The following is a 42,161-nucleotide window of genomic DNA, read 5'->3' as shown; positions in this document are numbered from 1 at the left end:
TCTTCGCCAAAATTTTCCCGCCAAAGTCTTGCATGGGTGGACTTACCGGTTCCACTTGGTGCCGTAAACATATACGCGTTGCCTTTATATTCTACCACACTTCCATGGCATAACACCACCCCATAATCTAAAACTTTTTCGCAAAACTTTCTATATATGGCAATGTACTCCAAATAATCCTGAGGATATCTTGTATTATCTTCTGCATGTTCCTGCTCATACATCAAATCCTGCAAATTAACTGAAATACAAAATTTTGGTGTTTCACCATCAGCTAAATACTCCATGCTCTTCTTTTCAAAGTATTTTCCCCTAAACTCGATACCCACCGGCACCTCTGCGAATTTGTATACGTTCATATTATTCTCCATTTTATAATTGCTGTCCCGCTAAATAATTAGCAAACTGTTGAGCTGTTCTTCCTGATATTCCACCATGGCTAAGCTCCCATTTGTTTGCCTCTGCCTTTATTTCATCATCAGACAATTTAACACCCAGTCTTCTACACAATTCAACGGCAATTTCAAAATACTCTTTTTGCGTTGGTTTAGAATAGTTAATTGTAACACCAAATCTATGTACCAATGAAAGTTTCTCTTCCATTGTATCTGACTTATGCATACCGTTTTCAACCTGAACATCACTTCTGTCATTCCATGTTTCCTTTATTAAATGACGTCTGTTGGATGTAGCATAAATTAATATGTTTTCCGGCTTTGTTTCCACGCCGCCTTCAATAACTGCCTTTAAAAACTTATACTCTATTTCAAAATCTTCAAATGACAAATCATCCATATATATAATAAATTTATAATTTCTGTTTTTAATAGCTGCTATTACGTTAGAAAGATCCTTAAACTGATGCTTGTATATTTCTATCATTCTAAGTCCCTGCTCGTAATATTCATTGACTATCGCCTTAATACTTGTAGATTTTCCTGTACCGCTATCGCCAAAAAGAAGACAGTTATTTGTCTTTCTTCCCTGAACAAAGGCTTCTGTATTGTCCACTAATTTCTTCTTCTGTATCTCATATCCAACAAGATCATCTAAAACTACCTTGTCCATATTATTAATTGCGTGAAATTCTAAAGGACCGTCTCCATCCTTAATTCTGAAGGCTTTATTAAGTCCAAACATTCCTACGCCATATTGCTTATAAAATTCAGTAACATAATCAAAGAATTCATTTTCATCCTTTGCATTTTCCAGCTTTAAGCTCAAACTCTGTACTTTTTCGCTTACATTTTTGTTGTACATTAATTCAGTCTTACCAATTGCCTTATAATTCTGGAGCTTTTCAAAACAATCTATTCCTAATTCTTCCTCCATTGGTTTAAAATCATAATCAAACAATTTCATAAACTGTTTAAAGTCATTTTTGGCAAAATAGTTTACACTACCATCATTTGCCCCAACTTTCTCGCATGTAAGACTAAATGGATTTTCATTTGTAATCAGAAGATATGTAAGATAATTATGCCATAAGTTTCTATCAAAACCGTAATCTGTTGATACTTCCAATATTCTCTTTACCTGATGATAAATTCTTGTGATAATCTCGTCTTTTTTATAATTTTCACCTTTAAATTCTCTTATTATACTGCTTAATTCCATTAATATAGAATCTTTAGGCATATCACCATATATTAATAACTTTGATACTATGTTATGCATGTTCTTTCTCCTGACCATCAATTATTTCATATTTTATGTACATTAAATATGAGTTTTTGTTACAAAAGCAACCACTAATGGTTGTTACTCCAATAGTGGTTGCCTTTTAATTTATATATTTAAATTAAGAATTAACAATATCCGTTAATTTCGTCTTACAGATTAGCGTGGAATGTTCTGTGAATAACATCATCCTGCTGTTCTTTTGTTAACTTGATGAAGTTTACAGCATATCCTGATACACGAATTGTAAGCTGTGGATATTTTTCAGGGTGCTTCTGAGCGTCAAGTAATGTATCTCTTACTAATACGTTAACGTTAAGATGATATCCGCCTTCCTCTGCATATCCATCTATTAATGAAACTAAATTGTCAATCTGTTTTGCACTTGCTGCCATCTTTATTACCTCCTGTTTTTTCTTTTAATAACTCGATTCTGGATTCCTTAAATCCCTGCAACACAATCTTTTTTGCTGCTATTGCCATTTCTTTCGTGGCCGGCTGAATATCCTTTAACGGATAATCTATACCAAGCTCAGCATATTTAGGCTTTGCCATATCATGATACGGAAGAATGTCCAACGCTTTTACCATCTCTAACTTGCCAATAAAAAGTCCTAATTTGTAAAGATACTCTTTATTTAATGTTATGTGAGGCACAACCACGTGTCTTATCCACATCTTTATACCTTTTTTGTTAAGATACCTGGCAAATGCCAAAATATTATCATTTGGCTGCTTGCATAACTTCATGTGTTCTATTGGATCAATATGTTTAATATCCAGCATAACTAAATCAGTTACTTCAAGTAATTTATCAGTTTTCTTCAAATACTCCGGATCATCAGGTCTAAAAGTTACACCTGATGTATCCAGACAAGTATTAATACCTCTATTGTGAGCTGCTGTGAACAGTTCTGTAAGGAAATCTATTTGAACCATTGGTTCTCCACCAGTGGCAGTGATTCCTCCGGTCTTATAGAACGGTGCTTTCTTATCATATTCCTCAAGGAGTTCCTGAACAGTCATTTCCGTTCCTCCGGCCATAGTCCAGGTATCCGGGTTATGACAATATGCACATCTCATCGGACATCCCTTAAAAAATATTACGAACCTTACACCAGGACCATCTACAGTACCACAGCTTTCAGTTGAATGAATAATTCCAGTTGACATCCTAATCTTTCCTTCTCTCTAATTTCTAATTATGACTGCTGTAATTTAATAAGCTCGTCAATGTCAATTCCAAGTTCGTCAGCATCGAGGTCACCTGTAAATACTTCACAGTCTTTTCCAAGTGCGTCAGGAATAACTGTAAATGTATCTGAGATACCATCTCTTGCATTTTCAAATGGAATCTTAGCTACTGATGCAAGTGATGAAACTGCACCGTGAGTATCTCTACCATGAAGTGGGTTAGCACCTGGTGCGAAAGGCTCACCTGTCTTTCTTCCGTCAGGTGTGTTACCTGTGTTCTTACCATATGTTACGTTTGATGTAATAGTAAGAATTGACTGTGTAGGAATACTTTCTCTGTATGTGAAGTGCTGTCTTAAGTAACCCATGAACTTGTCAACGATCATTACTGCAAGGCTGTCAACTCTGTCATCATCGTTACCATACTTAGGAAACTCTCCCTCTGTCTCGTAATCAACAACAATTCCGTCTTCGTCTCTGATAGCTTTAACCTTAGCATACTTAATAGCTGAAAGTGAGTCAGCTACTACTGAAAGTCCTGCAACACCTGTTGCGAACCATCTCTTAACGTGTGCATCATGTAATGCCATCTGGATTCTTTCGTATGAATATTTATCATGCATATAATGAATGATGTTAAGAGCATTTACATATACTCCTGCTAACCATTTCATCATATCTTCATATCTTTCCATAACCTCATCATAATCAAGATATTCTGATGTGATTGGTCTGTACTTAGGTCCTACCTGTACCTTTGTCTTTTCATCAACACCACCGTTAATAGCGTAAAGAAGACATTTAGCAAGGTTTGCTCTAGCTCCGAAGAACTGCATTTCTTTACCGATTCTCATTGAAGATACACAACAAGCGATTCCGTAGTCATCACCATTGTATACTCTCATAAGGTCATCGTTCTCATACTGCATTGATGAGTATTCGATTGAAAGCTTAGCACAGTATCTCTTAAATGCTTCAGGTAATCTTGTTGACCAAAGAACTGTAAGGTTTGGCTCTGGAGCTGCACCAAGGTTCTCTAATGTATGAAGATATCTGAATGTTGTCTTTGTAACCATGTGACGTCCGTCAATACCAACACCACCAAGTGATTCTGTTACCCAAACAGGGTCACCAGCGAAAATCTGGTTGTATTCAGGTGTTCTTGCAAACTTAACGCATCTTAACTTCATAATGAAGTGATCAATGAATTCCTGAATCTGCTCTTCTGTAAATGTTCCGTTTGCTAAGTCTCTCTGAGCATAAATATCAATAAATGTAGATGTACGACCAAGTGACATTGCAGCACCGTTCTGTTCCTTAACAGCTGCTAAGTATCCTAAGTACATCCACTGAATAGCTTCCTGTACGTTCTTAGCCGGTCTTGAGATATCAAATCCGTAAATCTTTCCTAATTCCTTTAATTCCTTAAGAGCTCTAATCTGTTCTGAATATTCTTCTCTGTCACGAACAACTTCAGGTCTCATTTCTGTAGGTGTAGCTGCCTTCTGAGCTTCCTTATCTACGATAAGTGTATCAACACCGTATAATGCAACTCTTCTGTAGTCACCTATGATACGTCCACGTCCGTAAGCATCAGGAAGACCTGTTACGATGTGGTTTGTTCTACATGTTCTGATTTCAGGTGTGTAAGCGTCAAATACACCTGCGTTATGTGTCTTTCTGTAGTTTGTGTAGAAATCTACTACTTCAGGATCAACTTCATATCCGTTGTCGCTACAAGCCTTCATAGCCATACGGATACCACCGTTTACCTGTAAACCTCTCTTGAAAGGCTTATCTGTCTGGAAACCAACGATTGTTTCCTTATCCTTATTTAAGTAGCCTGCTCCATGTGATGTAATTGTCTGAACAACCTTTGTGTCCATATCAAGAACACCGCCTGCTTCTCTTTCCTTCTTCTGAAGGTCAAGCACCTGGTTCCATAAATCTGTTGTGTTCTGTGTAGGTCCTGCTAAGAAACTCTCATCACCATCATATGGTGTGTAGTTTTTCTGGATGAAATCTCTAACGTTGACTTCTTTTGCCCAAGCGCCATTGTTAAAACCTGTCCATTCTTCTCTCATCTCTGTCTTTCCTCCTAAAAATAAATGTAAAGCTTAAAAATATATTTAGTGAATGACCTAACTAAACTTTAGTAAATCTTCGACTGTCTTTTTCTTAGGAACCGCCGGATCCTCATCTGGATACCCTATGGCAATCAAAGCCATAAGAAGCTGTCCTTCAGGCACATCTAAGATTTCTGCTGCCTTGTCAATGTCATACATTCCCATGATAACTGTTCCTAAACCTTTGTCATGCGCTGCCAGACAAAATGTCTGGGTTGCCACTCCATTGTCAAAGGCCTGCCAATTGTCTTCCCGGGAAGTGGTATAACTACCATCCCTTTCAAATCCTGAACGCTTGTCCACAATAATTGTGGCTACTAACATAGGTGCACCATCAATAATTTCCTGATTGTGTGCCCCACAGCATTCCTTTGAGATTCTATCTTTAATCTCCGGATCTGTTATGGCAATATAGCGGGTAGTCTGAGTGTTCTTCCAAGACGGAGCATATGAAGCAGTAAGTACAATGTCTTTTATGATTTCCGGGGAAACCTTATCGCTCTTAAACTTTCTGATGCTTCTTCTTGTTTTTATGCATGTAATCGCATCCATAATAGCACCTCCATAAAATAATAATTAATTCAGTTATGAAATTCTGCAATATGAATGTTCGTCAAAAGACGCACTACCACGCATAAAACGTCATTTTCACTAACTGTGAATAATATAACACTTTATCTTTTTTTTTGCAACGGTGATAAAGAAATATTTTATTATGTAGAAACACTCATTTTTTCACTATACAAGGTGAAAACCCATCAATGGAATGTATTTCCCTTTACATTTTAAATTGTAATACCATATATTGCATTTTTCTGTTGCAAATGCAACAAATAGAGCTATAATGATATACAAGGAACACAAAATACAGTTTTTTCTGCTTGCAGAAAAAAACTAGTGTTTTGGTGTTCCGCCCCCACATGAGGAAGTAGCAATTTTTCTGAAAGAAAAATTCGCGGATTCCGAATGTGGGGAGAATTGCGAAAGTTGCGAAGCAACGCAGCAATTCGTATATCATTATATATACTACAGGGAAACAAACATTGAGAATTGCGAAAGTTGCGAAGCAACGCAGCAATTCGTATATCATTATTACACTACAGGGAAACAAATTTGCAGAATTGCGGAAATTGCGAAGCAATGAAGCAATTCGTATATCATTATATACATCGGGAGGGTTTATATGAACACTACAAAGCATAATTTATTTCATGGAATAAAAGAATCGGAACAGTCAGAAATGCTGAAATGTTTTAATTCTTACACAAGAAGCTATTCCGCCGGCGAGATTATCTGCTTTTTTGATGAGCCGGATGCCGGTATTGGAATTGTGGAGGAAGGAGAAGCCTGCATAATACATAGTCTTTCCAACGGTTCCCAAACCATTTTAGAGCATTTAAAACCCGGGGACTTGTTTGGTCAGATGTTTTATTATCATGCCAACCGCGAAAATATAACTCTTGAAGCATCAAAAAAATGTACCATTAGGTACATCGATTATCAGCATATTGTCAAAAGATGCATTAAATCATGTCAGCATCACAGCCAGCTTGTAAGCAATATATTAATGATGGTTTCAGATAAAACAAAAGATATTTGTGAACATCTTGAAGCCGTAAGCCAGCGTTCAATAAGGGATAAACTAATGACCTATTTTGAAACCCTCTCTTCAAAAAATAATAGTAACACCTTTACCATACCATTTACCATGAGTTCTCTGGCTGACTATCTTTCCATTGACAGAAGTGCCATGAGCAGGGAACTTGGCAAAATGAAAGACGAAGGTCTTATTTATATTGAAAAAAGAGAAGTAACAATAAACAGATTTAAATAACTACATAAAATACAAAAAGGCAACTGCCATTGCTGACAGATGCCTTTTTTACTGTTGCACAGTCGAAGTATTTCACATAGCTTTCATCAGTATTATTTCTGTATTAAGAGCTATTCAATAAACTTCATTGTTGCAATCGTTATAACTGTAATTCCAACTCCTACAAATAGTATTATTCCTAAAATCATTATTGTCGATAAAGGCTTAAATTTATTTTCTGACATAATACCTTTTTTCTTTAGAAAAAATATTATGCAGATAATCATGCATATTAAAAATATATACTTACCATATACACCGTACTTATTGATTATTTCTATCATGATTTTCCCCCTCATATTTATTGCTTACTTACAGTAAATATGCCAACCCATATTAAATTGATTATAATACCTCTAGAACTATTTTACACCAATTCGCGTAGTAATCAATCCAAAGTACCCGGCTCCGACCACCGTGAGTCCGCTTATGGATGCTGACACTGTAGCTACTCCATTACGCTTGTTACTATATTTCTTTACCATTATAAATTCAATAGATTTTACATAAACATCGAAAAAATTCAACTTATTCCGTATTTTTTTTACGGAATAAGTTGAATTCTATTTTTCGTTATTAAATATTGTCCCTACAAGAGTTGTTAAACATTTATATTTATTGTATTCCTTTAACCTCATCTTTGTCAGGGAACATTGCATTTAATATAATTCCAACTAAAGCTGCAATAGCAAGACCTGAAAGGCTGATTGTAACACTTCCTACATTTAATGCTACTGCTCCGTCAATGCCGCTTAATACATCGGCACCCATTCCTGAGCTGAACTTAATACCAAGGGCACATACAACTATAACAGCTGCAACAATTACATTTCTGCTCTTCTTAAAGTCAACCTGAGCTTCAACCATGTTTCTAACACCGATTGCTGAAATCATTCCATAAAGCATAAATGAAATACCACCAACGATTCCTGCCGGCATAGCTGAAATAATAGCTGCGAATTTAGGTGAGAATGAGAAAAGAATTGCAAGATATGCTGCTATTCTTACCACTCTTGGATCATATACTCTTGAAAGAGCAAGAACACCCGTGTTTTCACCATATGTTGTATTAGCAGGTCCACCAAATAATGCTGATAATGATGTAGCAAGTCCATCACCCATTAATGTTCTGTGCAATCCCGGTTCATTAATGAAGTCCTCTTCACATGTAGCTCCAATTGCACATATATCACCAATATGTTCCATCATTGTAGCAATGGCAATAGGCATCATTGTAGTAATTGCAAAAATAATTGCTGCTGTGTTTCCAAAATCAACTCCACCGAAAACTGTCTGTTTTACATGAATTGGCCATCCAAACCATGCTGCATCGGCAATTGCCTTTGTATCCACCGGTGAAATCCAGCTTAGTCCTGCTGCATTACCAAGGATAAGTGCAATAATGTATGAACCTACAACACCTAACAATATAGGAACAATCTTTGCCATTCCCTTTCCCCAGATATTGAAGAAAATAACAATTGCAAGGGCAATTATGGCAAGTGGCCAGCATGTTGCGCAATTGTTTAACGCTGATGGTGCAAGACATAATCCGATAGCAATAATAATTGGTCCTGTTACTACCGGTGGGAAGAATTTCATTACTCGTTTTACGCCTACTAACTTAATGACAAGAGCCAGTACCAGATACAATAATCCGGCAAATACAACACCGAGACATGCATATGGAAGCATCTCTGCAGGAGTATCAACTCCATAGGCTTTATTTGCACCTGTTACAGCTGAATAACCACCTAAAAATGCAAAGGATGAACCAAGGAATGCCGGTACCTTAAGTTTTGTAAATACGTGGAACAATAAAGTTCCAAGTCCTGCCATAAGCAATGTTGTCTGCATGTTAAGTCCTGTAAGGATAGGAACTAAAACAGTAGCTCCAAACATGGCAAACATATGCTGGAAACCTAAAAGTAACATTCTTCCGTTTCCAAGTTTCTTGGCATCATACACCGGTTCAACACCGATGTTTGTTTTTTCGTTTGACATCGTCAAATCCTCCCTCTTTTCTTTTGATATATATGGTAAACTACATCCACTTTAGTCTATGTAGCTCTCCCTCCATCTGCATACCTGCAAAATCGTTTTGTCTCAGTGCCTCATACAGCACAATCGACACTGAATTTGCAAGATTAAGAGAACGTATATCCGGATTCATAGGTATCCTTATACATCCCTCTTTATTATCTACTAATATTTCTTCAGGTATACCTGCGCTTTCCTTCCCAAACATTATAAAATCATCCGTCCCAAACTCCACGTCCGTATAACGCTTTGGTGCTTTAGTTGTAGCATACCACATTTTTGCATTAGGATTTTGTTCCAGAAAATCATTATAGCTGTCATATATTGTAACATCTAAATTTTCCCAGTAATCCATTCCTGCACGTTTAAGTGACTTTTCGTTTATGCGGAATCCCATTGGTTCTATAAGATGCAGTTTTGTACCTGTAGCACAACATGTTCTTCCTATATTTCCCGTATTCTGTGGAATTTCCGGTTCTAACAAAACAACATTCATTATTTTAGCCTCTTTTCCTTATTAATCTTTAACAATTATGTCTGTATGTTTATTCAGCTGAAATTCTTATTACAAATTTTTCCAATCTGCCTAGTGCTTCCTTTAAATCTTCCAAGGAATATGCATAGGAGATTCTTAAAAAGCCCTCACCACAGTCTCCGAAAGCAATTCCCGGAACTACAGCCACCTTTTCTTCCTTAAGAAGTCTTGTAGCAAATTCATCGGAAGTCATCCCGAATTTCTTTATGCTTGGGAAGGCATAAAATGCCCCAAAAGGCTCAAAACAGTCAAGCCCCATTTCTTTAAATCTATGTAGCACAAATCTTCTTCTCTGGTTATAGGACTCGCACATACGCTTTACGTCCTCGTCACCATTTTTCATTGCTTCAATTGCCGCATACTGACTGGTAGTAGGTGCAGACATAATGGCAAACTGATGAATTTTTATCATTTGCTTCATAATTACTGCAGGCGCTGCAGCATATCCTAATCTCCAGCCTGTCATGGCATAAGCCTTTGAAAAGCCATTAATCAGCACCGTTCTTTCCCTCATTCCCGGTATACACGCTATGGAAACATGTTCACCGTTATATGTAAGTTCTGAATATATTTCATCTGAAAGCACAAAAATATCTTTATCAATACATACCTCTGCAATTTCCTCTAAGTCTTTCCTGTCTAACGTTGCACCTGTAGGATTGTTTGGGAAAGGTAAAACAAGTAGCTTAGTTTTATCCGTGATTTTTTCTAAAATCTCATCCTTAGTAAGCTTAAAATTATTTTCTTCTTTTAATTCAATATGTACCGGCTTTCCATATGCCAATTGAACACATGGAATATATGAAACAAAACTTGGCTGTGGCACAAGGACCTCATCACCGGGATCTATCATTGCCCTTATAGCCAAATCTATTGCCTCGCTTCCACCTACAGTTACTATGATTTCATCATTAAAATGATACTCAAGTCCTAATCTTCTTTGCAGATAATTACAAATCTCTACACGAAGTTCCTTAAGTCCCGCATTAGATGTGTAAAATGTACGTCCCTTTTCAAGACTGTATATTCCCTCTTCTCTTATATGCCACGGTGTATCAAAATCCGGTTCTCCAACTCCTAAGGATATGGCATCCTTCATTTCGCTGACAACATCAAAAAACTTTCTAATACCTGATGGCTTAATCTCTTTTACTGTATTTGACAACGGATCTCTCATTACGGTGTCACCAACATCCTTTCATCTTTTTCTTTTTCATTTAAAACCATTCCATAATCCTTATATTTTTTAAGGACAAAATGTGTTGCCGTATTAAGAATGGCATCAAGGGTTGAAAGTTTGCTGGACACAAACTGTGCAATTTCCTTCATGGTCTTTTCTTCTACTATAACAGTAAAGTCAAATCCCCCTGACATAAGGTAAACTGCCTTTACCTCATCATATTTGTAGATTCTCTCTGCTGTTTCATCAAATCCGCTGCCTCTTTGTGGCGTAGCCTTTACTTCAATAAGGGCAGTAACTCTTTCATCACTGGTTTTTTCCCAGTCAATTAAAGTGTAATAACCGCAAATAACTTTTTCCTTTTCCATATCTGCAATTTCATTTGCCACTTCTCCTTCGCTGACACCTAACAAAATTGCAATTTCATGAATATCAATTTTACTGTTTTTTTCTATTAATCTTAATATTTCTTCCCTCATATATTCTCCTCTCCATAAATCATATATTTTTATAAATTAATTTACAGATACTTATAAATTTCATCACCCCGTGATGGTTCTAAATATCTTCGCTCTTCTTTATTTATTACAACCCTGTCTTTTCCGTCTGTTAACTGTCCAATAATTTCGGCAGTTATTCCATTGGCATTAAGTTCCTGCACAATGTTTTCACCTTCATTGCATACTATAAGAAGTGCTCCTGTTCCGTCTAACATATATGGGTTATATCCGAAAAGTTCCGCCACCTCAATTGTCTCCTGCATAACAGGTATTTTTTTAATATAAGCTTCAATGCCAATATCTGCTGAAGATGCTAATTCCCATAATGCCGAAAAAACTCCCCCATCCGAAACCGCATGTAAAGTTATTGTATCATTTTTCGGAATGATTTTCATTACTTTTTCAATATCTGTATATTTTTTTAATTCAACACACCTTTGCACAAAGCCCGGATTGAATTTTTTAAGAAGTTCATCCTTTTTAAGTGAGGATATAACTGCTGTTCCTCCCACTGCTATGGTTCCTGCCATAACTACCTGCATTCCCGGTTTTACCAGTCTTCTATCCATCAGTTTAATATCATTATTTCTGTTTCCCAAAACTGTTATGTGAGCTACAACATCATCCACTACACCTTTATACACTCTACAGTATGCAATATTTATATTCTTAGCCTTAGATGCATCATCAAAATTTTTAATGATTTTTCCTAACTTTTTTTCCTCATATTCCAAAGGAATATTAATCTCTAACTGTAAATATTCAGGCTGTCCACCTTTTTCGTATAACATATTTATGGTCTTTTGAAGATAATATTCCTCACAGCCTGAAAACCACTTCAATATACAATTAGAAGACACCACGACCGTAGTGTCTTCTAATAATAATTCTGCGGCATCAACTCCTAAAGCTGTTCCCTCCAAATCAGATGACAGTTTCTTCTTCACTGAACGTTTATACGTTATTTCAGAAACTTTTCCCATTTGCATAATTTACCGCCTTTATTCATCACTTTTCTTTGTTTTCGTCTTTTTTTTGTCTGTTGACTTTTTTGTCTCCGGTTCATCCGACGCCTTTGAGTCGCCACCCTTAGTACCAATTATGGTAACTGAAGGAGACATGGCATATGTACTAGTGTGAAGTAATTCCTTGCTTACTTCCTTTCCGTTTTCATATGTTATTTTCCAAAGCTTTGCAACATATCCTGTATGTCCTGACTTGGTTTCAGTATATCCTACAGGCTGTGTCGGATCCTTTCTTTCCTCTGTCTTAATCGGCGTAGTGCTAACTAATTCACTTTCGTATTTAACCGAATGACTTGCCTTCCTTGTGTCATGTCCGTAAATATTAAAGGTTATGGAACCACTTGAACTGTATACACCCTGAATATATATAGGTGCGTCAGTATCATTTTCAAACACCAAATCCTTGTAGTCTCCGGCCAAAGCCGCATCTGCTGCCAAATCAACATATGAAACTGCCATTGAATGGGAGAAACGCTTAGTTACCTTTATTTCCGCCCTAAGTAATGCATTATATAATGTACTTGATACCTGACAGATTCCACCTCCAAGGCTGTCTGCGACGCCACCGTCTACATATGTCCCTGCCGGATACCATCCGTTATCCTCAGTCCATGGAACAAGGTGCTCATTACATGAAAAGCTTTCTCCCGGATATAAAACATTCCCGTTTAACTTTTCAGCACCGTTTTTAATGTTCATGTTTCTGTTGTCATAGGAAGCGCCGGTTGTAAAATATGTAGTCCAACTGCCCATTGGTTCGTTAGAAACCTTCTTGCAATCCTCTGTTGTATACTCCGGTTTTGAAACCTGTATTACAGTATCGAACGTAATGTCAGACTTTTTATCCCATTTTTTCATTACAAAATCATAAAGATTATTTGTTGACTTATCATAGTCAACTACACATCCTTCCTTTTCAGGAATAATCTTAAAGCCATGACCTGTAGCCTCTAAGGATGCATTTTTCGCCTTTATGTTATATGGGTCACACTCTGTTTTCAACTTCTTTTTAAGACTTTCTTTCTTAAAGTCCATATTAAGAGTGTACTTCATTCCCTCGTTCTTTAAATCAAGTTCGTCCTTATATCTCTTTATAACGTTTCCGGACTTACCTAATCCTGCTGCTTCATCAAGAACCTCACTGTTAGACCACTTATATCCTAACTCCTTAAGAGTTGTTTCAATTATGTTCTTGTTTACGTTAAGAGTTACCTTAACATCTGAGAGTTCCTTAACTCTATCCTGAATTTTCTTTTTGGCTTCCTTATATGTTAATTTTCCAACATTAACATCGCCAATGAAGATACCTTCTTTTATAACTTCGTCATCTTTAGCTTCCGTGCTTTGTGAAGCAGCAAATATCTGCACCGAACCTGTTAATAACACTAAAGTTATCAGCAATAAACTTAATTGCTTAATCCACTTCATTTTTCCCTCCGAAATGTTTTCCATTAATACCTGCCTTCTGCTACATACTAGAAACTTAAAACTGTTGTTACTATCATAGCTGCCACTAAAAGAACTGCAATTGTGCCAGCTATTATTCTCTGATTTCTTTTGTTATTAAAAAATCCCATCTTAATTTCTCCTTTTAGATTTCACCGCAAAACTTACTATTATTCTATAGATTCACCTACCTGTACAATTAATGAGTATATCACAAGTGATTATTTTCTCCTAGTATAAAATTTTGCCTTTTTCCGATATAATTTTGTCTATTTTTTTAGATGCTTCACTCTTTGTAAGACTATCAATATTAAAATCCGGCTGTATGTTATGATATTTCATTAAATCCGTAAGATATTTCTTTTGTTTGTCCGTTATAGGCTGTATTTTTTTTACCTTAAACTTGAAATCAAAAGGTTCAAACATCTCCGGATATTTTTCCCCATACTGCTCCATAAGTATTTCAAACAGTTTTGCCGTCACCTCTGCATCATTAAAGGCACGATGATGATTTTCATCCTTTATGCCATAATATGTACAAAGATAATCAAGAGCCCTGCTTTCTAAATCCGGTAAAACCTTTCTGGCAATTTTCAGCGTATCCATTCCCTTTTTATCAAAATCCAGTTTAAGGTCAATGGCACCCTGTTTTAAAAAGCTGTAATCAAATCTTACATTATGTCCTAACAAAATGTCGTCCCCGGCAAAATCAATAAATTCAGGAAGTATTTCCTCTATTCCTCTTTTGCCATACACCATATCATTGGTTATTCCCGTCAGGTCAGTAATATATCCCGGCACCGGAATTTCAGGGTTAATAAGCTCCGAAAAAACATCAATTTTTTTGCCGTTTCTCACTTTGACGGCACCTATTTCCAAAATTTTTGAATATCCTACGTTAGTTCCGGTAGTTTCTATATCCACACATACATAATCTCTTATCATCAGTTCATCCTTATAAATCAATTATTTGCAGTTTTGCCTCTTTACTTAATGCATTTCTGTTTTCATAATCAAACAGCACATATATATTTTTCCCACATAGGCTAAATACTTCCATGTGGGTCATTCTCTCTAGCTGCCTGCTGTCATAATCTTCGTATCCGGGAAGCTTCTCCCTTGCCATTTCAGACTTATAAAAGTCCTTTATAATATTTTTATACTTTGAATTATCCTGAGAAAACGGCGGTCTGTTTTTTGCATTTTCCCTTAAATAAAAATCCATGGTTAAAAGCTGTGAAAATGACAGTTCATCTGTCCACATACCCAATTTTTTACCGGTATTTTTACGGTATTTGTTAATAAATTCAAGAAGTATTTCGTATCTGGCAACTCTTGAATGCTTCTCACCATTACTGCTTTTTTCATTATAAAACATTCCCAGTTCAAAAAACATATCAAAGGCACTTTCAAAACAGCTTTCCAAGTATTTAATGGTATTTGAGAACTGAAAACTGTTGTAGTATATTTCCACAACACTTTCCACTGCCTTTAATTTTAAAATCTCATCAAATCCAATCCATTTAGTTTTTAGAACCTCATAAGGTGGTTTGTCACTGTAAACAATCCCAAACTCTGATGCCCTCATCTCCATTTCCGAGCCGTGAAGAACCTTAAGGAAACCTAACTGTAGTTGGTCGGGCTTCATGGCATAAACTACATTAAAAGAATGCTTAAAAGATTCATAATCTTCATAAGGAAGTCCTGCTATTAAATCAAGATGTTGATGTATATTACCATAGGACTTTATCTTTTTTGTAACATCCGCAATTTTTTGTATTGCTGTTTTTCTGTTTATTGCGGACAATGTGTCTAAATTAACTGACTGAACTCCGATTTCTAACTGAATAAGTCCCTGACGCATAGTTGAAATAAGTTCTATTTCCTCTTTTGTCATAATGTCCGCTGCAATTTCAAAATGAAAATTGGTAATGCCGTTGTCATTTTCCTTAATAAATTTCCATATTTCCATGGCATGACTATGATTACAGTTAAAAGTCCTGTCAACAAATTTAACTTGCTTTGTATTATTATCTATAAAAAACTTAAGTTCCTTTTTTACAATGTCAATGTCCCTGAATCTTAATTTCTTCTCAACTGAGGACAAACAATAACTACAGGAAAACGGGCATCCCCTGCTGGTTTCATAATAAATTATTTTATTTTCAAACTCCTTCATATCATTATATGTAAAAGGAATAGAGGACATGTCAATAAGTGGCATAGGAGAATTAATTATAATGTTTCCATCCTGTCTGTACGCCAGACCTTTTATATCGGAGAGGCTCTCTTCTAAGGAATTACGGCTATATGCCTCTATTACCTCCTTAAATATTTTCTCTCCCTCGCCATACATTACATAATCAATACTTCCATTATCTCTAAGTACCTGTTCCATATTGTAGGAAACTTCCGGTCCTCCTACCCATATTTTCACATTAGGGCAGATTTTCTTAAAATCCTTTATAACATCTTTAATTAAAACTATGTTCCATATATAACACGAAAAACCTATGGCATCAGGTTTTCTCATATATATGTCTCTTATTATTTCTTCTTTGTATTGGTTTATGGTATACTCTGCGATTTCGATTTCTACATTGTCTCTACCCCGGGATAATCCATATTTTTCACCGTAGGTTTTAAGACTGTATACTGCAAGATTTGAATGTATATATTTGGCATTAACTGCCACTAATAAATATTTCATAGCCGGCTCCTAGCGTTAATAAAGGTTTTATTTTTGGGTACAAAAAAAGCGGGTGATGGGAATCGAACCCACGTATCCAGCTTGGAAGGCTGGTGTTCTACCACTGAACTACACCCGCATATTCACTGCCTGGTTCCGGAATCGAACCAGAGACACGAGGATTTTCAGTCCTCTGCTCTACCAACTGAGCTAACCAGGCTTGTGATACCTCGCATCACGCAAAAATAATCCTACACTAAAACTTCATGTTTGTCAAGAAAAAGTTTCCATATTTCCGTTAGTTTCCACATGGAAGCTTTTGAAAATCCTATGATAATAAAAAATATAATTAACTAATGTAAATACCATTATAACCATATTTACAAAAACCAATATATTTACAAAAGTAAGTTTGAGATTTGGAAACAGCAATAATGTTATAAGTATTACATATGTTCCGAAAGTACAAACCTTACCATACCACATAGCTCCCTCTATTTTGTTACCTTTTTTAATGGATACAATACCGGCAACTGCCATAAAGCCTTCTTTTATAATATATAAAACAACCATAGCCACAACTATTTTATATTTAAAAGAAAGACTTAAAATGATGGCACCTAAGGTAATTTTATCGGCAATGGGGTCAAGCATTTTGCCCCAATCCGTAACCATATTAAATCTTCTTGCTATTTTCCCGTCAAAAAAATCTGTAATTCCTGACAGCACGATAGTAAGAATAACCGGTATATATGGGCCTCCGGATAGAGAATTATAAAATAAAACCATATATACCGCCACTAATACAATTCTAAAATATCCCATTATATTAGGTATTGAAAAATATTCATGCCAAAAATTCTTTCCCATTTTACTCACCTCACAGGAGATAGTATACACCAAATTTTACTATTTTAAAACCTGAAGGCAAATATACTTACGGCATTTAGCAATTAAAACTCTTCATATATAAATGCCGGTGCTGATGAATCCTGAGATAAAATAAAATATCCCCAGATTATCATAAATATAGCATAGAAAAATATTATCTTTCCCACAAACATTGCCTTGTCATTATTTTTTATCCTGCTTATAAAAGTTGTAAATCTGCTCATTAAAATATACCAGTCCTTTCAATGCCAGATGACTATCATCCTCGAACATATAATCATCATATTCCATAGATGTTAAATCAGCTAATTTCACATTATTATTTTTTGCAAAATTCCGTACTGCACCATAAAGTTCATCTCTCTTTGCCTTAGGGAAATTAGTGTAATCTGCCCACTTGGCATTAAGGGGCTGCATAACCATCATTACATCTATATTTTCCTGTCTGCAAATATCTATAAAACATTTAAGGTCGTCAAATTCCATGGAATCTGACGTATACTGCAGGTCTTTAAATGCTTTCTTTTTTACCTTCTCTTTGTAATTTTTATTGTAAATCCTGTCACTCATTCCAAAACGGTTATGACCTGATTTCTTCTCACCACGCTTTACCGCCTTTTTGTATAATTTATTCCAATGGGTTATCCGGTCTTTTCCACCCTCATTGGTGTCATTGCTGTACCCCTTTACAACAGATGCAATGTATAGCTTTGTATCTGCCTTGTAATTAGCCAGTGCACTGTGAACATTTTTTCTTACTGTATCAATAACATTTCCGTTATTATCCCTGTACCATTTTATGTCCTGCCTAATGTTTTTCCACATTGTAGGATTTTCGTCTGTGAGTTCCTTTATTCTCTTAATGACGTAGTCCTTTGTTTCGTCACTAATTTCTTTATTTTTAAGAAATGCTATCATATTGGTTTCTGAATACATTGAGCCAAAGGCATCCTTTCTGAAACCATATGACTTAAACCATTGAGGTGATACACTTATTACCACCTTTTTTCCTTTAAGTTCCTGACCTATGGAGCCTAGAATTATGGCATGTCCTAAGCTTTGAAAACCGCCCTTTCCAATAAACACCGGCTTTATGTCACTGTTTTTATAAATGCTGTCGGCATGGAAGCCTGAGCGTTGACAGTGTTTTAATTCCGACGAACCAAAAACAGCAAAAACATTATCGTTATCTACTAATTTTTTCATTCCGTCATTGCACCCGAATTTTGTGGCGCTAATCCATGTCCCATATCTTATGTTGTAGGCAGGTATGCCGTTTTTTGCGGCAATTCCTACCCCGGTTATGGTAACTAAAAACATAATAAATGCAATTCCCATTGCCTTAATGTTTTTCATTGTAATCTACCTCTGTTATTTCTTTTCTTCTACTAAAGCAATAATTTTGTTTGCTGTATTTACCTGACTTCTTACTACCTCTGATGGAGATATTACTACCCCAAGTTCATCTTCAATCATAGCTAACAACTCAGCAAATGCTAATGAATCCATAAGTTCTTCCTCAAATAAATCCATATCTAAATCTTCTCTTACTACATCATCGTCACATACTTCTTCTAATAAATCTAAAACTTTCTCTTTCATTTCACATGTCCTTTCTAACTCTAAAACTTTTTATTTATATTTATATAAGATGTCCTGAGAATATCAGAAATCCAAACATCACAAGATTAATTGTTACTGTCCATGACAGAACATAATACCATTTTTTCTTTTTATTTCTCTTATAGAATTTTGATTTCTTCTGATAAATTTCCGTCAGTGCCAAAAGTATTCCATGGTACAAACCATATACTATGTAACACAGGCTAAGTCCGTGCCACACACCCATAACAAACATATTTATAATGAAGCCCACTGAGGCTGTTGTCAGTCTGGTTTTAAAACGCTTTTTCTTTGTGGATGAAATAATAAATCTGGTAAATATAAAATCCCTGAACCACTCTGACAAAGATATATGCCACCTTGCCCAGAAATCCTTCATATCCTTACTTATAAAAGGCTTGTTAAAGTTGTCCGGCACCTTAACTCCCAGCATATATCCGCATCCCACTGCCATAAGGCTGTAGCCTGCGAAATCAAAAAACATATATATTCCATAGGTGTATGCATAAGCAATTTCATTTAACACCGTAGGCTCTACCACCTGCATCATAACCTTGTAAGCCAGGTCTGCCAACACAAATTTATATACAATACCTACAAAGAGTTTTTCCAATCCTTTTCCAAATAATTCAAGATATTCACTTCTCTTATAGGCTTTCTGTATATCTCCCTCAAATCTTCTGCTTCGGTCAATGGGACCACAGCTGAATGTTGGGAAGAAAATCAGAAATGACGTAAAATCTGAAACAGAAATGTGCTCTATAACTCCGTCATACATTTCTATTATGATTTGAACCACTCTGAAAGTTAAATATGATATTCCAATAAACTGAAACCACCCAAGACCTTTAAAGGCATCCAGTTCATTTAGTTTACATAACGCAAGGGGTACAATTGTCAGAAAAACAAACAATCTGTATATCCACAGCACCCTGCCTTTTTTCCTTATTTGCTCATAAATCTTAACTAATGCAAGTTCTATAAGGAAATAAATTACAAAATAAATTAATGCTGCCGGTGTATCTATAAGCACCAGTGTTATAAACAGGACAGAAACTGCTATATCGTACCACTTAAGTGTTTTTTCACAAAGTCCGATTATAAGAGCAATTACCAAAACCGGTATTAACATTGTGAAAAAAAATTCTCCTGAAAAAAAACTCATTACAAAAGACCTCCAAGATATTTTCTGTCAGCCTTACCATTAATGTTCATTGGTATTTCTTCAACATATTTAATCTTCTTAGGTATCATATACACAGGAAGGATTTCCTTTAACTGCTTTTTAACCTCTCTTCCAAACTCACTTGGAGTTTTTCCGTCAAGATTTCCTGTAACAAAAGCTGTAAGGCTTCTTACTTTTCCTTCTTTCATATTAGGTAACACCACTGCATGGCTTATTTGAGGAAGTCTTAACATGTTGTTTTCAATATCTTCCACTTCAATTCTATATCCGTTTAATTTTACCTGAAGATCAATTCTTCCATTGTAATAAAGCTGTCCGCCAATCTTGTATCCTGCATCTCCCGTATGGTATCCACGATACATTTTTCCTTCTCTTTCACAGGTGAAAAAGGCTTTTTCGGTAAGGTCATCTCTTTTAAAATATCCTGTACTTACAGTATCACCTATTATAATAATTTCTCCCTGCTCGCCTTCAGGAAGGCTGTTTCCCTGTTCGTCATGTATTTCAAGCCATGTGCCTTTCTTCTCATGTCCTACCGGAAGTGATTTTCCTTTAGCCATGGTTTCTTCTAACAATTCAGGTGTAATCAGCACATCTGATACTGCTACAGTAGATTCTGTAGGCCCATATGTGTTAATAATTTTTACATCCGGAAATCTCTCCTGTAATTTCTTTGTAGTGGATGTTGTAAGCACCTCTCCACAAAATAAAAATACTTTAAGATTCGGCATCATTGTGCTACAGAATTTCTTATCTGCTAAACACATATCTGCAAAGGACGGCGTTGAAACCCACACATTGAGATTCGCCTCTTCAAAATGATTAAACATTGCATTGTAATCTTCCTGCATTTTCTTTGTTAATGTATGAAGGGTTCCGCCTAAAGCTAAACAGGTGTACAAATCCATTACTGATAAATCAAAGGAAAACGGTGCCTGATTACCAAAGTTAAATATTTCATTTTCCTTTACCTCGCCGCATAATGTAACAGACCAGTCTAAATAATTGTTAAGGCAGTCAAAGGTAATCTGAACTCCCTTTGGCTTTCCTGTGCTGCCGGATGTGAAAATAATATAATATGTATCATCCGGCTTTACCCAATTTTCCACCTTGGCAGTTTCTTCTTCCTTCTCTATAATTTCCTTTATCTTGTCTAAATTTATTACATATTCATTATCTAGTGTGATGTCTCCCTCCACCTGAAAAATAACCTCAGGCTCAACACATTCCACTGTTGCCTCAACCCTTGTGTCAGGAATTGAAATGTCCTGGGGACAATATGCCTTTCCTGCCTTAACACATGCAAGAAAGCATACAATCATATATGGATTTTTATGTCCGTATACAATTACAGGTGTTTTAGTATCACCATAATTTCTATATATCCATGCAGCAAGCTTATCTGAATAAGCATCCAGCTGACCATAAGAAAGACAGGAATCGTCACTTTTAATAGCTATCCTGTCTCCATTTTCTGTTGAAATTTTTTTAATTTTTTTTAAAATATTCATATCACTAATCCCTTTGTAAAATATATTTGTGCCTTAAAAAAGGTAAGTTTTTTCAATGATGATACAATTGTGATACAATTGTACTATCTTGACTAATACAAACTATACAACTTATACATATTAATTACAAGTGTTTTTTTATTAAGATTTCTATACAATTATTAAGATTTCTTTACAATTATTAAGATTTTCTGCAAACCGTCATATATTTAAGTGGCTGATATAAGCTGTTTTGTCCCGTGATTTGTAATTAATTCCATAAAAAATGCCTTATTAAAAGATAGATAATCATTTTAACTACTTCTTAATAAGACATTTATTATTTTAAACTTATGAATTACTAATTTTTCCCTATACTTTACTAATGTGATTTAACCTTAGTCCAAAGACTTGCACAGTATTCCTTTATATCCTGTTTCCTATCTTTAAATTCTTCATTCTTCTCATTAGACGTATCCGGTGCACATGCGGGATTTCCCTTATATTCATCATCCCTGAAATGTTCGTATACAGACTTCACACCACTGTCGTATCCAATATATCTTGTATTTTCTAAAGCCACATCCTTCTGTAAAAAGTAATTAATATATTTATGGGCTAATTCAGTATTTTTGCAATTTTTAGTAATAACCATTGCATCAATCCACACATTTGAACCCTGATCCGGTACAAAAAATCCCATATTTTCATTTTCGGAAATTATATATGCACCATCTCCGGAATACACAACCGCCATATCTTTATTGCCGGAAATCATGTTATCCATAACATCATCTCCAACATATACCGGTTTCATGGTTTTCTGCTGGTCAATTAACCAATTGTATGCCTCGTCTAACTGGGATTTTTTATCTGTATTCATGGAGTATCCCAGTGCCTTAAGAGCCACCATTAAGGAGTCCCTTTCTGAGTCATACATATAAATTTTGCCGCTATACTTTTTGTTCTTTAAAATATCCCATCCCTCAGCTAAATCCCCCTCGTCTACCTTAGTTTTGTCATAGACAATACCTACTGTTCCCCAGTAATATGGCACGCCGTACTGACTACCTTTATCAAAGCTGTTTTCAAGAAGGGAAGGAATAATCTTATCCTTGTTGGTTATAAGATTCCAATCTATCTTCTGAAGATAATCCTCGCTAATTAACCTTTCAACCATGTAATCAGAAGGGATAATAACATCATATTCCGCACCACTTTGAATTTTGGTATACATGGTTTCGTTAGAATCAAAGGTTTCGTAAACAACATCACAGTTGTTCTCTTTCTCAAATCTGTCTATTAACTGTGGGTCAACGTATTCTCCACTGTTAAAAACCCTAAGTACCGGTCTGCTGCTTATATTGTTAAATCTTACTACACAAAATACTGCAACGCCTACTACTGCAACGGCACTAACCACTGCCACAACACGTTTCCACACTCCTGTTGCAGCACTTGCCTTCTCAACATTTTGCCCTCTTTTCTTCTTATAAATGGCAGGTATTACATTTATAACCACCAGTACCACAACAATAAGTAAAATAAGAAGAGTTGACAATGCGTTTATAGTCGGGTTGGTTCTCTTTGACATGTTGTACACAACTATGGAAATGTTTGACACCCCATTTCCCGTTACAAAGTATGAAACCACAAAATCATCCATTGACATTGTAAAGGCAAGGAGCATTCCCGCATAAATTCCCGGTTTTAACATTGGAATAATTACCTTTGTTAATGCCTGAAATGGTGTTGCCCCTAAGTCCATTGCCACGTCTGCCAGATTATGATCCATGCTTCTTACTTTTGGATACACACTGATAATAACGTAAGGGGTACAAAATGCTATATGTGCCAAAAGCATGGTAATATAGCCTCTTTCCATTCTAACTGACGTAAATAAAATCATCAGTCCTATAGCCGTAACTATATCCGGATTCATTATGGGCATATTATTTACGTTAAGAAGCCATTCCTTAAGCACTTTTCTGCTTTTTGACAAACCGATGGCTGTTATTGTTCCAAGAATGGTGGATACCACCGTGGCAATTAACGCAATACTTATGGAAACGTATACTGCTGATATTATGTTGTTATCTGTTAAAAGCTTCCTGTACCATCTAAGGGAAAATCCTGCAAAGTTGGTAAGGGATTTTGATGAGTTAAATGAGAAAAACATTGTCACCAAAATCGGCAGATAAAAAAACACAAACATTAATGTAATGTATAATTTTGAGCCTATGGAGATTCTCTTTTTCATTTGTCACCTCCATTTTCTTCCGGATCAATCTTTTTCATTAATCCCATCATTGCCAATATTATTATTGCAAGAATAACTGATATTGCACTTCCGAAATTCCAGTCTCCCACGGAAATAAACTGGTTTTCAATAAGGTTACCAATTAATACAAACTGATGTCCTCCTAACAATACCGGAATTACGAATGATGATATGGATAACAAAAATACCATGGTAACACCACTTATAACTCCGGGAAGGGACAACTTAAGTATAACCTTCGTAAAGGTCTGAAATTTATTTGCTCCCAAATCTCCTGCTGCTTCTACCAATGAATGGTCCATTTTGGCTAATGACGTATGAATAGGTATAACCATAAAGGGAAGCAGGTCACATACCAATCCCATAATAACCGAGAAATTGGTGTACATCATAGTTACCGGATTAAGTCCTATGGCTTTTAATAACGTATTCACTATTCCGTTGTCTGAAAGAAGGCTAATCCACGCATATGTCCTAAGCAGGGTGTTAATCCACATAGGAATTGTAACTAAAAGTATTAAAATATTTTGTATTTCATCATTAAATTTCGATATTATATATGCCATTGGATACGCCAAAGCAAGGCATATCACTGTGGTTATCAGTCCCATTTCCAATGATTTTACAAATACATTAAGGTAAACCGGGTCTGATATTTTTTTGAAATTATCTAATGTAAAATGTATCGTAATAAGGGAATTATCCCCTGTGGTTACGGAATATAGCACAACTAATACAAGGGGAAGTGCTATAAGCAAAAACGACCATAACACATAGGGCTTTACCAGTCCTTTGAAATGCTGCATAGCTACCTCCTAATTTTCCATTTTGTGCATAACCTGAATATCATAAGGGTCTATGGTAAGACCTATTTCAATTCCCAACTCGATATTTTCCGTAGTATGCACCTTATAATTTCTGTATTTGCACTGCACCAGATACTCATAATGAACACCTTTAAAAATTTTTGACACAACTTTTCCTACAACTTTGCCCTCTTCCGGTGCCACTATATCCATATCTTCCGGTCTTAAAACTACCTCAATTTCCTCGTTATCCTTAAATCCCTTGTCAACACATTCCCACATTACATCATCAAACTTAACAAGGCAGTCCTTTATCATATTTCCTTCAATAATATTGGATTCTCCAATAAATTCCGCCACAAATCTGTTTTGTGGTTCGTTGTAAATATCAATGGGGGTGCCTATCTGCTGAATAACTCCGTCGTTCATTACAACTATTGTATCAGACATGGTAAGAGCTTCCTCCTGGTCGTGGGTTACAAATATAAAGGTTATGCCTACTTCCTTTTGAATTTTTTTAAGCTCCGTCTGCATATCCTTTCTAAGCTTCGCATCAAGGGCACCTAGTGGCTCATCAAGAAGTAAAATCTTTGGTTCATTAACCAAAGCCCTTGCAATGGCAACTCTTTGCTGCTGCCCTCCTGAAAGGCTTGTTACATCCCTTTTCTCATATCCTTTAAGACCTACTAATTCAAGCATTCTCTTCACTTTTTTATCTATTATATTTTTGTCTGTCTTTTTTAAATTAAGACCGAAAGCTATATTGTCGTACACATTTAAAAATGGAAAAAGGGCATATTTCTGGAATACAGTGTTGATTTCTCTTTTATATGGTGGAACCTTTGAGATATCCTTACCACTTACTAACACCTGTCCGTTACTTGGCTCTTCAAAACCGCCTATTATTCTGAGAATTGTGGTTTTTCCGCAACCACTTGGCCCTAAAAGTGTAAGAAATTCATTTTCATAGATATTTAAGTCAATTCCTCTTAAAACCTGTTGTTCCCCAAAGTTTTTTGAAATATTCTTAAGTTCAATAATTGTATTTCCCATTTCTGCCTCCTTTTTTAATAGTATTGTCGTCTTTTCATTAGCCGGCTGATTATTCAAAGATTTCATCTAAAAACCTTTATCTAAAAACTTGGTGGACTGCTTATCCACAACACTTTTGCCCCGTTTTTTGATTTAAGATAATGCTTATATTTTGCATCGTAATAAAATGATTCGCCTTTTTTTGCCTTAAATGAACGGTTTCCCAAAACTACCTGCACCGTTCCTGACAACACATACCCAAACTCTTCTCCCTCATGGGGATTATCCGGGTATGTAGCTCCACCTGCTTCTAATGTAAGAAGTATAGGCTCCATTATGTTTTTCTGGGCATTTGGTATTATCCACTGAATATTATTTTTTAACTCTTCATCTGTTTTTTCAAAATAATCTTCCTTTGAGAAAACTATCTGCTTGTCCTCATCGTCACTAAAAAAATGCTTTAAATCCGTGCCTAAACACTGCAACACATCTATTAATGTGGCAATAGATGGGGATGTGAGATTATTCTCCATTTGTGAAATAAATCCCTTTGACAATTCTGACCTGTCTGCCAATTCTTCCTGTGTCAGCCCGTTGGCAATTCTTAATTCTTTTATTTTGCTTCCTATATCCATTATATAACTTAATTACCTTCCTTAGTTTTCATAAACTAAACAAAAAGTTTAGTATTTCTAACCCTAGAATACTATATAAAAATATGGTGGGAATGTCAATATAATTGTGGTGGGATGTGAAATTATTTTTGGGATGTGAAATTATTGTGTGGTCGGTTGGATTTGTCTTTTCAAGTTTTTCAATGGTACCCTGTGGAGAGTTGCGTGGAATTTTAGTGCTTCCAACTGCTTTTGGACAGTTGGTTTTTCATTTTCAAACTTTCCAACCGTCCCCCACAGAAAAATAAGTTATTTTGCCATCAAAAAAGCAGTTGAATTGTCCATTTTCAAACATTCAACTGCTTTTTGACATATAACGCTTCCGCTCCGATTCAACCACCATAGTCTAATCACTACAGCACACCCGGCATCTACTAGCCTCTGTTCTGTGCATCTACCAGATTCTTGCTGTGATAAATTTCCCTAAGCTTAGGCTTTTCAATCTTTCCTGTAGCATTTCTAGGTACTTTGGCGAAAATAATCTTTCTAGGTCTCTTATATCTTGGAAGTTCCTTGCAGAACTCATTTATTTCTTCTTCGCTACATTCCGTATCAGGATTCAACTCAATAATGGCTGCTGAAATTTCCCCTAATCGCTCATCTGCCAGTCCAATTACGGCAACATCCTTAATTTTAGGGTGCTTGCTTAAGAAGTTCTCTATCTGTACCGGATATATATTTTCACCACCACTGATAATAACGTCCTTCTTTCTGTCAACAAGATAAATAAAGCCATCCTTATCCATTTCTGCCATGTCTCCGGTATAAAGCCATCCGTCCTTAAGACATTCAGCTGTAGCTTTTTCATCGTTGTAGTAACAAGTCATAACCCCGGGGCCCTTAACAATAAGTTCCCCTACGTCTCCCTGATTAACTTCATTACCTTCAGTGTCAACAATTTTAGCCTGCCAGCCATATCCCGGCACACCAATTGCTCCTACCTTATCAATATTATCAACACCTAAATGTACACAACCCGGCCCAATTGATTCGCTTAAGCCATAGTTGGTGTCGTACTGATGATGTGGAAAATATTCCTTCCATCTCTTAATGAGACTTTGAGGCACAGGCTGAGCACCAATATGCATAAGTCTCCACTGCTTCAAATCATAATCTTCGATTTTAAGCTCACCTCTGTCCAATGCCAGCAAAATATCCTGAGCCCAAGGCACTAAAAGCCATACAATAGTACAATGCTCTTTAGATACTGTTTCAAAAATAGTTTTAGGTGTAACACCCTTTAACAAAACTGCTTTTCCACCGGTAAGAAGACTACCGAACCAATGCATTTTTGCCCCTGTATGATAAAGAGGCGGAATACACAAAAATACGTCATCCTTTGTTTGTCCGTGATGATTCTGTTCAACCTTTGCCGCATGCATAAGGCTTTCGTGATTATGTAAAATAGCTTTCGGAAATCCTGTTGTTCCTGATGAAAAATAAATTGCCGCATCATCCTCATCGGTAATTTTAATATCCGGTGACAATGAAGAACAGTTTGAAACAAGATTATCATAATTTTCTGCAAAAGAAGGGCAATCCCCACCTACATAAAACAAAATTCTCTTTTCATCTATTTCATCTACAATTTCTTCTATACGCCCAATAAATTCAGGCCCGAAGAAAAGAACATCTGTCTCTGAAAGCTCCAGACAATATTTAATTTCATGTTCGTCAAAACGGAAATTCATTGGCACTGCCAATGCTCCCGTTTTTAATATTCCAAAGTAAATAGGCAGCCACTCTAAGCAGTTCATCATAAGAATTGCTACTTTATCACCTTTTCTTATGCCTCTGCTAAGTAACAGATTAGCTACCCTGTTAGCCTTTTCGTTAAATACATGCCATGTTATTTCACGTCTGTACTGCTGACTTAAATCCGGCTGGATTAACTCGTACTCACGCCATGTAACACGCCTTTTCTCCTTTATATCAGGATTAATTTCCACGAGAGCCACATCATTTGCATATTGTATGGCATTTCTCTCTAATAATTCTGTGATAGGCATTTATTTATCCTTCTCTCTTTCTTTATTTCCCTTTAGTTGTAATGGTGCACAGCCATTTAAATAACATTAGAATCCAAACAGTCTTTTGGCATTTTCTCCAAGAATCAGTTTCTTTTCATCATCATTAAGTCCTGTATTGTCAAAGTCTTCCAAAGCCTGTTTCTGGTCGTACCATGGGCTGTCGGTTCCAAACAGTATTTTGTCAGTACCGTGTTTTCTCACCATTCTCACAAACTGCTCATTGCCAAGTCTTACAGGGAACCTTCTGTTTAAGACTACTGCTGTATCCATATAAAATGGAAGACCTACCAGTTTTTCTTCCACTTCATCCCATAATCTCCATCCACCCATATGTGCCAGAATAAGTTTTTCCGGCTGAATATGTTTCCACAAATTAAGAACCATATCCGGTGTGCAGTGAATAGTATCCGGAAGACCTACATCCTCTCCTGCGTGTACTATTATTCCCAGACCCTTATTTGCTGCATAATCAATGAGCCTTATATATCTCTCATCATCAAAAAATACATGTTGATAATCCGGATGAAGCTTAATTGCCTTAAGCTCCATAGACGCAATATCATCTATGATTTCCTTGTAATTCTCACAGTCGGGATGAATGGCACCAAAGTTAAACACCTTTGTTTCATCCATTTTTTCATTGGCTTTAACTGACAATTCGTTGATTTTTTCAGGTTGTGTAACATTAGTTGCCACAGGGCAAACCACTGACAAATCAATTCCTGCACTTTTAGTGCTGTCAGATAATCCCTGAAACGTAGGGATTCTGGCACATTTAACCTCAAAGCCCTGACCTCTTACGATATCCTCTTCCATATGCTCTATGGCTCTGGCTGCTATCTTGTACGGAAATGTATGGGTATGAATATCAATGATCATTTCAAATTCCTTCTTATTTAAAATTCGTAGCCTCTCTCAAAAGCTGCCACGTTAATATCTATAGTCTTTGGTGGAACAGTTTTCTTAATTACATCAATCCACTGTTCTTTCGGGAAGTCCATTCTCTTTGCAGCAACTCCTAAAATAATAACGTTGAAAACCCTTGGATTGCCCATGGCTAAAGCTTCAGCCTGAGCATCAACGGAAATAACCTTATGTTCCTTTGACAGATTTTCAATAATATTTTCAGGATATTTTGCCACTCCCGTAACTACAGGCATAGGGTCGATTCTCTGATCATTAACAATAATAACCCCATCCTTTTTTAAGTAGTGAGCATATCTTAAAGCCTCTAATCTTTCAAAAGCAATCAGTACATCTGCCTGACCTTCCTCCACTATAGGCTCTGCTACCTTTTCTCCATATCTTACATATGTTACAACGCTTCCTCCACGCTGTGCCATTCCGTGAACTTCTGATAATTTTACATCATATCCTGCGGCTACTGTAATTCCCCCTAAAATTCTGCTGGTAAGGAGAGTACCCTGACCACCAACGCCTACTATCATAATATTCCTTGTTTCTGCCATGATTATTCTCCTTTCTTTTTAAGTTCTATAGCTCCAAACTTACAATTGCTCATGCAAAGTCCACAGCCGTTACACATTGTTCCGTCAATTGCCACTGTTCCATCTTCCTTTTTAGTCATGGCAGGACAACCCGGAACTAAACACTGTCCGCATTTAACACATTTTTCAGGTATTGTATAACATTTTCCCTTAGGAACAAATGACTTAAGAAGTGCACATGGTGACTGGGAAATAATAACTGAAACCTCATCCCTTGCAACTTCTTCCTTAACTACCTTGGTTAATTTATCAACATCAAAAGCATCAACTACTTCAACATGTTTAACTCCCAATGCATGACATAAATCCACAAGATCAACTGCATATGCCGGCTCACCGTCTAGTGTTTTTCCTGTTGCCGGATGATCCTGATGTCCTGTCATTCCTGTTGTTGAATTATCCAAAATAATAACTGTACCTGTAGCCTTGTTATAAACCATGTTCATAAGTGAATTTACACCTGTGTGAAGGAATGTAGAATCACCAATTACGGCTACCCAGTTTTTAATGTAATCTTTTCCTTTTGCCTTCTCCATGCCGTGAAGAGTTGAAATACTTGAGCCCATACAAAGAGTTGTATCAACTACTGCCAACGGGTTTACAGCACCTAATGTGTAACATCCAATGTCACCTGCCGCATGAATTTTTAACTTCTTAAGAACGGAATATGTACTTCTGTGAGGGCATCCCGGACAAAGAATAGGTGGTCTTGCAGGAGCCTCATTTGAAGCTTTAACCTCAATTGTTTCACCTAAAATCTTCTCTCTTAACATATTGGCACTGTACTCGCCCTGAATTGTAAATAAATTCTTGCCGTCACATTCAATGCCCATTGCCTTAACCTGTTCTTCAATTACAGGTTCAAGCTCTTCCACAATTACAAGTCTGTCAACCTTTGACGCAAAATCCTTTATAAGCTTCTTTGGAAGAGGATGTACCAATCCCAGCTTCAATACTGAAGCCTCAGGTAAAACTTCCTTAACATACTGATAAGGTATTCCACTTGTAATAATTCCTATTTTTGTGTCATTATATTCTACTTTATTAATATCTAATGTATTAGCATCCTCAGCCATTCTGTTCATACGCTGTTCAACAAAAACGTGACGTTTAATGGCATTAGCAGGCATCATAACATTCTTTGCAATATTTCTCTCGTAAGGCTTATCATCAACCTCTACTCTATCCTCTAAATTAACAATACCCTGGGAATGGGCAATTCTTGTAGTTGTTCTTAAAATAATCGGTGTATCGTATTCCTCTGATAACTCATAAGCTCTCTTTGTAAATACCCTTGCTTCCTCACTGTCTGACGGTTCAATAACCGGAATCATGGAAGCACGTCCAATCATTCTTGTATCCTGTTCATTCTGTGAGCTGTAAATACCCGGGTCATCAGCTACAACAACCACCATACCACCATTTACTCCAATATACGCTCCTGAGTAAAGAGGGTCTGCTGCCACATTAAGACCTACCATTTTCATCATACACATGGATCTGCAGCCTGCCATGGATGCTCCTATGGCTACTTCCGCTGCCACCTTTTCATTAGGTGCCCATTCTGCATAAACCCCATCATACTTAACAATATTTTCACTTATCTCTGTACTAGGTGTTCCCGGATAAGCTGATGTTACCTTAACTCCGGCTTCATAAGCTCCACGGGCAATAGCTTCGTTACCTAGCATAATAGTCTGCTTGCTCAATATCTTCTCCTACCTCTCTTGAATAAATGTATCGCAATAACACTTTTTATTGCTTTAAAGTAATAAACTTAATTATAATTTATCCTGCATTATAAGTCAATGTATCAAGTTGACCATATCTGTAAAAAGGCTATTCCTTCTAATGCGGGAATCACGTATATTAAATTTCCCACAGCTTTTACTATCTTCACAGCTATCAACAACAAAAATATAAGTGATATAGCGACACACATTCCCGCTAATTTAATTTCAAATTTGCTTATTATTAAAAAATCAGAAAATCTCATATCCTATTATTTACTACTGCTTTAAATGCTCTTTAGCTGTTGTTTCTGTTTTTTCATTGTAACATTCAAAGATTTCGTCAAGTTCCTTATCACTTTGCTTCTTTGTAAACAGGCTGATTATAGGAACGATTATAAGTCCACCTACCATGGCTATAACACCTGAATTAATTGATGACTTAAATACATAACCAAGAACTGTCCCCCAGCCTGTAATATCTATTCCTGCCAAAGTTATTATAAGCTGGATAACTGCAATGGAGCACCCCCAGATGTAACAAACTACTGTAGCTGTTTTTGTAATGCCCTTCCAGTATAAACCATAAAGGAATGGTGCCAAAAATGCCCCTGCAAGAGCTCCCCATGAAACACCCATCATCTGTGCAATAAATGTAACTTCCGGATGTGCATCCTTAAATATGGCTATAACTGCTGAAACAAGGATAAAGAACACAATAAGTAATCTCATTAACGTAACCTGTTTCTTTTCTGTAATTTCCTTTTTGCATGCCGGCTTTATAACGTCTAAAGTAAATGTTGAACTTGATGTAAGTACCAGTGAAGAAAGGGTTGACATTGATGCAGACAATACAAGTACAATAACCACTGCAATTACAATAGAAGGTAATGTAGAGAGCATGGTAGGAATAATAGTGTCAAATAAAGGCTTTCCTGTAGCTTCATTAATGGTTATTTTATCACTGTACAATCTTCCAAATCCACCTAAGAAGTAGCAGCCTCCGGCTACAATAATGGCAAATACTGTAGAAATTACAGTTCCCTTATGTATATCTTTTTCACTTTTAATGGCATAAAATTTTCCTACCATTTGTGGAAGTCCCCATGTTCCAAGGGATGTAAGAACTACTACAAATAAAAGTGCCAATGGATCAGGTCCTAAAAATGATGAATAAGCTCCCTGCCATCCTGCATCTCCTGTGATAGCTGAAAGATTTTTTGTTGCATTAACCAAACCGCCATTATCTACAAGAACTGCACCTATAACAGCACAAATACCAAACAGCATGATAATGCCCTGAATAAAATCATTAATGGCTGTTGCCATATATCCGCCAAATATTACATATACACCGGTAAGCACTGCCATTACTGCAATAACTACCCAGTATGGAATATCAAAAACCAGACCAAACAAGCTGGACAATCCGTTATACAATGATGATGTATATGGAATTAAGAATATAAATACTATAATTGATGCAGCCACCTTAAGTGGTGTTGAGTTAAATCTCTTACCAAAGAAATCAGGCATGGTTTTTGCATCAATATGCTGTGTCATAACTCTTGTTCTTCTTCCTAATACGTTCCATGCAAGAAGTGAACCAATAAAGGCATTTCCAAGACCTGCCCATGTGGAAGCCAGTCCAAAATTCCATCCAAACTGTCCTGCATATCCAACGAAAATAACCGCTGAAAAGTATGAAGTACCAAAGGCAAATGCTGTAAGCCATGGGCCTACCGAACGTCCTCCAAGAACAAATCCATTTACGTCTGTCGTGTGTCTTCTGGTGTAAAATCCCACAAATATCATTATGGCAAAAAACACTACCAGCATAATGGAACATAATGTAACTGTTGTCATTTTAATTCCCTCCAAATTATTATGTGAATATATTTCCGTGGCTTTAAAGCGTTGAACTTTAAACCGTTACGCTTTAAAGTAGTAAAGTAATTATATAAAAAAAGGAACTGCTTGTCAACAACTGGTTTTGTCAACAGGCAGTTCCTAAACTACTTACTGTATTTCTTTTCAATATCTGTTATCATATCCACCCTTCTTGCATGTCTTCCGCCTTCAAATTCAGTTCCGAAAAACTCATCAAGAATCATCTTTGCCAGTTCAGTTCCAACTACACGGGCACCAAAAGCTATAATATTAGCATTATTATGCTGTTTTGTAAGCTTTGCTGAATAAGGCTCGCTGCAAACAGCTGCTCTTACTCCCGGAACCTTATTGGCACTCATGGATATTCCAATTCCCGTTCCACAAATAAGTACACCGTAATCAACTTCCTTAGAAACTACTGCTTCTCCTACTTCCTGACCCTTACTTGGATAATCGCATTTAATTATTTCACCGTTTTCATCGTAATTAGTTCCGTAATCAACACATTCATATCCTTTTTCTTCCATATATTTCAACAATTCATTTTTCAAGTCAATTGCTGCATGGTCGCATCCAAATCCAATTTTCATTTTATTTTCCTCTTTTTTAATAATATATTTGTATTTTCATTTTAACCAGTACGGTATTATATGTCAAATCCATAATGGAATGCTTGATTTTCTTTTCATAAGTTATATACTATTAATACAATACAATGTTAAATGAGGGAGTGCTGTTTAAATATGAAAATTAAAAAACTTCTTTGGGGGATTTTTTTTGTTTTTTTTCTAATCATATTGATTTTTTCCGGATACAAAATAATCTCTATTTTTTTTGACAACGGTGGCAATGTTGATAAATATATTGAAGAAACATCCACTATCACAAAGGAAAGTGAAAGTGATTCCATGGCTGATAATCACGGTATTAAATGGTCATCCCTTAAGAAAGCCAACGATGATATATACGCATGGATTTACATTCCAAACACTAATGTGGATTATCCCATTGTTCAGTCTTCAGTTTATGAGTCTGACACTCTTTACCTAGACCATAACATAGACAAGAAGCCTGACATAGCCGGTGCCATTTTTTCAGAGCGTGCCAACAGAAAGGATTTTTCTGACCCTGTGACGGTTATTTATGGTCATAACATGAAAAATGGTTCTATGTTTAAAACTCTCCACAGTTTTGAAGATGCTAAATTTTTCAAAAAAAATAAATTTATTTACATATATACGGAAAAACGTAAACTTACCTATAAGATATATTCGGCGTATGTATACGATGACAGACATATATTAAATTCATTTAATTTTGAAGATAAAAAGATATTAAAAAAATATTTAAAGTCTACCCAAAATCCACAATCCCTTACAAAAAATACCCGTAAGGTGGATTTAAGCACCGACAGTAAGGTACTGACTCTTAGCACCTGCACTAACGGTGCCGCAAACACACGATATTTAGTACAAGGAGTATTAATTAAAGATGAGCAGACAAAGTAACGATTTATATAGCAATATAGAATTAGTGCCTGATGATTATTCAGATGATAAGCAGGCTGATTCAGGTAATAGTGCCACTAATTTAGAAGATGAACAGGTTACCTCCAAAGGCGAACATCACAGCAGTCACCACTCAGGTTGCGGACATCACTCCAGTGGCTCCCACCATCCAGGGAGTGGGCATCATTCCGGTCACCATCATCATAGCCACTCCTCTAGTAGAAAAAGTGGCTCTAAGAAAAAGAAAAAATGGAGCAGGAAGAAAAAATTCTTCGTTATATTGCTCTTGGTGATTTTATTTTTAATTCTTGCACTTTTAACTACTTTTGGAGTAATGCATTATTTAGGCAAAAAATCCTTACTGGGAAATGAGGCAGTTGCCCTTACTCTTCCTGAGGATATTAACTATGACGATATTGAAGGCGACGGCAAAACCATAGAATACAAGGGACACACTTACGAGTTTAACAGTAACATTGCAAGTATTTTGTTTATGGGTGTTGACCATGATGAGTTTAAAGATGATGCCGTTCCATCTACAGCAGGACAAGCTGATGCCCTGTATCTTATGACCTATAATATTTCCACTGGAAAAATTAAGGTTTTAGCCCTTAACCGTGATATTATGACTGATATCAGCAGATATGACAGTGAAGGTAATTATTATGATACGGCGACTAAACAGTTATGTCTTGCCTATGCATATGGAGACGGAAAAGAATTAAGTGCCAAAAATCAGGCTATGGCAGTGGAACGTTTTATTTACAACATTCCAATTAATACATACTACGCCATTGATTTTTCATCCCTTAAAATATTAAATGATGATATCGGTGGTGTCACGTTAACACCTGAGTACACCTTTTCCTCCTTCACCAAAGGACAAAAAATTACTCTGAAAGGTGAAACTGCCGAACAGTTTGTAAGATACAGAAATACAAATCTGTTAGATGACAACCTACGACGTATGAGTTGCCAGAAGCTGTACCTTAACAGTTTTGTCAGTCAGCTTTTGCCATCATTAAAAAAAGATATTAACGTTCCGCTAAAATTGTACAAAGATTCATCAAAGTACACAGTAACAAATTTAGATGCCAATATTATGGTATATTTGGCATCGACCCTGGCAACTAACTATTCCGGGCTTAACATTACTTCCATTAAAGGCAAGTATGTAGAGAAGAAAGATGACCGGTTTGCTGAGTATAAAATAAATAAAACTGATTTATTCGAGAAAATATTAGATATTTATTATATAAAAACTCGTTAATATGTTGCTTTTTTGTTGATTTATTGTATAATTACTTAATAGTATCAAATTTTGTATATGGGAGGTCTACTTATGAAAAGAAAGTTTATTGCTTTGTTTATTACTTTAGTTTTAACATTTGCTTTTTCTGCTAACTGTTTTGCTCTTCCGAGTCCAACAGAGAAACCTATCAAGCCGACAACATCACAGACTGTTACAGTTAAACCGGCTGGCGATAAGGATGGCAATTGGTCAAAGGGTGATAAGAAAGGTCTTACTTTTGTAACAAACGTTAAGCTTGATAAGAATACAACTATTTATGTTGATGGTAAGGTACTTGATGCATCAGATTATGTTGTAAAGAATAATAAAATTATTTTATCAGCTGACTTTTTAGCAAGTCTTTCATGTGGTAAACACACACTTACAGTTAAAACAAGTATAGGTACAGCAAGCTGCGATTTCTATATTTCTGAAAACGGCGAAACTGTAGCACCTAACAATAAAAGTGTTTCACCAAAGACAGCTGACAATGGCAATTATGTTCTTATTCCTGTAGCATTGATTTCAGCTTTATTCCTTGGAATTATGCTTTTAGGAAGAAAAAGAATTACAGAATAATTGATTCATACTTAAATCAAAAACAGTGAAGTGTTCATGGCTTCACTGTTTTTTTGTTTTTGTAAATGCCCCGGTAAATAATTTTATATGATACTTCATTTTTTCAACAACTTAGTTTAATAACAGAATTCTGCCTTACACGTAAAAAAACCTTTCGTCATGATTATCATAACGAAAGGTTTTCTTATGCCGGCGACCGGAATCGAACCGGTACTGTGTTGCCACAACAGGATTTTAAGTCCTGCGCGTCTGCCAGTTCCGCCACGCCGGCGTTTATTAATGAAATAATCATTAATATAATGGGCAGAGGTGGATTCGAACCACCGAAGCAAGTTGCAGCAGATTTACAGTCTGTCCCCTTTGGCCACTCGGGAATCTGCCCATTCACAATATATATTTATATCACATTACTTAAAAAAGTGCAACAACATTTATTACATATTCCAAATTATTTCCATTATATTCACCAAATCTTTTTCTTTTTCATTTTAATCTTTGACACAAAGCTATATTGATACTATACTGTTTATAATCCAGAGGCAAATATAGGAGAACAATACTACAAAATGAATAAGAAAAAATTATTTTGGGGTGTAACCTTTATTGTAGCAGTTATTGTTTGTGTAATTTGCGGTTATAAAATCATTTCCTACTTTCTAAGTGACGGTGGAAATTCCGCAGAATACATTAATCCTGAAACAGAAACGAATACTGCCACTTTGGTTAATACCGTAGAAAATCACAATATAAACTGGGTTAAGTTGCAGGAAAAAAATTCCGACGTTTATTCATGGATATATATTCCTAACACTAACGTTGATTATCCTGTAGTACAGCCGGGTAAAAATTTATCTGATGACTTTTATCTTAACCATAATGTAAACAGGGAAAACGAATTTGCCGGTGCTATTTATACGGAAAAGCAAAATGCAAAGGATTATTCCGATCCTGTAACCGTATTATACGGGCATAATATGCTTAACGGTTCTATGTTTAAGTCACTTCATAAATTTGAAGATGCTAAGTTTTTTAAGAAAAACAAATATATCTATATTTATATGCCAAATCACCGTTTAACCTATAAAATTTATGCAGCTTATGTATACGATGACAGACATATTCTTAATGCCTTTAAGCTTAGCGACAAAAAAGTTCTAAAAAAATATTTTGAATATACCACAAATCCGAATTCACTTTCAAAAAATATCAGGAAAGTGTCTCTTGATATAAACAGTAAAATAATAACACTTAGCACTTGCACCAATGGTGCTGAAAATACGCGATATTTAGTACAGGGGGTTTTAATTAAGGATGAGCAAACCAATTAATTCTTTAACTGAGGACAAAGATTTAGAAAATTTAAGCAATGCCGGGGATAATACAGATAACACTGTTTCCCACAATTTAGACAAAGAAGAAAGTAGTACTGAAAAAGAGGTTAGTGATGCTCACTCCTCACACCATCATCACCAACATTATCATCACAATACCGATGTAATTCATGATAATGGCGATGGTGAAACTTTTGAGGTTGATTGGGATACAATTGAAAGAAATTACAAGCACAGACATCACCATCGTTCTCATTCATCCGGGGAATCAGATGATAAAGCTTCTGATATATCTCATTCAAGTGATAATCACAAATTTAATAAGGGGCATCTTTCAAGAGGAAACAGCAAAACAAATAATAAGAAAAAACGCATGAGCAAAAAGAAGAAGATTTTTCTTGGCATATTAATCTTTTTACTGTGTGTTATTCTGGGAATTGTAGTAACATTTTTCGTAATGAGATATTTAGGTCAGAAAAAACTTCTTAACTATGACAATGTTAATATGAATTTCCCTAAGGATATTGATTATGAAAATAATGGACGTATTGTTTATTACAATGGTCATACATATGAATTTAATGATAATATTGCAAGTATACTGTTTATGGGTATCGACAAACGTAAATTAGTAGACGATGCAGTAGCAGCAACAGCCGGTCAGGCGGATGCACTTTATTTATTAACATATGATACCTCTAACGGACATATTAAAGTTCTGTGTTTAAACAGAGATACCATGTCAGAGGTTATCAGATACAATGCTGCCGGCAAATATTACGATACAGAAACAAAACAAATTTGTCTTGCTTATGCTTATGGTGACGGTAAAACCACCAGTGCGGAAAATCAGGTTACTGCCGTGGAAAGATTAATATACAACATTCCAATTAATGCTTACTATGCTATCGACCTTTCTGCTATTAAAGTAATAAATGACGATATTTGTGGGGTTACAGTAACACCTGAGTATACTTTTGGAAGCTTTACAAAGGGACAATCCATTACCTTAAAAGGTGATTTAACAGAGGAGTTTGTACGACACAGGGATACAACCCTGCTTGATGACAACCTAAGACGTATGTCATGTCAGAGGCTATATCTTAATTCCTTTACTTCTCAGATTGTGCCTGCGATAAAGGATGACTTTACTTTGCCACTTAAGCTTTATCAGGATAGTTCTGAATACACGGTTACCAACATAAATCCTAATATTATGACTTATTTGGCATCATCCCTTGCCACTAACTATTCAGGACTTAACATGATAACCACCAAAGGTGAATATAAAATGGTAACAGGGGATGCTTCTGCTGAGTTTAAGTTAGACAAAAACGACTTTTTTGAAAAGATACTTGATATATATTATAATAAAATCAAATAATAGATTTAGTTTTGTTATAAAAAATATTTGATTTTTAATTTCATTAATGTATAATGGTATAAGATATTAGAAAGATTTTAGTTATGGAGGTTAAACTTATGAAAAAGAATTTACTTGCTTTATTAGCTACATTGATATTGACTTTTGCATTTTCAGTAAACTGTTTCGCAGCTGTAAGCCCATCAGCAACTGTTATCCCAACTGATGAGGAAGTTACAACAGGTAACGGTGGTGGTGGAAACACTTCACAGACATCACCAAAAACAGGTGCTAACATTGCTTTAGTTTTTGTTGCTGTTGTTTCAGCAGCTGGCGTTGCATTAGTATCAAAGAAGAAATTTTCAGAGGCTGAATAATTTAATTTTAATATAAAAAATAGTTCCAACATTTTGTTGGAACTATTTTTTATATTATATACTTCTGTACACAACTGCACTTTGACCGGGAACACATATATGAATATGTCCGTCTTCCTGAGCTGTTTTTATCCTTCCACAGTTATAGAACTCTCTTGACGTCTCTATAAGTCTCTCCCATACTGTATCATCTTCCTTTCCAAGAATTAGAACCGGAATATTTATCTCCATATCACTATTAGAAGTATTTATGGCAGTGACCACAGCATCCTTATCATCAAAACGTCCATAACATACTAGATCTTGGTTACTTGCAAGTGGTTTGTAGGAACCTGTTTTTAGCACTTTATTATGTCTGTGAAGGGCAATTGCTTCTCTGTAAAATTCCATTATTTCCAGATTTTCTTTCCCCCATGGGTAGGTTCTTCTGTTATCCGGATCAGTCCATCCACAGACTCCCGCCTCGTCACCGTAATACAAGGTTGGTGCTCCCGGAAGAGTCATCTGCATTATTACACCCTGCTTAAAAATGGCTTCGTTGATATTCTCCTGTGCCGCTTTTGTTCCGGATGTTGCCACACGACCTACCATTTTGTTAGTTCTTGTTAAAAACCTTGAATGGTCATGATTAGACAATTCGTTCATGGCAACTAACGACGATTCCGTCTGAAGTCTTGATAAAAAATACTTTATGGCATGATTAAAAGCCTCAGCATTTCCCAGCATCGAAGGATTTGAATTATCAGAATGCTTATCCACACCTGTAAGAAACCATGATACAGGATCCATAAATCCGTCATAGTTCATTACCGTATCCCACTGGTCTCCCCTCAGCCATGCATTTGCATCACCATAATGCTCCGCCAAAATAATTGCATTAGGATTTGCCTCTTTTACGGCTTTTCTAAACTTTCTCCAAAACTGATGGTTAAACTCCTCGCTATGTCCTAAATCTGCTGCCACATCCAATCTCCAGCCGTCTACATTATAAGGAGGTGATACCCATTTTCTACCTATGTTAAGAATATATTCACATAGTTTTTCGCTTTCCTCATAGTTAAGCTTTGGCAATGTGTCAAATCCCCACCAGCCCTCATAACTTCCGTTATCCGGCCAGCTTTCATTTCCAAATTTGAAAAAGGAACTGTAAGGGCTATCCTTAGATTCATAGGCTCCCGGGTGGTAATTTTTATTTCCCCGATATATTCCCTCTCTGTCCATCCATTTATTAAATGAACCGCAGTGGTTGAAAACACCGTCTATAATTACTTTTATTCCCTTTTCATGGGCTTTTTTTACCAGTTTAATAAATAATTTATTACTTTCCGCAAGATTTTCTAAATCAGTTGTTCTGATTTTGTACTTATCTGCAGAAAAATTATTTGATGCATAATGGGCTACTGTACCCCCACCGTCATTTACTATTTTTCCAAAATGAGGGTCAACAAAGTCATAATCCTGAATATCATACTTGTGATTAGAAGGCGAAACAAAAATAGGATTAAAATATATTACCTCAATTCCTAATTTGCTTAAATAATCAAGTTTGTCTATTACCCCTTGAAAATCTCCTCCATAAAACTGCCGTGTCCCATCTACTGCCGAAGGCTCGCTCCAGTTATCCACATGGGACACACCCCGTCCAATATATATATACTCATCATTTACCACATCGTTGGACTTATCCCCATTGCAAAAACGGTCAACCATAATCTGGTACATTACTGCACCCTTTGCCCAATCCGGTGTGGTAAATCCGGGAGTAAACTCAAACTCCCACTCATTTGAACAATACTCACTTGCACCTGATGCATCATAAAATAAAATCTTACGACTATCCGCTACCTTAAAATGGTATCTCACCAGTTTTTCCGGCAACGCAAGACTTACGCTGAAATAGTCGAAACTTCCTTCATGTTTTTCACAACACATCCTCATTTCTGTATTTCTAATACATAAAAAAGCCTCATTTACTTCCCCTGCTGCCGTTCTAAGAACAAATGTATATATGCCTTTTTCTTCGTCATATCTTAAAAACCTTTGTGTTCCATCGTGAAATAAAGCTTCTTTCCGTCTGTTCATCTTATAAAACCTTCTTTTCTAGAATAATGCCTCAAATTCTTCCTGACCGATTTTTTCCTTCTCCATTAAGAGATTTGCAGAAGCATGAAGCTGTTCCATATAATCTTTTATTATTGCTTTAGCCTTTTCGTAGCAATCTTCTACAATGTCACGGACTTCCTGATCAATAGCTGATGCAGTATTTTCCCCATATCCCTTTGA

At 36.0% G+C, this 42,161-nt stretch carries 38 protein-coding genes, 4 tRNA genes and 2 pseudogenes; 8 read left to right on the top strand and 36 right to left on the bottom strand.

What is annotated here, in order from left to right:
• Window positions 1–372: 372 nt before the first annotated feature.
• The 5 genes from Q5O30_RS02585 to Q5O30_RS02565 form a co-directional block, all read right to left on the bottom strand.
• Window positions 373–1,677, bottom strand: coding sequence for an ATP-binding protein (locus tag Q5O30_RS02585; protein WP_021952201.1), 1,305 nt, complete (start codon window positions 1,675–1,677; stop codon window positions 373–375).
• 155 nt (window positions 1,678–1,832) lie between these two features.
• Entirely contained in the window at window positions 1,833–2,075 is a 243-nt protein-coding gene (gene grcA3 / locus Q5O30_RS02580) for an autonomous glycyl radical cofactor GrcA3 (protein ID WP_021952200.1), read from the bottom strand.
• On the bottom strand, window positions 2,050–2,853 hold the full coding sequence (gene pflA, locus Q5O30_RS02575; RefSeq protein WP_021952199.1) for a pyruvate formate-lyase-activating protein: 804 nt from the start codon (window positions 2,851–2,853) through the stop codon (window positions 2,050–2,052). The genes grcA3 and pflA overlap by 26 nt, the downstream gene beginning before the upstream one ends.
• 29 nt (window positions 2,854–2,882) lie before the next feature.
• Window positions 2,883–4,958 carry a formate C-acetyltransferase gene (gene pflB, locus Q5O30_RS02570; protein WP_021952198.1) on the bottom strand — a complete coding sequence of 692 codons (2,076 nt, stop codon included), beginning with the start codon at window positions 4,956–4,958 and terminating at the stop codon, window positions 2,883–2,885.
• Between the two features lie 57 nt (window positions 4,959–5,015).
• The gene (locus tag Q5O30_RS02565) at window positions 5,016–5,552 is read right to left on the bottom strand and encodes a nitroreductase family protein (protein WP_021952197.1); all 537 of its coding nucleotides are present in this window, start codon (window positions 5,550–5,552) and stop codon (window positions 5,016–5,018) included.
• 631 nt (window positions 5,553–6,183) lie between these two features.
• Here Q5O30_RS02565 and Q5O30_RS02560 point away from each other — a divergent pair.
• A complete protein-coding gene (locus tag Q5O30_RS02560; RefSeq protein ID WP_021952196.1) occupies window positions 6,184–6,834 on the top strand; it encodes a Crp/Fnr family transcriptional regulator in 651 nt (216 codons plus the stop codon).
• A 110-nt stretch (window positions 6,835–6,944) separates the two neighbouring features.
• On the opposite strand, the gene Q5O30_RS02555 is transcribed toward Q5O30_RS02560, so the two are convergent.
• The 11 genes from Q5O30_RS02555 to Q5O30_RS02505 form a co-directional block, all read right to left on the bottom strand.
• Window positions 6,945–7,157, bottom strand: a complete 213-nt coding sequence (locus Q5O30_RS02555; RefSeq protein ID WP_021952195.1) for a hypothetical protein — start codon at window positions 7,155–7,157, stop codon at window positions 6,945–6,947.
• 78 nt (window positions 7,158–7,235) lie between these two features.
• A complete protein-coding gene (locus Q5O30_RS02550) occupies window positions 7,236–7,400 on the bottom strand; it encodes a hypothetical protein (protein WP_302624459.1) in 165 nt (54 codons plus the stop codon).
• Window positions 7,401–7,488: 88 nt separating this feature from the next.
• Window positions 7,489–8,877 carry a uracil-xanthine permease family protein gene (locus Q5O30_RS02545; protein ID WP_021952194.1) on the bottom strand — a complete coding sequence of 463 codons (1,389 nt, stop codon included), beginning with the start codon at window positions 8,875–8,877 and terminating at the stop codon, window positions 7,489–7,491.
• Window positions 8,878–8,917: 40 nt separating this feature from the next.
• Window positions 8,918–9,409 (bottom strand): tRNA (cytidine(34)-2'-O)-methyltransferase, encoded by a 492-nt coding sequence (locus Q5O30_RS02540; protein WP_021952193.1) that lies wholly within the window; start codon window positions 9,407–9,409, stop codon window positions 8,918–8,920.
• A gap of 49 nt (window positions 9,410–9,458) precedes the next feature.
• A complete protein-coding gene (locus Q5O30_RS02535; protein ID WP_021952192.1) occupies window positions 9,459–10,625 on the bottom strand; it encodes an aminotransferase class I/II-fold pyridoxal phosphate-dependent enzyme in 1,167 nt (388 codons plus the stop codon).
• The gene (locus Q5O30_RS02530) at window positions 10,625–11,107 is read right to left on the bottom strand and encodes an Lrp/AsnC family transcriptional regulator (RefSeq protein WP_021952191.1); all 483 of its coding nucleotides are present in this window, start codon (window positions 11,105–11,107) and stop codon (window positions 10,625–10,627) included. The genes Q5O30_RS02535 and Q5O30_RS02530 overlap by 1 nt, the downstream gene beginning before the upstream one ends.
• A 41-nt stretch (window positions 11,108–11,148) precedes the next feature.
• Complete coding sequence (locus Q5O30_RS02525; RefSeq protein WP_302674538.1) at window positions 11,149–12,075, bottom strand: AIR synthase-related protein; 927 nt, start codon at window positions 12,073–12,075, stop codon at window positions 11,149–11,151.
• Between the two features lie 54 nt (window positions 12,076–12,129).
• A complete protein-coding gene (locus Q5O30_RS02520; protein WP_021952189.1) occupies window positions 12,130–13,581 on the bottom strand; it encodes a VanW family protein in 1,452 nt (483 codons plus the stop codon).
• Between the two features lie 249 nt (window positions 13,582–13,830).
• Window positions 13,831–14,565, bottom strand: coding sequence for a 3'-5' exonuclease (locus Q5O30_RS02515; RefSeq protein WP_302674537.1), 735 nt, complete (start codon window positions 14,563–14,565; stop codon window positions 13,831–13,833).
• Window positions 14,555–16,309 (bottom strand): B12-binding domain-containing radical SAM protein, encoded by a 1,755-nt coding sequence (locus Q5O30_RS02510; RefSeq protein WP_021952186.1) that lies wholly within the window; start codon window positions 16,307–16,309, stop codon window positions 14,555–14,557. Before Q5O30_RS02510 ends, Q5O30_RS02515 begins: the two co-directional genes overlap by 11 nt.
• Window positions 16,310–16,356: 47 nt before the next feature.
• Window positions 16,357–16,427, bottom strand: a tRNA-Gly gene (locus Q5O30_RS02505).
• Here Q5O30_RS02505 and Q5O30_RS11685 point away from each other — a divergent pair.
• Window positions 16,391–16,438, top strand: a pseudogene (locus Q5O30_RS11685) (hypothetical protein); the annotation flags it as partial. The gene Q5O30_RS02505 and the pseudogene Q5O30_RS11685 overlap by 37 nt on opposite strands.
• Here the strand turns inward: Q5O30_RS11685 and Q5O30_RS02500 are convergent.
• From Q5O30_RS02500 to rpiB, 16 genes are all read right to left on the bottom strand, one after another.
• Window positions 16,436–16,508: transfer RNA gene (locus tag Q5O30_RS02500), tRNA-Phe, on the bottom strand. The pseudogene Q5O30_RS11685 and the gene Q5O30_RS02500 sit on opposite strands and share 3 nt — an antisense overlap.
• A 53-nt stretch (window positions 16,509–16,561) precedes the next feature.
• Window positions 16,562–17,158 carry a CDP-alcohol phosphatidyltransferase family protein gene (locus tag Q5O30_RS02495; protein ID WP_021952185.1) on the bottom strand — a complete coding sequence of 199 codons (597 nt, stop codon included), beginning with the start codon at window positions 17,156–17,158 and terminating at the stop codon, window positions 16,562–16,564.
• Window positions 17,159–17,362: 204 nt separating this feature from the next.
• Window positions 17,363–18,535, bottom strand: a complete 1,173-nt coding sequence (gene dltD / locus Q5O30_RS02490; protein ID WP_021952183.1) for a D-alanyl-lipoteichoic acid biosynthesis protein DltD — start codon at window positions 18,533–18,535, stop codon at window positions 17,363–17,365.
• A 15-nt stretch (window positions 18,536–18,550) separates the two neighbouring features.
• Window positions 18,551–18,781 carry a D-alanine--poly(phosphoribitol) ligase subunit DltC gene (gene dltC, locus Q5O30_RS02485; RefSeq protein WP_021952182.1) on the bottom strand — a complete coding sequence of 77 codons (231 nt, stop codon included), beginning with the start codon at window positions 18,779–18,781 and terminating at the stop codon, window positions 18,551–18,553.
• 40 nt (window positions 18,782–18,821) lie between these two features.
• Window positions 18,822–19,967 (bottom strand): D-alanyl-lipoteichoic acid biosynthesis protein DltB, encoded by a 1,146-nt coding sequence (gene dltB / locus Q5O30_RS02480; RefSeq protein WP_021952181.1) that lies wholly within the window; start codon window positions 19,965–19,967, stop codon window positions 18,822–18,824.
• Window positions 19,967–21,499 (bottom strand): D-alanine--poly(phosphoribitol) ligase subunit DltA, encoded by a 1,533-nt coding sequence (dltA, locus tag Q5O30_RS02475; RefSeq protein ID WP_021952180.1) that lies wholly within the window; start codon window positions 21,497–21,499, stop codon window positions 19,967–19,969. Before dltA ends, dltB begins: the two co-directional genes overlap by 1 nt.
• Before the next feature lie 361 nt (window positions 21,500–21,860).
• A complete protein-coding gene (locus tag Q5O30_RS02470) occupies window positions 21,861–23,738 on the bottom strand; it encodes an extracellular solute-binding protein (protein WP_021952179.1) in 1,878 nt (625 codons plus the stop codon).
• A complete protein-coding gene (locus Q5O30_RS02465) occupies window positions 23,735–24,565 on the bottom strand; it encodes an ABC transporter permease (protein ID WP_021952178.1) in 831 nt (276 codons plus the stop codon). The genes Q5O30_RS02470 and Q5O30_RS02465 overlap by 4 nt, the downstream gene beginning before the upstream one ends.
• Window positions 24,566–24,574: 9 nt before the next feature.
• A complete protein-coding gene (gene potA, locus Q5O30_RS02460; RefSeq protein ID WP_021952177.1) occupies window positions 24,575–25,618 on the bottom strand; it encodes a spermidine/putrescine ABC transporter ATP-binding protein in 1,044 nt (347 codons plus the stop codon).
• 80 nt (window positions 25,619–25,698) lie between these two features.
• Window positions 25,699–26,232, bottom strand: coding sequence for a helix-turn-helix domain-containing protein (locus tag Q5O30_RS02455; protein WP_021952176.1), 534 nt, complete (start codon window positions 26,230–26,232; stop codon window positions 25,699–25,701).
• A 413-nt stretch (window positions 26,233–26,645) separates the two neighbouring features.
• The gene (locus tag Q5O30_RS02450; protein WP_021952175.1) at window positions 26,646–28,280 is read right to left on the bottom strand and encodes a class I adenylate-forming enzyme family protein; all 1,635 of its coding nucleotides are present in this window, start codon (window positions 28,278–28,280) and stop codon (window positions 26,646–26,648) included.
• A 66-nt stretch (window positions 28,281–28,346) separates the two neighbouring features.
• On the bottom strand, window positions 28,347–29,180 hold the full coding sequence (locus Q5O30_RS02445) for an amidohydrolase family protein (RefSeq protein ID WP_021952174.1): 834 nt from the start codon (window positions 29,178–29,180) through the stop codon (window positions 28,347–28,349).
• Window positions 29,181–29,197: 17 nt separating this feature from the next.
• Entirely contained in the window at window positions 29,198–29,770 is a 573-nt protein-coding gene (locus tag Q5O30_RS02440; RefSeq protein ID WP_021952173.1) for an indolepyruvate oxidoreductase subunit beta, read from the bottom strand.
• A gap of 2 nt (window positions 29,771–29,772) precedes the next feature.
• A complete protein-coding gene (gene iorA, locus Q5O30_RS02435) occupies window positions 29,773–31,500 on the bottom strand; it encodes an indolepyruvate ferredoxin oxidoreductase subunit alpha (RefSeq protein WP_368076738.1) in 1,728 nt (575 codons plus the stop codon).
• A gap of 318 nt (window positions 31,501–31,818) precedes the next feature.
• Complete coding sequence (locus Q5O30_RS02430; RefSeq protein ID WP_021952171.1) at window positions 31,819–33,405, bottom strand: sodium:solute symporter; 1,587 nt, start codon at window positions 33,403–33,405, stop codon at window positions 31,819–31,821.
• Window positions 33,406–33,554: 149 nt separating this feature from the next.
• Complete coding sequence (gene rpiB, locus Q5O30_RS02425; RefSeq protein ID WP_021952170.1) at window positions 33,555–34,019, bottom strand: ribose 5-phosphate isomerase B; 465 nt, start codon at window positions 34,017–34,019, stop codon at window positions 33,555–33,557.
• Between the two features lie 153 nt (window positions 34,020–34,172).
• On the opposite strand from rpiB, the gene srtB (Q5O30_RS02420) reads away from it, so the two are divergent.
• The 3 genes from srtB (Q5O30_RS02420) to Q5O30_RS02410 all read left to right on the top strand — a co-directional run bounded on the left by srtB (Q5O30_RS02420) (window position 34,173) and on the right by Q5O30_RS02410 (window position 36,807).
• Window positions 34,173–34,937, top strand: a complete 765-nt coding sequence (gene srtB, locus Q5O30_RS02420; RefSeq protein WP_021952169.1) for a class B sortase — start codon at window positions 34,173–34,175, stop codon at window positions 34,935–34,937.
• Complete coding sequence (locus Q5O30_RS02415; protein WP_021952168.1) at window positions 34,921–36,207, top strand: LCP family protein; 1,287 nt, start codon at window positions 34,921–34,923, stop codon at window positions 36,205–36,207. Before srtB (Q5O30_RS02420) ends, Q5O30_RS02415 begins: the two co-directional genes overlap by 17 nt.
• Window positions 36,208–36,279: 72 nt before the next feature.
• A complete protein-coding gene (locus tag Q5O30_RS02410; RefSeq protein ID WP_021952167.1) occupies window positions 36,280–36,807 on the top strand; it encodes a X2-like carbohydrate binding domain-containing protein in 528 nt (175 codons plus the stop codon).
• Between the two features lie 187 nt (window positions 36,808–36,994).
• Here the strand turns inward: Q5O30_RS02410 and Q5O30_RS02405 are convergent.
• Window positions 36,995–37,078, bottom strand: a tRNA-Leu gene (locus Q5O30_RS02405).
• A gap of 29 nt (window positions 37,079–37,107) precedes the next feature.
• Window positions 37,108–37,189, bottom strand: a tRNA-Tyr gene (locus Q5O30_RS02400).
• 184 nt (window positions 37,190–37,373) lie between these two features.
• On the opposite strand from Q5O30_RS02400, the gene srtB (Q5O30_RS02395) reads away from it, so the two are divergent.
• The 3 genes from srtB (Q5O30_RS02395) to Q5O30_RS02385 all read left to right on the top strand — a co-directional run bounded on the left by srtB (Q5O30_RS02395) (window position 37,374) and on the right by Q5O30_RS02385 (window position 39,878).
• The gene (gene srtB, locus Q5O30_RS02395) at window positions 37,374–38,135 is read left to right on the top strand and encodes a class B sortase (protein WP_021952166.1); all 762 of its coding nucleotides are present in this window, start codon (window positions 37,374–37,376) and stop codon (window positions 38,133–38,135) included.
• Window positions 38,119–39,522 carry an LCP family protein gene (locus tag Q5O30_RS02390; protein WP_021952165.1) on the top strand — a complete coding sequence of 468 codons (1,404 nt, stop codon included), beginning with the start codon at window positions 38,119–38,121 and terminating at the stop codon, window positions 39,520–39,522. The genes srtB (Q5O30_RS02395) and Q5O30_RS02390 overlap by 17 nt, the downstream gene beginning before the upstream one ends.
• Window positions 39,523–39,620: 98 nt before the next feature.
• Window positions 39,621–39,878 (top strand): NPXTG-anchored protein, encoded by a 258-nt coding sequence (locus tag Q5O30_RS02385; protein WP_021952164.1) that lies wholly within the window; start codon window positions 39,621–39,623, stop codon window positions 39,876–39,878.
• Window positions 39,879–39,932: 54 nt separating this feature from the next.
• Here the strand turns inward: Q5O30_RS02385 and Q5O30_RS02380 are convergent, their stop codons facing one another.
• Window positions 39,933–41,960: an alpha-glycosidase gene (locus tag Q5O30_RS02380; protein ID WP_021952163.1), complete on the bottom strand. Its 2,028-nt coding sequence runs from the start codon at window positions 41,958–41,960 to the stop codon at window positions 39,933–39,935.
• A gap of 18 nt (window positions 41,961–41,978) precedes the next feature.
• Window positions 41,979–42,161: pseudogene (locus tag Q5O30_RS02375) on the bottom strand (cell division protein FtsH); the annotation flags it as partial.

Origin of the sequence: Eubacterium sp. CAG:161, assembly GCF_000432355.1 — a bacterium.
GTDB lineage: Bacteria > Bacillota > Clostridia > Lachnospirales > Lachnospiraceae > Eubacterium_G > Eubacterium_G segne.
The sequence above is the reverse complement of the archived record's forward strand: the minus strand, read 5'-3'. Positions and strand labels throughout refer to the sequence as shown.

What these genes read in the sequence shown, in the direction of transcription:
- Q5O30_RS02585 (WP_021952201.1), bottom strand. Translation starts at nt 1,677, where the DNA reads ATGCATAACATAGTATCAAAGTTATTAATATATGGTGATATGCCTAAA.
- grcA3 (WP_021952200.1), bottom strand. Translation starts at nt 2,075, where the DNA reads ATGGCAGCAAGTGCAAAACAGATTGACAATTTAGTTTCATTAATAGAT.
- pflA (WP_021952199.1), bottom strand. Translation starts at nt 2,853, where the DNA reads ATGTCAACTGGAATTATTCATTCAACTGAAAGCTGTGGTACTGTAGAT.
- pflB (WP_021952198.1), bottom strand. Translation starts at nt 4,958, where the DNA reads ATGAGAGAAGAATGGACAGGTTTTAACAATGGCGCTTGGGCAAAAGAA.
- Q5O30_RS02565 (WP_021952197.1), bottom strand. Translation starts at nt 5,552, where the DNA reads ATGGATGCGATTACATGCATAAAAACAAGAAGAAGCATCAGAAAGTTT.
- Q5O30_RS02560 (WP_021952196.1), top strand. Translation starts at nt 6,184, where the DNA reads ATGAACACTACAAAGCATAATTTATTTCATGGAATAAAAGAATCGGAA.
- Q5O30_RS02555 (WP_021952195.1), bottom strand. Translation starts at nt 7,157, where the DNA reads ATGATAGAAATAATCAATAAGTACGGTGTATATGGTAAGTATATATTT.
- Q5O30_RS02545 (WP_021952194.1), bottom strand. Translation starts at nt 8,877, where the DNA reads ATGTCAAACGAAAAAACAAACATCGGTGTTGAACCGGTGTATGATGCC.
- Q5O30_RS02540 (WP_021952193.1), bottom strand. Translation starts at nt 9,409, where the DNA reads ATGAATGTTGTTTTGTTAGAACCGGAAATTCCACAGAATACGGGAAAT.
- Q5O30_RS02535 (WP_021952192.1), bottom strand. Translation starts at nt 10,625, where the DNA reads ATGAGAGATCCGTTGTCAAATACAGTAAAAGAGATTAAGCCATCAGGT.
- Q5O30_RS02530 (WP_021952191.1), bottom strand. Translation starts at nt 11,107, where the DNA reads ATGAGGGAAGAAATATTAAGATTAATAGAAAAAAACAGTAAAATTGAT.
- Q5O30_RS02520 (WP_021952189.1), bottom strand. Translation starts at nt 13,581, where the DNA reads ATGAAGTGGATTAAGCAATTAAGTTTATTGCTGATAACTTTAGTGTTA.
- Q5O30_RS02510 (WP_021952186.1), bottom strand. Translation starts at nt 16,309, where the DNA reads ATGAAATATTTATTAGTGGCAGTTAATGCCAAATATATACATTCAAAT.
- Q5O30_RS02495 (WP_021952185.1), bottom strand. Translation starts at nt 17,158, where the DNA reads ATGGGAAAGAATTTTTGGCATGAATATTTTTCAATACCTAATATAATG.
- dltD (WP_021952183.1), bottom strand. Translation starts at nt 18,535, where the DNA reads ATGAAAAACATTAAGGCAATGGGAATTGCATTTATTATGTTTTTAGTT.
- dltC (WP_021952182.1), bottom strand. Translation starts at nt 18,781, where the DNA reads ATGAAAGAGAAAGTTTTAGATTTATTAGAAGAAGTATGTGACGATGAT.
- dltB (WP_021952181.1), bottom strand. Translation starts at nt 19,967, where the DNA reads ATGAGTTTTTTTTCAGGAGAATTTTTTTTCACAATGTTAATACCGGTT.
- dltA (WP_021952180.1), bottom strand. Translation starts at nt 21,499, where the DNA reads ATGAATATTTTAAAAAAAATTAAAAAAATTTCAACAGAAAATGGAGAC.
- Q5O30_RS02470 (WP_021952179.1), bottom strand. Translation starts at nt 23,738, where the DNA reads ATGAAAAAGAGAATCTCCATAGGCTCAAAATTATACATTACATTAATG.
- Q5O30_RS02465 (WP_021952178.1), bottom strand. Translation starts at nt 24,565, where the DNA reads ATGCAGCATTTCAAAGGACTGGTAAAGCCCTATGTGTTATGGTCGTTT.
- potA (WP_021952177.1), bottom strand. Translation starts at nt 25,618, where the DNA reads ATGGGAAATACAATTATTGAACTTAAGAATATTTCAAAAAACTTTGGG.
- Q5O30_RS02455 (WP_021952176.1), bottom strand. Translation starts at nt 26,232, where the DNA reads ATGGATATAGGAAGCAAAATAAAAGAATTAAGAATTGCCAACGGGCTG.
- Q5O30_RS02450 (WP_021952175.1), bottom strand. Translation starts at nt 28,280, where the DNA reads ATGCCTATCACAGAATTATTAGAGAGAAATGCCATACAATATGCAAAT.
- Q5O30_RS02445 (WP_021952174.1), bottom strand. Translation starts at nt 29,180, where the DNA reads ATGATCATTGATATTCATACCCATACATTTCCGTACAAGATAGCAGCC.
- Q5O30_RS02440 (WP_021952173.1), bottom strand. Translation starts at nt 29,770, where the DNA reads ATGGCAGAAACAAGGAATATTATGATAGTAGGCGTTGGTGGTCAGGGT.
- iorA (WP_368076738.1), bottom strand. Translation starts at nt 31,500, where the DNA reads ATGCTAGGTAACGAAGCTATTGCCCGTGGAGCTTATGAAGCCGGAGTT.
- Q5O30_RS02430 (WP_021952171.1), bottom strand. Translation starts at nt 33,405, where the DNA reads ATGACAACAGTTACATTATGTTCCATTATGCTGGTAGTGTTTTTTGCC.
- rpiB (WP_021952170.1), bottom strand. Translation starts at nt 34,019, where the DNA reads ATGAAAATTGGATTTGGATGCGACCATGCAGCAATTGACTTGAAAAAT.
- srtB (WP_021952169.1), top strand. Translation starts at nt 34,173, where the DNA reads ATGAAAATTAAAAAACTTCTTTGGGGGATTTTTTTTGTTTTTTTTCTA.
- Q5O30_RS02415 (WP_021952168.1), top strand. Translation starts at nt 34,921, where the DNA reads ATGAGCAGACAAAGTAACGATTTATATAGCAATATAGAATTAGTGCCT.
- Q5O30_RS02410 (WP_021952167.1), top strand. Translation starts at nt 36,280, where the DNA reads ATGAAAAGAAAGTTTATTGCTTTGTTTATTACTTTAGTTTTAACATTT.
- srtB (WP_021952166.1), top strand. Translation starts at nt 37,374, where the DNA reads ATGAATAAGAAAAAATTATTTTGGGGTGTAACCTTTATTGTAGCAGTT.
- Q5O30_RS02390 (WP_021952165.1), top strand. Translation starts at nt 38,119, where the DNA reads ATGAGCAAACCAATTAATTCTTTAACTGAGGACAAAGATTTAGAAAAT.
- Q5O30_RS02385 (WP_021952164.1), top strand. Translation starts at nt 39,621, where the DNA reads ATGAAAAAGAATTTACTTGCTTTATTAGCTACATTGATATTGACTTTT.
- Q5O30_RS02380 (WP_021952163.1), bottom strand. Translation starts at nt 41,960, where the DNA reads ATGAACAGACGGAAAGAAGCTTTATTTCACGATGGAACACAAAGGTTT.